Source organism: Pseudomonas sp. NPDC087817 (assembly GCF_044742875.1).
GTDB lineage: Bacteria > Pseudomonadota > Gammaproteobacteria > Pseudomonadales > Pseudomonadaceae > Aquipseudomonas.
Genome location: NZ_JBIUVJ010000004.1, coordinates 253409 through 308829, shown reverse-complemented (window position 1 = coordinate 308829; position 55421 = coordinate 253409). Strand labels below are relative to the sequence as shown.

General features: G+C 59.3%; 58 protein-coding genes (1 of these 58 cut by a window edge). 36 read left to right on the top strand and 22 right to left on the bottom strand.

Annotation, left to right across the window (positions count from 1 at the left end):
* A protein-coding gene (locus tag ACIONG_RS06600; protein ID WP_401297548.1) for an AMP-binding protein crosses the window boundary here: on the bottom strand, nt 1-430 show its 5' portion. 1052 nt of this gene lie to the left of the window's left edge; only the first 430 of its 1482 coding nucleotides appear in the window; the start codon lies at nt 428-430; its stop codon lies beyond the left edge, outside the window.
* A complete protein-coding gene (locus ACIONG_RS06595; protein ID WP_401297546.1) occupies nt 420-1097 on the bottom strand; it encodes a thermostable hemolysin in 678 nt (225 codons plus the stop codon). Before ACIONG_RS06595 ends, ACIONG_RS06600 begins: the two co-directional genes overlap by 11 nt.
* Before the next feature lie 208 nt (nt 1098-1305).
* Here ACIONG_RS06595 and ACIONG_RS06590 point away from each other — a divergent pair, with 208 nt between their 5' ends.
* The 14 genes from ACIONG_RS06590 to ACIONG_RS06525 all read left to right on the top strand — a co-directional run bounded on the left by ACIONG_RS06590 (nt 1306) and on the right by ACIONG_RS06525 (nt 12095).
* The gene (locus ACIONG_RS06590; RefSeq protein ID WP_401297544.1) at nt 1306-1860 is read left to right on the top strand and encodes a cytochrome b; all 555 of its coding nucleotides are present in this window, start codon (nt 1306-1308) and stop codon (nt 1858-1860) included.
* A 127-nt stretch (nt 1861-1987) separates the two neighbouring features.
* On the top strand, nt 1988-2827 hold the full coding sequence (locus tag ACIONG_RS06585; RefSeq protein WP_213028317.1) for an AraC family transcriptional regulator: 840 nt from the start codon (nt 1988-1990) through the stop codon (nt 2825-2827).
* A gap of 68 nt (nt 2828-2895) precedes the next feature.
* A complete protein-coding gene (locus tag ACIONG_RS06580; protein WP_401297542.1) occupies nt 2896-3474 on the top strand; it encodes a LysE family translocator in 579 nt (192 codons plus the stop codon).
* A 312-nt stretch (nt 3475-3786) separates the two neighbouring features.
* Nucleotides 3787-4590: a tetratricopeptide repeat protein gene (locus tag ACIONG_RS06575; RefSeq protein ID WP_401297540.1), complete on the top strand. Its 804-nt coding sequence runs from the start codon at nt 3787-3789 to the stop codon at nt 4588-4590.
* Nucleotides 4591-4697: 107 nt separating this feature from the next.
* On the top strand, nt 4698-4913 hold the full coding sequence (locus tag ACIONG_RS06570; RefSeq protein ID WP_103303384.1) for a DUF4287 domain-containing protein: 216 nt from the start codon (nt 4698-4700) through the stop codon (nt 4911-4913).
* A 13-nt stretch (nt 4914-4926) separates the two neighbouring features.
* Nucleotides 4927-5406: a GNAT family N-acetyltransferase gene (locus tag ACIONG_RS06565; protein WP_401297538.1), complete on the top strand. Its 480-nt coding sequence runs from the start codon at nt 4927-4929 to the stop codon at nt 5404-5406.
* Between the two features lie 163 nt (nt 5407-5569).
* Complete coding sequence (locus ACIONG_RS06560) at nt 5570-6091, top strand: GNAT family N-acetyltransferase (RefSeq protein WP_401297536.1); 522 nt, start codon at nt 5570-5572, stop codon at nt 6089-6091.
* Nucleotides 6092-6592: 501 nt separating this feature from the next.
* Complete coding sequence (locus ACIONG_RS06555; protein WP_401297534.1) at nt 6593-6955, top strand: DUF6124 family protein; 363 nt, start codon at nt 6593-6595, stop codon at nt 6953-6955.
* 181 nt (nt 6956-7136) lie between these two features.
* Nucleotides 7137-7661: a hypothetical protein gene (locus tag ACIONG_RS06550; RefSeq protein WP_401297532.1), complete on the top strand. Its 525-nt coding sequence runs from the start codon at nt 7137-7139 to the stop codon at nt 7659-7661.
* A gap of 385 nt (nt 7662-8046) precedes the next feature.
* Nucleotides 8047-8409: a DUF6124 family protein gene (locus ACIONG_RS06545; RefSeq protein ID WP_401297530.1), complete on the top strand. Its 363-nt coding sequence runs from the start codon at nt 8047-8049 to the stop codon at nt 8407-8409.
* 135 nt (nt 8410-8544) lie between these two features.
* Nucleotides 8545-10086, top strand: a complete 1542-nt coding sequence (locus ACIONG_RS06540; protein WP_401297528.1) for a phospholipase effector Tle1 domain-containing protein — start codon at nt 8545-8547, stop codon at nt 10084-10086.
* Nucleotides 10086-10739 (top strand): DUF2931 family protein, encoded by a 654-nt coding sequence (locus ACIONG_RS06535; RefSeq protein WP_103303391.1) that lies wholly within the window; start codon nt 10086-10088, stop codon nt 10737-10739. Before ACIONG_RS06540 ends, ACIONG_RS06535 begins: the two co-directional genes overlap by 1 nt.
* Nucleotides 10726-11406: a DUF2931 family protein gene (locus tag ACIONG_RS06530; RefSeq protein ID WP_401297526.1), complete on the top strand. Its 681-nt coding sequence runs from the start codon at nt 10726-10728 to the stop codon at nt 11404-11406. The genes ACIONG_RS06535 and ACIONG_RS06530 overlap by 14 nt, the downstream gene beginning before the upstream one ends.
* 32 nt (nt 11407-11438) lie before the next feature.
* Nucleotides 11439-12095, top strand: a complete 657-nt coding sequence (locus ACIONG_RS06525; RefSeq protein ID WP_401297524.1) for a DUF2931 family protein — start codon at nt 11439-11441, stop codon at nt 12093-12095.
* A 236-nt stretch (nt 12096-12331) separates the two neighbouring features.
* Here ACIONG_RS06525 and ACIONG_RS06520 read toward each other — a convergent pair whose 3' ends face one another.
* Genes ACIONG_RS06520 through ACIONG_RS06510 form a run of 3 tightly spaced genes read right to left on the bottom strand, consistent with a single transcriptional unit; the run spans nt 12332 to nt 14594 of the window.
* The gene (locus ACIONG_RS06520; protein WP_150602826.1) at nt 12332-12811 is read right to left on the bottom strand and encodes a YbaK/prolyl-tRNA synthetase associated domain-containing protein; all 480 of its coding nucleotides are present in this window, start codon (nt 12809-12811) and stop codon (nt 12332-12334) included.
* Nucleotides 12812-12827: 16 nt separating this feature from the next.
* On the bottom strand, nt 12828-13586 hold the full coding sequence (locus ACIONG_RS06515; protein ID WP_103303395.1) for a TSUP family transporter: 759 nt from the start codon (nt 13584-13586) through the stop codon (nt 12828-12830).
* A gap of 3 nt (nt 13587-13589) precedes the next feature.
* Nucleotides 13590-14594 carry a TauD/TfdA family dioxygenase gene (locus tag ACIONG_RS06510; RefSeq protein ID WP_401297521.1) on the bottom strand — a complete coding sequence of 335 codons (1005 nt, stop codon included), beginning with the start codon at nt 14592-14594 and terminating at the stop codon, nt 13590-13592.
* 190 nt (nt 14595-14784) lie between these two features.
* On the opposite strand from ACIONG_RS06510, the gene ACIONG_RS06505 reads away from it, so the two are divergent.
* Complete coding sequence (locus ACIONG_RS06505; RefSeq protein ID WP_401297583.1) at nt 14785-15717, top strand: LysR substrate-binding domain-containing protein; 933 nt, start codon at nt 14785-14787, stop codon at nt 15715-15717.
* Nucleotides 15718-15922: 205 nt separating this feature from the next.
* Here ACIONG_RS06505 and ACIONG_RS06500 read toward each other — a convergent pair whose 3' ends face one another.
* From ACIONG_RS06500 to ACIONG_RS06480, 5 genes are all read right to left on the bottom strand, one after another.
* The gene (locus tag ACIONG_RS06500; protein WP_401297519.1) at nt 15923-16408 is read right to left on the bottom strand and encodes a hypothetical protein; all 486 of its coding nucleotides are present in this window, start codon (nt 16406-16408) and stop codon (nt 15923-15925) included.
* 218 nt (nt 16409-16626) lie between these two features.
* Nucleotides 16627-16947, bottom strand: coding sequence for an isochorismate lyase (locus tag ACIONG_RS06495; protein WP_401297517.1), 321 nt, complete (start codon nt 16945-16947; stop codon nt 16627-16629).
* A 163-nt stretch (nt 16948-17110) separates the two neighbouring features.
* Nucleotides 17111-18217: a DNA alkylation repair protein gene (locus ACIONG_RS06490; protein ID WP_401297515.1), complete on the bottom strand. Its 1107-nt coding sequence runs from the start codon at nt 18215-18217 to the stop codon at nt 17111-17113.
* 2 nt (nt 18218-18219) lie between these two features.
* Nucleotides 18220-18819, bottom strand: a complete 600-nt coding sequence (locus ACIONG_RS06485; RefSeq protein WP_401297513.1) for a glutathione S-transferase — start codon at nt 18817-18819, stop codon at nt 18220-18222.
* Between the two features lie 60 nt (nt 18820-18879).
* Nucleotides 18880-19800, bottom strand: a complete 921-nt coding sequence (locus ACIONG_RS06480; RefSeq protein ID WP_103303402.1) for a MurR/RpiR family transcriptional regulator — start codon at nt 19798-19800, stop codon at nt 18880-18882.
* A gap of 313 nt (nt 19801-20113) precedes the next feature.
* Here ACIONG_RS06480 and iolC point away from each other — a divergent pair, with 313 nt between their 5' ends.
* From iolC to ACIONG_RS06405, 15 genes are all read left to right on the top strand, one after another.
* Nucleotides 20114-22051 carry a 5-dehydro-2-deoxygluconokinase gene (iolC, locus tag ACIONG_RS06475; RefSeq protein WP_401297511.1) on the top strand — a complete coding sequence of 646 codons (1938 nt, stop codon included), beginning with the start codon at nt 20114-20116 and terminating at the stop codon, nt 22049-22051.
* Between the two features lie 157 nt (nt 22052-22208).
* On the top strand, nt 22209-23099 hold the full coding sequence (gene iolE / locus ACIONG_RS06470; RefSeq protein WP_401297509.1) for a myo-inosose-2 dehydratase: 891 nt from the start codon (nt 22209-22211) through the stop codon (nt 23097-23099).
* Nucleotides 23099-23908 carry a 5-deoxy-glucuronate isomerase gene (iolB, locus tag ACIONG_RS06465; protein WP_401297507.1) on the top strand — a complete coding sequence of 270 codons (810 nt, stop codon included), beginning with the start codon at nt 23099-23101 and terminating at the stop codon, nt 23906-23908. Before iolE ends, iolB begins: the two co-directional genes overlap by 1 nt.
* A 30-nt stretch (nt 23909-23938) precedes the next feature.
* Nucleotides 23939-25438 (top strand): CoA-acylating methylmalonate-semialdehyde dehydrogenase, encoded by a 1500-nt coding sequence (locus tag ACIONG_RS06460; protein ID WP_401297505.1) that lies wholly within the window; start codon nt 23939-23941, stop codon nt 25436-25438.
* Nucleotides 25439-25463: 25 nt separating this feature from the next.
* The gene (locus tag ACIONG_RS06455) at nt 25464-26285 is read left to right on the top strand and encodes a TIM barrel protein (protein ID WP_401297503.1); all 822 of its coding nucleotides are present in this window, start codon (nt 25464-25466) and stop codon (nt 26283-26285) included.
* A gap of 48 nt (nt 26286-26333) precedes the next feature.
* Entirely contained in the window at nt 26334-28265 is a 1932-nt protein-coding gene (gene iolD, locus ACIONG_RS06450) for a 3D-(3,5/4)-trihydroxycyclohexane-1,2-dione acylhydrolase (decyclizing) (protein ID WP_401297501.1), read from the top strand.
* 30 nt (nt 28266-28295) lie between these two features.
* Nucleotides 28296-29306, top strand: coding sequence for a Gfo/Idh/MocA family protein (locus ACIONG_RS06445; RefSeq protein WP_401297499.1), 1011 nt, complete (start codon nt 28296-28298; stop codon nt 29304-29306).
* A gap of 183 nt (nt 29307-29489) precedes the next feature.
* Nucleotides 29490-30350, top strand: coding sequence for a sugar phosphate isomerase/epimerase family protein (locus ACIONG_RS06440; protein ID WP_401297497.1), 861 nt, complete (start codon nt 29490-29492; stop codon nt 30348-30350).
* A 160-nt stretch (nt 30351-30510) separates the two neighbouring features.
* Nucleotides 30511-31563 (top strand): Gfo/Idh/MocA family protein, encoded by a 1053-nt coding sequence (locus ACIONG_RS06435; protein WP_401297495.1) that lies wholly within the window; start codon nt 30511-30513, stop codon nt 31561-31563.
* Between the two features lie 111 nt (nt 31564-31674).
* Nucleotides 31675-32601 carry a sugar ABC transporter substrate-binding protein gene (locus ACIONG_RS06430; protein WP_103303412.1) on the top strand — a complete coding sequence of 309 codons (927 nt, stop codon included), beginning with the start codon at nt 31675-31677 and terminating at the stop codon, nt 32599-32601.
* Between the two features lie 70 nt (nt 32602-32671).
* Nucleotides 32672-34237 carry a sugar ABC transporter ATP-binding protein gene (locus ACIONG_RS06425; RefSeq protein WP_103303413.1) on the top strand — a complete coding sequence of 522 codons (1566 nt, stop codon included), beginning with the start codon at nt 32672-32674 and terminating at the stop codon, nt 34235-34237.
* A 169-nt stretch (nt 34238-34406) separates the two neighbouring features.
* Nucleotides 34407-35429, top strand: coding sequence for an ABC transporter permease (locus tag ACIONG_RS06420; protein ID WP_103303414.1), 1023 nt, complete (start codon nt 34407-34409; stop codon nt 35427-35429).
* Between the two features lie 327 nt (nt 35430-35756).
* Nucleotides 35757-36161, top strand: a complete 405-nt coding sequence (locus ACIONG_RS06415) for a TraR/DksA family transcriptional regulator (RefSeq protein WP_103303415.1) — start codon at nt 35757-35759, stop codon at nt 36159-36161.
* Between the two features lie 224 nt (nt 36162-36385).
* A complete protein-coding gene (locus ACIONG_RS06410; RefSeq protein ID WP_401297492.1) occupies nt 36386-37990 on the top strand; it encodes a methyl-accepting chemotaxis protein in 1605 nt (534 codons plus the stop codon).
* Between the two features lie 112 nt (nt 37991-38102).
* On the top strand, nt 38103-38306 hold the full coding sequence (locus ACIONG_RS06405; protein WP_401297490.1) for a hypothetical protein: 204 nt from the start codon (nt 38103-38105) through the stop codon (nt 38304-38306).
* A gap of 6 nt (nt 38307-38312) precedes the next feature.
* On the opposite strand, the gene ACIONG_RS06400 is transcribed toward ACIONG_RS06405, so the two are convergent.
* Complete coding sequence (locus ACIONG_RS06400) at nt 38313-38549, bottom strand: DUF2789 family protein (protein WP_103303417.1); 237 nt, start codon at nt 38547-38549, stop codon at nt 38313-38315.
* A 48-nt stretch (nt 38550-38597) separates the two neighbouring features.
* A complete protein-coding gene (locus ACIONG_RS06395; RefSeq protein WP_401297488.1) occupies nt 38598-38873 on the bottom strand; it encodes a hypothetical protein in 276 nt (91 codons plus the stop codon).
* A gap of 422 nt (nt 38874-39295) precedes the next feature.
* On the opposite strand from ACIONG_RS06395, the gene ACIONG_RS06390 reads away from it, so the two are divergent.
* From ACIONG_RS06390 to ACIONG_RS06380, 3 genes are all read left to right on the top strand, one after another.
* Nucleotides 39296-39745, top strand: a complete 450-nt coding sequence (locus tag ACIONG_RS06390) for a hypothetical protein (protein ID WP_177431379.1) — start codon at nt 39296-39298, stop codon at nt 39743-39745.
* 8 nt (nt 39746-39753) lie between these two features.
* Nucleotides 39754-39951, top strand: coding sequence for a hypothetical protein (locus ACIONG_RS06385; RefSeq protein ID WP_401297581.1), 198 nt, complete (start codon nt 39754-39756; stop codon nt 39949-39951).
* Nucleotides 39952-40078: 127 nt separating this feature from the next.
* Nucleotides 40079-41095, top strand: coding sequence for an ABC transporter substrate-binding protein (locus ACIONG_RS06380; RefSeq protein WP_103303420.1), 1017 nt, complete (start codon nt 40079-40081; stop codon nt 41093-41095).
* A 115-nt stretch (nt 41096-41210) separates the two neighbouring features.
* Here the strand turns inward: ACIONG_RS06380 and ACIONG_RS06375 are convergent, their stop codons facing one another.
* On the bottom strand, nt 41211-43343 hold the full coding sequence (locus tag ACIONG_RS06375; RefSeq protein WP_401297485.1) for a TonB-dependent receptor: 2133 nt from the start codon (nt 43341-43343) through the stop codon (nt 41211-41213).
* A 92-nt stretch (nt 43344-43435) separates the two neighbouring features.
* Nucleotides 43436-43822: a DUF2946 domain-containing protein gene (locus tag ACIONG_RS06370; RefSeq protein WP_103303422.1), complete on the bottom strand. Its 387-nt coding sequence runs from the start codon at nt 43820-43822 to the stop codon at nt 43436-43438.
* Nucleotides 43823-43915: 93 nt separating this feature from the next.
* Here ACIONG_RS06370 and ACIONG_RS06365 point away from each other — a divergent pair, with 93 nt between their 5' ends.
* Nucleotides 43916-44356, top strand: a complete 441-nt coding sequence (locus ACIONG_RS06365; protein WP_401297483.1) for a DUF3995 domain-containing protein — start codon at nt 43916-43918, stop codon at nt 44354-44356.
* A 160-nt stretch (nt 44357-44516) separates the two neighbouring features.
* Here ACIONG_RS06365 and ACIONG_RS06360 read toward each other — a convergent pair whose 3' ends face one another.
* From ACIONG_RS06360 to ACIONG_RS06330, 7 genes are all read right to left on the bottom strand, one after another.
* Nucleotides 44517-44879, bottom strand: a complete 363-nt coding sequence (locus ACIONG_RS06360; RefSeq protein ID WP_122600082.1) for a Na+/H+ antiporter subunit G — start codon at nt 44877-44879, stop codon at nt 44517-44519.
* Nucleotides 44876-45154 carry a K+/H+ antiporter subunit F gene (locus tag ACIONG_RS06355; protein WP_007910754.1) on the bottom strand — a complete coding sequence of 93 codons (279 nt, stop codon included), beginning with the start codon at nt 45152-45154 and terminating at the stop codon, nt 44876-44878. Before ACIONG_RS06355 ends, ACIONG_RS06360 begins: the two co-directional genes overlap by 4 nt.
* A complete protein-coding gene (locus tag ACIONG_RS06350) occupies nt 45151-45639 on the bottom strand; it encodes a Na+/H+ antiporter subunit E (protein ID WP_213028347.1) in 489 nt (162 codons plus the stop codon). The genes ACIONG_RS06355 and ACIONG_RS06350 overlap by 4 nt, the downstream gene beginning before the upstream one ends.
* Nucleotides 45636-47315: a monovalent cation/H+ antiporter subunit D gene (locus tag ACIONG_RS06345; RefSeq protein WP_213028348.1), complete on the bottom strand. Its 1680-nt coding sequence runs from the start codon at nt 47313-47315 to the stop codon at nt 45636-45638. Before ACIONG_RS06345 ends, ACIONG_RS06350 begins: the two co-directional genes overlap by 4 nt.
* Nucleotides 47312-47656 carry a Na+/H+ antiporter subunit C gene (locus tag ACIONG_RS06340; protein ID WP_008085854.1) on the bottom strand — a complete coding sequence of 115 codons (345 nt, stop codon included), beginning with the start codon at nt 47654-47656 and terminating at the stop codon, nt 47312-47314. Before ACIONG_RS06340 ends, ACIONG_RS06345 begins: the two co-directional genes overlap by 4 nt.
* On the bottom strand, nt 47656-50574 hold the full coding sequence (locus tag ACIONG_RS06335; RefSeq protein WP_315446621.1) for a monovalent cation/H+ antiporter subunit A: 2919 nt from the start codon (nt 50572-50574) through the stop codon (nt 47656-47658). Before ACIONG_RS06335 ends, ACIONG_RS06340 begins: the two co-directional genes overlap by 1 nt.
* Nucleotides 50575-50825: 251 nt before the next feature.
* On the bottom strand, nt 50826-51761 hold the full coding sequence (locus ACIONG_RS06330) for a DMT family transporter (protein ID WP_401297480.1): 936 nt from the start codon (nt 51759-51761) through the stop codon (nt 50826-50828).
* An 85-nt stretch (nt 51762-51846) separates the two neighbouring features.
* Between ACIONG_RS06330 and ACIONG_RS06325 the strand changes: the two genes are divergently transcribed.
* Nucleotides 51847-52410 (top strand): helix-turn-helix domain-containing protein, encoded by a 564-nt coding sequence (locus tag ACIONG_RS06325; protein WP_213028350.1) that lies wholly within the window; start codon nt 51847-51849, stop codon nt 52408-52410.
* Nucleotides 52411-53814, top strand: a complete 1404-nt coding sequence (locus ACIONG_RS06320; RefSeq protein WP_401297477.1) for an FAD/NAD(P)-binding protein — start codon at nt 52411-52413, stop codon at nt 53812-53814. It begins immediately after the preceding gene.
* Between the two features lie 206 nt (nt 53815-54020).
* Here ACIONG_RS06320 and ppnN read toward each other — a convergent pair whose 3' ends face one another.
* Nucleotides 54021-55394: a nucleotide 5'-monophosphate nucleosidase PpnN gene (gene ppnN / locus ACIONG_RS06315; RefSeq protein ID WP_103303432.1), complete on the bottom strand. Its 1374-nt coding sequence runs from the start codon at nt 55392-55394 to the stop codon at nt 54021-54023.
* Nucleotides 55395-55421 lie beyond the last annotated feature (27 nt).

Sequence of the window (55421 nt, the reverse complement as noted above, 5' to 3'; positions counted from 1 at the left end):
TCAGTTTGGCAGTGCCAGCGGGCAGGCGGCTCGGGCCGCTGAAGGTTCGGCACCAGAACTCGCCATTCTTCACGTAACCGGCGCCGAGCAATTCAGCTTCCAGCTCCGGCTCGGCAATCACCCGTTCAGCCTGGCTCAGCTCCAGACAATGCGCGCGTTGCGCCGCGCTGAAAAACGGCGGCAGCGTCACGCAGGTCAGGCCTTCGAACAGCACGGCCAGATCCCAGAGCATCGCGTCGACCCCGTTATCCAGCGCCAGTGCGACCACTTGCACGCGCTCGTCGCGCAAACGCTCCTGGCGATACATGACCTCGGCGTACAGAGTGGTGTAATCGATTTTCAGCGTGTCGCCCCACAGGGCAGTGGTGTTGTCGTTGCGCCCGGCATGGCTGCGCAAGGTTTCCTGAAAGCGTTGCAGTTCAAGCGACATGGAAAGCTCCTTCAATCGAAGTCGGCAATCCCAGCCGGTTAAACAGTCCGATATTGCGCAAATGGATAAACCCGGCGCGAATGTTGCCGACGTGAACCCAAGGTTTGCTTTCGTAATAACTGCCCCAATGTTGACGCTCGTCACCCAGTCGCTCCGGGTCGGCGGCGCACAATGTCACCGGTTTCAGACCTAAACGATGGAAGCTGTTGACCAACCCGATATTGCCGGTAAACGTCACCCACTCCAGACCACCCATGGCCAGCAAATAGGTGATAGCGATGATGCTCAGGCGCGCACTGCCGGTGTCGCTGGCCGCAAGGTTGCCGACCTCGACAATCGCTGCGCGATCCACCGCGCGATCTGCTGCCGCGCTGATCAGCGGCTCGATCGGCTCATCCAGATAGCGCTCCAGAAACAACGGCTCCAGATGCGCGCGGCGCACACCGGCCACCGCACACAGTTCACCGTCGCTGTTGTGCATGCCGAACAGTTCGGGCATGAAGTGGCGGATGTCAGCGCCGTGAGCTTTGCGAAAGCGTTGCTGGATAAACGCCTCGAACGACGTTCGATGGGCGTCGTCCGGCAAGGCATGGGTCAGCGTCATCTGCGGCGTCTCGGCCTGGCCGAAGTGCAGGGGCAGGGGGATGTTCCAGTCGAAATCGGGCATGGGCAGAACGCCTCCCTCATGGATTTGAGCGAAGTATCCGAGCCATTTCTTAACGAAGTCTGAAGGTGAAAAAAGGTTAATCTGCCGGCCGATCTTCAGACTGTCTTAAGACTCGCCGGGCAGGGTGACACCGTCGGTCAGCCCGGCCAAAGGAACGTGACCGTCGTCGCCATCGACCGTCACTCACGACAATCACGAGGCGCTACTTATGACCCGCGACAATGCCGCAAGCCGTTATGGAAAACTCTCGATCACGATGCACTGGCTGATGCTGGTGCTGTTCGTAGGTGTTTACGCCTGCGTTGAAATCAAAGGCTACATGCCCAAGGGCAGCGAAGCGCGAGGCCTGCTGATGGGCTTCCACGGCCTGTTCGGTGCGAGCATCTTCGCCCTGGTGTGGGTCCGCCTGCTCGGTCGCCTGACTCCGCGCCCACCGATCTCCCCCAAGCCTCCCGCCTGGCAGACCGGCATCGCGCACCTGACGCACCTGGCCCTCTATGGCTTGATGATCGCTACGCCGGTCCTCGCCTGGCTGATGCTCGCCGCCGGCGACAAGCCGTTCCCGTACTTTGGCTTTCATGTGCCTGCGCCTGTCGCCATCGATGCGGATTTCGCCAAACGCCTCAAGTACTGGCATGAATTGATCGGCAGCACCGGCTACTGGCTGATCGGCCTGCACGCGGTGGCGGGGTTATTCCACCACTATTGGGTGCGCGACAACACGCTGGTGCGCATCCTGCCCGGTCGCTCGGGCAACCGCTGAACCGCTAAAAGTGCAGGCGGGCTACCACAGGGGGCGTCGGTTCAGCGGACGAACGTTGCACAAACCTTCTAGCCGCACGAGGTCAACTGTGGGTTACTAGCCCCAGCCCACCACTCTGTAGCAAGCCATGAGCAACTGGATCAACCTCACCCACGACCGGGAAACCGGCATTGAAACCCTGCACGCGCATTTCGCCGGGCACGCGCACGCGTACGATCCGCACTGGCACGAAACCTACCTGATCGGTTTCACCGAGCAAGGCGTGCAGCGCTTCAACAGCCGCCGGGCGCGGCATGACAGCACGCCGGGCAAGGTCTTCATGCTCGAACCCGGCGACATCCACGACGGTGATGCGCCGAGTCCCGACGGTTTCACCTATCGCATGCTCTACCTGCAACCCACGTGGCTGGAACAGGCGCTGGACGGTTTACACCTGGGCCGTTTCGGCAGCGGTTTGCCGGGTATCGGCAGCGTGCTCAACGACGATCCAGAACTGGCCCGCGCAACCCTGTTTGCCTTCAATGCGCTGCATCAGCAGGATGTGCGCATGGTGCGGGACGTCGCGCTGGATTCTTTCCTGGAACGCCTCGCCAGCCATTTGTACCGACGGCCGCAACCCACAACGGCAACCCGCGCACCCTTGATCGCCCGACAAGCCCGGGATTACCTGATGGCCTATCACGAACAGGACATCAGTCTGCAAACCCTGGCAGAGGTCTGCGGCACCGACCGCTTCCGCCTGACCCGTGCGTTCAAGGCTGCCTATGGTTTGGCGCCGCATGCCTGGCTGATCCAGTTGCGCCTCAGTCGTGGCCGACAGATGCTCGCCGCCGGTGTGCAACCGGTGGACGTCGCCAGCAGACTCGGTTTCTCTGACCAAAGCCATTTGGGCCGCTGGTTTGTGCGCGCCTATGGCATCACCCCGGGTGCCTATCAACAGCGCGCTACAGGCATCATCCGCCGCTGAACAAACGTTCAAGACTGCCGCGCTCCGCAACCGCCACAGTAAGCCCTGACTTCCTAAAGGGCCGTGCCATGCTTGCATTCATTCTCTTCGCCTTCGTCGCCTCCATCACCCCGGGCCCGACCAACCTGATCGTCCTCAGCACCAGCGCCCGGCGCGGCTGGCGACCGTGTCTGCCGATCATTCTGGGCGCGGGCATGGGTGCCGCTTCGCTTGTATGGGTCGTCGGCGCCGGCGCCAGCACGTTGATGCTGCCCGGCGTGCGCCCGATCATCAGCGGCCTCGGACTGTGCTGGATGTTGTGGCTGGCGTGGCAGATCTTCACGGCCCCGGTCACCGACATCAATGCCGCCGCCGGGGAAGAAAAGGCTGAAATGGGCCTGATCGGCGCTGCACTGCTGCAATGGGTCAACCCCAAATCATGGTTCATGGCGATTGCCGTGATCAGCGTGTTCACCGCGCAAGGGCAGGGGTTGAATGCGCTGTGTCTGGTGTTCTTCGTGGTATCGCTGCCCTGCCTCGCGATCTGGGCACTGCTCGGCCGAGGGGCGGCGAGATGGCTGAGTAACCCGGCGCAGCTGCGCTGGCTGAACCGGATCCTCGCCGTGCTATTGGTGGTCTCATCCGCGACTGCGATCCTGCACAGCTGATCTTTGATCGCACGCAAAACCCCCTGTAGGCCTTCGCCTGCTCGCGATGGCGGTGGTTCAGTCAATATTGATATCAACTGAACAGACGCCATCGCGAGCAGGCTCACTCCTACAGGGTTTTGTGCAAAGTTTGAGTAATCGAAGCTTCAGCTTTTGAGCAAGCCTGCCGATGCAGTCAGCACGATTTCAATGGAAGCAGTCATGAACAAGGTTGTCACTTTACTCGCGCTTACGGCACTCATCTCCGGGTGTAAAACCCTTGGCGAACCTCAACTCCAATCCTCAAAGAATCAGCTCCCCGACGCTCGTTGTGTGTCCATCTACAAACAACCATCGATCAGCGCCAGAGAAGTCGAGGAAATTCGTTATCTCAGCCCCCAGTACGTCAACTGCGCAGTGGTGCTCGGCTTGATGTACGAGCATGGTCACGGCGTGGCGCAGGACTTTCCCAAGGCCAGAGGTCTTTACGAGTCGATGGTCGGCAGAGACCCCAGCGTCTATAGCCGACTGGGCGCCATGGCCGAAAACGGCGTGGGCGGGCCCGTCGATCTGGTGGCTGCCCGGGACTTCTATCAGCGCTCCGTGGTCAATCCCGGCCATGCCGACGCGGAGTTCAAAGTGGCCGAGTTCCTCGAGTTCGGCAAGGGTGGCCCGCAGGATCTGCAAGGCGCGCTGAAGTATTACCTCAGCAGTGCCAATGGCGTCGACGGCGCCTTGAGTGTCCTGCAACGTCTGCGCTCCCGAGGCGTAACGATGACCACCGCGCAACAAGCGCGCTACAACGAAATCTTTGAAAGCGACGTGCGCTATCGTTTGAGAAACAGGGCACTGGCCATCGAAGAAACCTTGAAGAGAGAGCGAATGACCGCGCGCGACAGCCAACCGGTGACGGTGCAACTGGAAGGCATCCCCGGTGTGCCGGTGCCGACGATCTCACTGGTGCAAAGCTCCGGGAATAGCGCTGTCGACCAAAAGGTATTGCAGGGCTACGCTGATTACCGATTCCCTGCCGAGCCAATCCTGCCGCCGGAGCAGAAAACCTACTGGATCAGGTCCACCGTCATGACCGACGGCAAGACTGATCTGCAGAGAATGGCAGAACTCATTTCGAAGTAAGCGAACAACCCGGGCCACTTGCCGGATTTGCCTCTCGCGTCCACTCTATGGCTTGCCGACAAGGAGCGTCCGCCGACCCTCCGTCGCGATCCCAGGGAGCTTGCAGCATGAGCGAAGACAACAAAGTAAAAGGCCCGGCGTCGTACTTCCCCTCCATCGAAAAGAAGTACGGCCAACCCATCGACCACTGGCTGAACCTGCTCGCCAGCATCACCGACAAGAAACACATGGAACTGGTGGCGTGGCTCAAGGACGAACACGGCATGGGCCACGGCCATGCCAACGCACTGGTCGCGCATCATCTGGCGGCCAGCAAAAAGTGAGGGCAGGGCAGCGATGAACTTCACCCACCGACCCGTGCTCGCCGAAGACGTCAAAACCGTCTGCAGCTTTCCCCAAGGCGAACAAGAGCTGTTTTTCATGTTCCCGAAAGCGCACTTTCCGTTGACGGAAGAACAACTGCACACAGCGATCAGCCAACGTTTCGACTCGAGCATTTTCGAGGCGGATGGATCAGTCGTCGGCTTCGCCAATTTCTACCGCGCCGAACACAACGGCATCTGCTGCATCGGCAATGTCATCGTCGCGCCAAGTGCCCGTGGCAAAGGCGTGGCCCGATACATCATCGAAACCATGACCACACTGGGCTTTGAAAAGTATCAGGCCAACGAAGTGCAACTCTCCTGCTTCAACGAAAACACCGCCGGATTATTGCTCTACCCGAAACTCGGCTTCGTCCCGTTCGCCATCGAAGAACGCCCTGCACCGGGTGGCGGGCGATCAGCGCTGATTCACATGACACGCCACAAAACCTGAGCAACCCACGAAACCTGTGGGAGCCGGGCTTGCCCGCGATGGCGTCCGTCCAGCCAGAAATGATCTAGGGTCTGGCCCGCCCCCTGTAGGAGTGAGCCTGCTCGCGATGGCGCCCGCCGAACCAACCTGTGTTTCCGAGAATCTTCCAACAAGGTTTTTGATCATGTCTGCCACCAAATCCCGCCTGATATACCGGCAACCGCAACTCGCCGACCTACCCGCCGTTTTCGCCATTTTCGGCGACCCGCAGACCAACCTGTTCAACCCTGCCGGGCCCATGACCGACCTCGCCCAGGCTGAGGCGTTGCTTGAGCGCTGGATCAAGCACTGGGCTACCCACGGCTATGGCTGGTGGACAATCACCAGCGCCCAATCCCCTGACCACATACTCGGATTCGCCGGCATCGCGACGCATGACTATCTGGGGAAATCGGTGATCAACCTCGGCTATCGCTTCGCCGTCGAAGCGTGGGGCCACGGCTACGCAACAGAAGCGGGGCAAGCCGCGTTGACCCACGCCTTCGACCACCTCGGATTACCCGAAGTGTTCGGCCTGGTCAGGCCTGATCACGCCGCGTCGATAAAGGTGCTGGAGAAAATCGGCCTGCGCCGCTTCGGACTGCTCGACGACGTGCCGGGCAAAGCCCCTAGCCTGGTGTTTCGAATCCAGCGCAACCCCGCCTGAACAAGGCCGGTGATTCGAAACGCATACCGCCCGTAGGAATGAGCCTACCCAGCCGCTACCAGGCCCAAGCCAACCACATCCCCTGTGGGAGCGGGCTTGCCCGCGATGGCGCCAACCCAATCACCACCTCATTCACTGAATGCAATAAACGGCAAACAACGCCGATGTTTAAACGAAGCCTCCCGTAACCACCTGCGCCCTACAACGTCTTGCGCCATCGCCTACGACTACGCCAGAATCCGCCGGCTTGTGCGTCTAGGTCGCGGGTTCTATCGTTTGTCGGTCACTAAAAAACAGTGATCGGGTTTGGTAGCCCGCCATAACTAGTCGCATCGCGCACCGTTCGCAGACCCTGTCGGGTCACTGCTCAATGGTGGCCATGCGCAGGACACCTTCGGGTGTGCCGGGTCCTAGTTACCGGTCTACCAACCCGCGTATGGCCGCCACCTTCGTTTGGTAGCGAATGTGAAGGCTCCTTTTTTATTAACTAGGAGTTTCACCATGTTCAAAGTAACGCCCAACCCACCAGAAACCGACCCCGCATCCCCCTACGAATCCCCCGACTCCAAGAAATTCCACGAAGCCGCCGAACGCGCCCTCGACCACTACCTCAAACCCTCCGACCGAATCATGGCCAGCACCAACGAGCCCGAGCCGATGTACCTCGCCAACCCGAAGTACGACACCGAATCGCTCCTGGCCAACGCCAGCGAAACCCTCGGTTCGGCCAGCGAAATGCTCCTCAACTTCGCCGCCACGCTCGACACCTCCCATCGCAAAACCGCACTGGGCATCGCCCAAGTCGTGATGCTCGGCGAACTCGCGGTAAACCGGGCACTCGACAACGTCGAACTACCGAAATAGAAATTAGAGCTCTCTGCAGCGATCGCCTTTGCTCTTCGCTGCAGAGAGCTATCCAGATACGCCGTATTTCAATCAGTGATGTTTCAGATGTTGTTTCAAACAGGCGTGTATTACATGGCTTGTCATGAGCCGATCTGCCGCGCTAGCGTTGGTATCTACTTATAGAGCGAGCTTTTTTCGAATGCCATTACATGAATGCCCGCACACATTTGAAGCGTTAGCCACAACGGTACTGCCCGGCCACATGTGCAGAATGAAAAGCGCTCTGGCTGATCCGCGAGAGATGGAGGCATTTTCAGTTCCGAGAGTTGGCACGAAATCGCTGCTAAAACAGTTCGATCTGGCACATGACTTTTCGGGTTGCTATGTGCTGATCGACAACGGGGTGCCTATCTACGTGGGTATTTCCAGAAGTGTGGTCAGTCGGCTTCGTCAGCACGTCTTCGGTAAAACACATTTCGACGCCAGCCTGGCTTTTCGAATAGCGATGGCTAAGCATCCAGATCGAACGATCTCCAAACTGACGCGCGCGAAGGCAATGGATGACGCCTTATTCGGTACCTCATTCATAGAGGCCCAATCCTATTTAAAGACACTCCAAGTGGCAGCAATTGCCATCGAAAATGCGCTTGAGCTTTACGTTTTTGAACCCTACTGCGCGCTGGCCCTTGATACGCACCAGTGGAATTCTTTTGAGACGCATTGAATCTCAGTGTCTAACACCTCTACTGGCCTATAAACAAGAAACGACGCGTTTGTTTAATGCGCGTCGTACGTTGCTGGTCATGCCCTACAATTCCTTGCGCCATCGCCTACGACTACGCCAGAATCCGCCGGCTTGTGCATCTAGGTCGCGGGTTCTATCGTTTGTCGGTCACTGAAAAACAGTGATCGGGTTTGGTAGCCCGGTGTTAGATGTACAGCTCCACCATCGCCGAGATTTCTTCGTTTCGGATTTATGGTGGTCATGTACAGGGCGTCCTAGGGCGCGCCGGATCCTAACACCCGGTCTACCAACCTGTGCATGGCCGCCACCCTTCGTTTGGTAGCGAAAGGGTGAAGCCTCCTCAAATGTGTTAGGAGCTTCATCTATGTTCAAAGTAACGCCGAACCCACCAGAAACCGACCCCGCATCCCCGTACGAATCCCCCGACTCCAAGAAATTCCACGAAGCCGCCGAACGCGCCCTCGACCATTACCTCAAACCTTCCGACCAAATCATGGCCAGCACCAACGAGCCGGAACCCATGTACCTCGCCAACCCGAAGTACGACACGGAATCGCTCCTGGCCAACGCCAGCGAAACCCTCGGCTCGGCCAGCGAAATGCTCCTCAACTTCGCCGCCATGCTCGACACCTCCCATCGCAAAACCGCACTGGGCATCACCCAAGTCGTGATGCTCGGCGAACTCGCGGTAAACCGAGCGCTGGATAACGTCGAAATCCCCAAATAGCCCTCCAACATGACGAGGGGCAACCCTCGTCAAACCCGATTTCCCCCACGCGCTAGCAAAGGGCCACGCCTTGCGCCCCTGATCCTCGACTGGCACCCTTTCGGCCGTTCAAGGATCAGAACAAGGAATCAAGGATTGAGTGGCTACGTTCCCAACCCCCCGAAAAACCATCGCTACGCCGAAGCCGAACCCGTCGACATCCACGCCCAGCGCTGGGCGGAATACGAAAAGCACAGCAAAGAGCCCGCGCCAGAGCCCGAGAAAATCGGCATCGCGTTGAGGATTGGCGTGTTCTTTGATGGCACTGGGAATAATGCGAATAACACGGCGGCTGGATTGTTGTGTGGTGCGCAGCATCCGATTGCGCCGGAGGATATTCCGGCTAGCTGTCAGCCCTATATGGGGGATACGGATAGCAGTTATGGCGCAGGACTTACAAATGTAGCGAAACTACATCTGTTGTATAAGGAAGCTAAAGATGGTGAAGGAGGAGGCTCCGTCACGCGAGTGTCGGGCTCTATTTACATGGACGGTATCGGTACTCAAAGTGATAAAAAAGACAGTGTGCTAGGTGCTGGATTGGGACGGGGTGATACGGGAGTAGCTGGCCGCGTACAGGCTTCATTTACGCAAATCAGACAAATTGTTGAAGACACCCTGAAAGAAAATCCTAACAGCGAAATTGCGTCTCTGACGTTTGATACGTTTGGGTTCAGCCGTGGTGCTGCAGCCGCCCGACACTTCGCAAATGAAGTGGTGCGAGGCAAGCAAGGGCCTCTGGGAAATTTGCTGAACAGCAGCGCCCGAGATTTCAACCGTAACTTTGATAGCCAGTTTGGACGCGGCATACGAATGGGGTTTATTGGCCTGTTCGATACAGTGCCCTCCATCGCCGGTTTCACTAATTTTGGACGCGTGAAAAGCTCCATCGCCCCGGGTGTGAAGCTTTACCTGGACCGCCAGTACTTCACAGATGTTGTCCATCTTGTAGCCCGAGATGAATGCCGTGCCAATTTCGCGCTGAGTCGGGTAAAACCTGCACATCCGGAATATACCTTTCCGGGTGTTCATTCAGATATCGGCGGTAGCTATCTCGATGAAGTCGAGGAGTGCGTACTGATCAGCCCGATGCAAACACTCGCGGTACCTCTTTACACCGATGTCTCAACCACGTCGATCTATCAGGATGCTGCGCGAATCAGACGCCAGTGGATCGCTAACGGATGGCCTGCTCAATGGCTGGAAATTGTTACTCCCGCGTCTTTCGAGCTCCCACAGGAGCATCAAGACATACTTTCACCCAAACAGAAACGCGTGTACGCCGCTCTGCAACTCAAGCGGCCGGTTAGCGGCAAGCTCTCAAGAGTCTATTTGAGAGTCATGTATCAACTGGCAAAGGAAAAGGGCGTTCCGCTCATCGAAATCCCCGAAGGTGAGGAGCACTCGGTTCCCCTAGAACTCCAGCCGCTGTGTGATCGATTTGTTTCCGGTGACTACCGCATCACTGTTGAGGAAGACGCGCTGCTTAAACTGAAATATATCCATACCTCTGCGAACTGGAACCATCCACTCGGGAGAAGGGACGGCAGCGGCATTGAAGCGGTGTATATAAACGCCCCTACGGAAGACGCAATCCGCGTGCAGCATCCACATGTACCAGATTGGAATTTTTGGTAATGAAAGTAATTATTGCGCTGGGCTTTCTCCTTCTGGCAGGTTGCCAAACCGCAAACCATGAAACAGGTGAAAACGACCCAAAATATCCTTGGTGGGAATTAGTGTTCGTTGAACCGAACTATATGAAAGTCTGGGTAGAAAACAGCTCCGTTCAAGATATCAATAACAGAGTGTTTTTCAGAGCAGGGAAGAGCACGGCTGCGAGCGGCGAACCCGACATCAGAACCGAGTCTGCCCGTGGTTGGGGGACAGTGGGGGGAACAGGGAAACCTGTGACTGGCGCTGAGCTTCCCAAACAAATCTTCGTTCGTTGGCAATCCATCACAGAGCAAAAAACCTACGCGGGCTTCATTGAAATTCCAGCAGAGGCGAGGCAATTGATGGTGACGTCCACACACCAGCGTTGCCCGGAAACACCGGAAAAACCAGCTCGGTTCATGGCGTCACTTTACGTGGGGCTCGCACCGGGAGGCGTACTTCAAGCCTGGGTCCGTGATTCATGTCGGAATCCGATAATGATTGCTCGGGGGCAAGCCAAGATTGAACCACTAGGCCCGGAACAGGGCAAACACGGTGGTCGCTACGCCTATCCGGTCAGTGAAAAGGCGAAGCAATACATCGATAAATACGGGATTCCGTATGGAAGTTGGTAGGCGCTGGGTGAGGAAATCAACAATCGTCCTGTTGGGCGCTTTACTGTTGATGGGCTGCCAGACCGGAGGATCCGAAAGTGGAGAAAATGACCCTAAGTCTCCTTGGTGGCAGCTAGGATTCGTTGAACCGCGTTACATGAAAATCTGGGTAGAAGACAGCTCAGTTCTGGATATCAAGAACATGATGTTTTTCAGAGTCGGCGGAAAGTCTGCCCCCGGAGGCGAACCAGAAGATGGGACAGAGTCTGCCCGGGGTTGGGGAACCGTCGGAGGTTCTGGAGTTCCGGTTACTGGCGCCGATCTTCCAAGAATGATCTTCGTACGTTGGCAGTCCATATCAGAGCAAAAAACCTATAAAGGCTTCATAGAAATTCCAGAAGAAGCGAGGCAGTTGATGGTGAAATCAACACACCAACGCAGCCCGGAAACTCCAGAAAGAACCGCCCGATACATGGCGACATTGTATGTGGGGCTAGCTCCCGGCGGTGTGCTCCAAGCTTGGGTCAGAGACTCGTGCCACCGCCCAGTAAAAGTTGCCCATGCCCAAGGCGAGATCGAACCGCTCGGCCCGCAGCAGGGCAAGCACGGTGATCGATACGCCTATCCAGTGAGTGAAAAGGCCAAGCTCTATATCGAGAAATACGGCATTCCATATGGAAGTTGGTAGCCGTGACACCTGCCTGAATGGAAGTTTTGGTAATGAAAACTCTTGTAATCTTGCTGGGCGCGCTAATCATCGCGGGCTGCCAACCTGCTGATCCTCTGTCAGCGAAAAACGATCCCAAATCTGACTCGTGGGAGCTCGCTTTCACCGAGCCCTATTACATGAAGGTATGGGTTGAAGACAGCGCCGTCGAAGACATAAACGGCAAGTTGTTCAGACGCACCGGGGGAGGCACAGCCGCAGGTGGGGAACCAGAAAACGGTAAAGAGTCCGCACGAGGCTGGCACGCTGTGGGCGGTGCCTCAAAAGCGGTGATTGGTGCTGATCTACCCAAGCGCATTTATGTACGTTGGCAATCCATTGTTGAACCGCAGACGTATAAGGTTTGGGTCGACGTGCCTGAAGATGCGAGGCAGTTGATGGTGAAATCAGTTAATCAGCGGTGCCCTGAAACGCCGGAAGAGCAAGCCGTTTACAGCGCATCTATTTACTTGGGTTTGGCTCCAGGAGGCGTTGTTCAGATTTTTGTTCGGGACTCGTGCCATCGCCCCATCAAAGTGGGTAAGGCCCAAGCCGAGATCGAACCGTTAGGCCCTAGTCAGGGCAAGAATCAAGGACGTTACGCATACCCGGTTAGTGAAAAATCCAAGCGCTATATCGAGAAATTCGGCATCCCTTACGGAAGTTGGTAAACGGTAAACCTATGAAGCTAAGCATCACGCCGCCATTCGTCGAAAGGAGCCTTTCGTGAATGGCGACTATTGGCCGATTGCTGTGGGTCCCGAATAGCCGCTTCTGGCAGATGGCGGCCGCTCAGGAACGAACGCATTTGGGCAAAAGCGGACTGATTTATTTCCAAGATCTGTTTTTCAAGACGTATGAAAATAAATCTGTCCCCCTCTTTTGCGGCGTAGGTGAAAACGTCTGCTCAGGCCTGGCTGATATCCAGCAATCGAGGCATGGCAATCGCCAGATAATCCTTCGTATCGAGCACCATCGACGCATCCAGCCGCCCCGCGTTGAAGGCTATTTCAGCGTAGCGTGTGGTCAATGCCGGATCGACTATCAATTGAATCCGCTCATCGAAAACAAAAGGAGGGATGGCGCCGATCCGGCACCCGGTCAGTTCCATGGCGGTTTCGGCCTTTACCAGTTCGGCTTTTTTCCCGCCCAGGGCCGCGCCGACTTTCTTCATGTCCAGCTTCTGGTCGCCCGGCAGGATCACCAGTGCATAGGGTTCGGCCTGACCCTTGAGGGAGCAAAGCATGGCCTTCGCGCCTTGGCCGGGCTCGGTGCCACGGATTTCGGCGACGCGCGCCGACTGGCCCTCGGCATCGTGCATCAAAACCCGGTAGGAGGCTGAGCGGGCATCGAGTAGTGCCACGAGGCGATCGAACATGGGATGCATGTAGTTTTCCTCTGGTTTACAGGAACAGGTCGTAGGACAGTTTGCTGATCAGAATCACCAGCAACACTAGGAACAGAGCCCGGACAAAGGGCACGCCTTTATGAACCGCCAGCCAGGTGCCGGTGAGCGCGCCCAGGATGTTGAATGCCGCCATGGGGATTGCGATCAGGTAGAGCACGTTCCCCGTCGGAATGAAGAACATCAGTGCCGCTACGTTGGTCGCGATGTTCACCAGCTTGGCCGATGCCGAGGCATGGAGAAAGTCGAAGGCGAAGCAGCGGATGAACAGGAAGATCAGGAAGCTGCCAGTGCCGGGACCGAACAGACCATCGTAGAAACCGATGGCACCGCCGATGACGATCGCCAGCAGTTTTTCCTTGGTACCGATGCGCATGGGTTTGTGCAGGGCGCCGAAATCCTTTTTCCAGAAGGTGTAGATCGCCATCAGTACAATCAACACCAGCACCGCCGGCCGGATCATCGACTGGGGTACGAACGACACCGTGGCGGCTCCGAAGAAGGCCATGACAAAAGCCGCGCAGGCGGCGGGGATCACAAGACCCCAGTCGATCACCACCTTGCGCACGAAGGACCGGGCCGCGAATGCGGTGCCGCAGGCGGCCGCGACCTTATTGGTACCCAGCAGCGCCGCCGGTTGAGCGGTAGGTAGCACGTTGAACAGCGCGGGAATCTGGATCAGTCCGCCGCCGCCCACCGCCGCATCGATCAGGCCGGCGGCGAAGGCGAACACGCAAAGGATGACAATATCGACCATGAATCAGGCTCTGACTATATAGGGTTGATGAGGGTCCAGCGGCACCACGCGTGCCGGATCATTGACCCCGAAGACGCGCAACATCCAGCGATCACGGCCGTCGTAGCGGGGTGTAAAACCATCTCGGGCATGCAGGGTTTGCTGGTTCTTGAAGATCAGCATGTCGCCTGGTTGCAGCAATATGTGGTGCACGACATCGGAATGATTGGCGGCGGCGGCGAACAGTTGGAGGGCAAACTGCGCATTGGCGCAGGTCGTTTCGACACTCGCTTTGTTGTAGCGGCAATACAGGCCATCGGTTGCGCTTCTGTACAGCAAGGGGACGTTTTCCAGCACATTCCCCTGTTTGCCGAAGGAGGCCGGCCGGCGAACGGTGAATTTCGGCCGTGACAATTCTTCTTCGACCCAGGCCGGCAGAATGGCCAGCACCTCGTCAATGGCGACGATACGCGTCGGTACGTCGAGCTCACAGCGCAGGCCGGTCAGGGACAGGTACTCCGGACAGGCCGACAACTGCGAGACGGGTTCGCAGGTCAAAGGCAGGTGAGGGTTGTCGACATGCATGTCCAGATCCGCGCGCGAGCCATAGGAGCTCTTTTCGGTCTCTCGCTTTTGCTTGGGCGAAACGTGGCGGAACACGGTGTCGCTGCTTTCACCCTCGTACGCCAGTGGACGGGTTTGCAGCGTTTGCAGCACGGACAAAATAGCCCCGGCCAGCGTCGACAGGTTCTCGATACCCGGCTCCAGGTCATAGGGCGTGGCGGGCAATTGCGGGTCCAGCGGCAACCCCCTGACGATCATCGCCACTTCACGGGACTTTGGAAAATTGCGTAGCTGCTGGATTTTCTCGGTGCACAGGACACTTTCCAGCAACTGCCCCAGGACCGGCATGTGGCAGATACCCGAGGCGCTATCGGTCACGTCCAGCGATGCCAGACCGGCCTGAAGTGTGCGTTGTTCTTCGAGCGACAGATGAATTTGCGGTATCTCCCGTCGAATCGACGTCACTGATTTTTTTTCCAGCCATTCATGAATGACTTCATCAACACAAGCTGCGACTTTCCCGATTTCTTTATCCAGCTTCGACACGTCCTTGCGCTCCTGTTTGCCCAATCCTTGTGGGTTAAACGAGAAGGTTAACGGAAGGGACTTTTTTGTGTTGCAATGCCGCGTTGTGAAAAATGCAATGAGGTGGAGAGTGGCATTGAATATGTTGGGGGAACTTGAAGCCTTCGCGACCGTGGCTCGCAAGCGCAGCTTCGTCGCCGCGGCACGGACTCTGGGGCGCTCCCCCAGCGCGCTGACCCGCGCCGTTCAAGCCCTGGAGGAAAGTGTGGGGCTCAAGTTGTTCAATCGCTCGTCCAATGCCGTGAGCTTGACCGAAGCGGGTGAATGCTTATTGCACCACGCGTACAAAATGCTCGATCTGCAACGTGAGGTGGATGAAGACCTCGCCGGCCTCAGCGGTCTGGCCTCCGGCTGGATCCGTTTTTCCGCCCCCGAGATTCTCGGAAACGGGGTATTGCCCCGGTTGATCGCGCAGTACTGTGAGCGTTATCCAGACGTAAACATCGATGTGATTTTCACCGATGAGATCATCGACCCGGCCAAGAGCAAGCTGGACTTCTCGATTCGCGGCGCGTTTCCACAATCCAGCGAATTGATCGGCTTTGCGCTCTGGAGTTACTCACGTTATCTGTATGCCAGCCCCGGCTACCTGGCGCGCCACGGCATACCCGACTCCATCGAGGCACTGGAATCGCATTCGCTGATCCTGCATACCGCGCCACGGATTCTCAAGGAGTGGAATTTTCGCAGTGAGCAGCAGGCCATCAGCTTTCGGGTTCATCCAAAATTTCGTTTCAGCTCCGGTCTGGCGGTATTCCAGGCAGCCCTGGCAGGCGTCGGGATCGCCCGCTTGGCGGACTGGATGGCGGAGCCCGAAGTGGAGGCGGGGCGCCTTCTGCGGGTTTGTCCTGAGTACAAACTCACCTCCAGCAGCGGTGAGAGCCCACAGATGCACGCGGTATACCCGGCCGGAAATTTACCGCTGCGGGTGAAGGCATTGATGGAGATGATCCGTGGCTTGGGTGAAAGCCTCGAATGTAAACGCGGCTCAGCACTGATATGAGGTTAGGGGGCGTTCAGCCCTGTCCGCTCACTATCGAGAGCACCCTGGGTTTTGATGTTTACCGGACGACGTCATGAGTGCTTGGCCGATTGTGGCCTTTTACGAACGGCTGTAATCGGCCAGAAGCGGACGCTCCCGAGTATTGACTTTATCAGCGGAGATTCAGGGTAGGAGTTGAGTTGAGTTGAGTTGAGTTGAGGCCAAGCTAATCCCCAAGCTCAAATTGCTGAAACCCTACACGCCTGACGTAAACCCAAAAGTCATGTCTTGGCTCATACTGCTCCATGCAAACCCTGTGAACCTGGCGCAGTTCATCTTCGTCGATCAGGATACGATCCCAATCGAAGTAAGGGTTCGTGGAAATGGCATAACTAGGGTAAGGTTTGTCGAGTTCGAAGTGGATCGAGTAAACGAAAAACGGAGATTCCCCCGGCATGTAGGTTTCGTACAACCGCATCAGTTCGGGCATCTGTGCTTTACAGTGCTGTTCGGCGAACTTCAGTACTTGGGGTAAATCATCCCACGCGGCGTTGACCGCGCGTTGCGCGGCGGCGACCCTGGCGCGAGGTGGCTCGTCATTGCGATGTTGGATGTAAATCAATCGGCTGCCGAATTGGTATTCGCATTGCCAGACACCCGATGGAACACGCCAGTGGCCAAGCATGGATTCGGTCAGTAAATTGATGCCCATATGGGTGCCACACAGATTAAAAGGTGTTCAGGGTACCCTCTCAAATACCGACATGGGAAGGCCGTAGGCGTTTGGGCTATTTGCCCGAAACCCATGGGGATCCAACCGGCAGCATTGGGACGAAAGCAGCTTCTTGTAAAGGGCGGCTATTGGCCGATTGCTGCCTGTCATGACTGACCGAAATCGACTCCTCACGGCAGACAGCCCGGCCACTGGTTTCAAGTGTCATCTTGTTGAGCAGCCCAGTGCTTCATCTCTTCTGCAATGAAGTGATTCACCAGGTCGCTGTACATTTTCTCGATTGCATCCGGATTCAGGCCCTCCGCCTCTGCCCACTCGCGTCGAGTGACCAGCATGGCTTTGAACCGCTCTGGCGCACGAACTGAAGTCGCCGAGGTCTTGAACTTCGAGGCCGCGAGTACGTAGTGAAAACGCTTGCCCAACAGCTGAATGACAGCCTGATCAAGGGCATCGATCTCGCGCCGGATTTCCTCCATGCCTGCACACGCTTCTGGCTGCAAATGATTGATGACTTCCATGTAGGGGGAACTCCGTTTGTTGAAAAAATCTTGGGACTTCATCGTCCTGTTCCGACCGTTAGCAGTCCTTCGTGAATAGCTGCCCAATATGGGCTAAAACTGGCTCACCCTCGATTTCGCACCTGTTCAACCCTTTCCAGACCCACTAAATCTCTTTGTGGCGTCATCCCGCAATGATGTTAAACGCGGTAGCTGCCAACACCTCCCCATTAACCATCACTCTCACCCCATGCCCCCCAACAAAATGCTTGCGCGTCGTAAAATCCTTGATTACCTGGCGCCGTTCCACCACCACACTCCCAAACCCCGGCAACACCACCGTCTTCAACTTGAAAACCTTCCCCGAAACCCCGCCATTCGCCTTCACATAGTCAATCGCATAATCAATCACTAACCTCTGTTCTTCCGCCACCGTCGACTTCACCACAAACGACAACGTAATCGCTTCCCCCAGTCTCACCACCGCCGGCTCAACTTTCACATCCAGCAACTCGACCTCAGGCTTCCGCCCAGCCCCAATCACTGTCAGCGCCCGCAAATCCCCCTGTTTAATCAAACTCCGCAGCGCATGCTTGGCAATCCACGCCGTGTGTTTGTTTTCCAGCGACCAACCTTCAATCGTGTCCAGCACCCACTCCGGATGCACCTTCGTCACGTCATTCAAATGATTCGCCACGGATTTGCGCACGTACAAACTTTCATCCGTCTTCAACCGATCCAGAATCCCTGCGGCCAATTGCGGATCAGCCTGCACCGGTTCCAAGCGGAACGACCACGGCAGGCGAGGGCGGCTGCCTTCGCTGGCGAGTCGGCGGACGTGGTGGTTTTCGTCTTGGGTCCAGTCGTGCATCAGTTCCAGTGAGCGTTCGAGGTCGTTGCGCAGGAAGTGGCGGATGGCGAATTCGGAGGAGCCGAAGGTGGTGAAGTATTTCAGGGCGTCCATTGAGGTGTCGAAGGCGTGGGCGCCGTAGCTGGCGACGTAGTGCGGCAGGCACATGCTGACGAATCCGCTGTTGAGCCTTGGTGCGAGTTCGCGCAGCACATCGAGGGATTCTTCGTAGTCCAGCGGCAGCACGGCGTGCAGGCTTTCGCTGACGCGGGCCATGCGTTGCATCACCGACAGCTCGGCCAGCCCTTCATTGGCGTGCTTGAGAAATGCCTTGGCCTTGAACGCCGGGTACACGGCGCTCATTTCTGTGGCGATGTGTTGCAGGCGTTCGGCGTTGAAGATTTCCTTGAGCGCGGGTGCGGCGGTTTCGGTCGCGCTCATGGTCAGGTCATCGGCGTGCTGACGAACGCTTCAAGCGTTTCGGCGTACGCGGTGTATCGGGCGATGTGCGGATAGCGCGCCACATCGATCTGATCGGGGACGACAAGGTCGGTGAAGCTCCAGGCGACGGCGAGGCTGATGCCGGCCTGGCTCAGGGTGCCGTCGGTGGGCAGGCCGGTCTTTTCGAGTTCGTGCTCAAGGGCGATGAACGCTGCGGCGAGTTGGCCTTCGACGCGTTCGACCCACGGTTGGTATTGGATGTCGGCCGGGCGCAGGTTGCGTTCGTAATACAGTTGCACGGCTTTTTCGCAAGCTGCGAGGCCGATCAGGCGCAGGGCGTGGGCGCGCTGGCTCAGCTCTTTGGGCAGCAGGCTTTTGCCGGAGGCGGCTTCGAGGTAGTCGAGGATGAGGGTCGAGTCCATGAGGACGACGCCGTCGTCGAGGATCAGCGTCGGCGCCTTGACCACCGGGTTGATCTGCTGGAATTGCTCGAAGTGGCGGAACACCGAGACCGACTCGTGTTCGAGGTCGATCCCCAGGCGTTTGGCGGAGATCGCCACGCGGCGCACGTATGGGGAGTCCAGCATGCCGATCAGTTTCATGACGCGTTCCTTCAAGTCGAACCGGGGGAAGGCATAACCTAGCCGAGCTTGAAGGAATTGTCAGTCCTCGAATCCAACCTGTTCGTGAATCTCGTCCACCTTCAGCTCCAGCCGATACGCGACGGCGATAAACAACGCCTGACATAAACACAACGTCGCGCTCAACGAGCGGAAGGCGAACGAGCTGCCTTCGTTGACCAGCAGCACGGTGTTGGCGCGTTTCGCCAGTGGCGAGAGGTTGCTGTCGGTGAGGATCAGGGTTTTCGCCTGATGGTGCTGGGCGATGCGCAGGCAGTGTTGGGTTTCCTTGGCGTACGGGGTGAAGCTGATCGCGATGACGAGGTCGTTGGCGCGCACGCTGCGCATCTGTTCGCGGTAGCTGCCGCCGAGGCCGGAGACCAGGTGGATGCGTTTGTTGGTGTGTTGCAGGTTGTAGACGAGGTAGTCGGCGACCGCGAAGGAGCGGCGCACGCCGACCACGTAGATGTTGTCGGCGTTGACCACCAGATCGACGGCTTTTTCAAACGCCGCGTCGTCGAGTTCCTGGCCCAGGCGTTCGATGCCGGAGAGGGTGGCATCGACACATTCACGGGCGAGGTCGCCGGCGCTGGCCTTCTGTGACTTGTTGGCGATCATGCTGCGGATGCGTTGCTGGTAGTTCTGCACCGGCGTGGCTTTGTGTGTGTAGGCCTCGCGGAACAGCGCCTGCATTTCGCTGAAACCGCTGAAACCGAAGCGCTGCGAGAAGCGCACGATGGCCGACGGGTGCACTTCGCACTCGCGGGCGATGTCGCTGATGCGGTCGACCATGATCCGGTCGCTCTGCTGGCTCATGTAGCTGGCGATGCGTTTGAGCTGGCGCGGCAGGGCTTCGTATTCTTCGGTGATCAGCTGCAGCAGACGCTCGGCATTGATCGGGGGGCTGGCGAGGTCGCTGTCGGTGGGGCGCTCGTCGGTAGCCGGCTGATCGGTGCGGGACATAAAAAATCCTTCTGGCTTGTTCTTATAGGCCTGGGGTGATGCGCGGCAGGCCATGACAATAGGTTGGCTGTGCGCAGTCTACAGGGTAGGCCCTAATAAAATCTTGGCTTGCACGGTTGGCGGTCGATGCTGAATCGATGCACCGCGTCTGGAGCGCCCGTACGAAAGTGTATTGGAAAAAATATTCCACGTAAAAAATAATTAGAATAAATATTGATTATTGCTGGCGGAGCGTTTTAGTCTGCGTCCACTCAATGTGTTTTCTTCGACGTATCGACGAAAACCACGGCTGATAAAAATAACAGGAGCCAGCATGGGCCAGACTCGTTTTGCCAGTGGGCGTCAATTGGATCTGATTTGCCTCGGGCGCCTCGGCGTCGACCTCTATGCGCAGCAGGTCGGGGCGCGGCTTGAGGACGTTTCCAGCTTCGCCAAATACCTCGGCGGCTCGTCGGCCAACATTGCCTTCGGCACGGCGCGGTTGGGCTTGAAGTCGGCGATGTTGAGCCGGGTCGGCGACGATCATATGGGGCGTTTTCTGCTCGAGTCGCTGGCCCGCGAAGGTTGTGATGTCAGCGCGATCAAGGTCGATTCCGAGCGCCTGACTGCGATGGTCCTGCTCGGTCTCAAGGACCGCGAAACCTTTCCCCTGGTGTTCTACCGCGAGAACTGCGCCGACATGGCGTTGCGCGCCGAGGACATTAACGAGGCGTTTATTGCTTCCAGCAAGGCGCTGCTGATCACCGGCACGCATTTCTCCACCGAGTCCGTCTACAAGGCGAGCATTCAGGCGCTGGATTACGCCGAAAAACATAACGTCAGACGTGTGCTCGATATCGACTATCGCCCGGTGCTCTGGGGCCTGGCCGGCAAGGCCGATGGCGAGACGCGGTTTGTCGCTGACCGCAATGTCAGCCAGCACGTGCAGTCGATCCTGCCGCGTTTCGATCTGATCGTCGGCACTGAAGAAGAGTTTTTGATTGCCGGTGGCGCTGAAGATCTGCTCACCGCGCTGCGCAATGTGCGGCGCTTGAGCAACGCGACGCTGGTGGTGAAGCTCGGGCCGCAGGGTTGCACGGTGATTCACGGGGTGATTCCGGTGCGGCTTGAGGACGGCGCGATCTACCCCGGCGTGCGGGTCGAGGTGCTGAATGTGCTCGGCGCTGGTGATGCCTTTATGTCGGGGTTTCTCAGTGGCTGGATCGAGGACGCCACGGATGAGCGTTGCTGCCAGTTGGCCAATGCCTGCGGCGGGCTGGTGGTGTCGCGCCACGCATGCGCCCCGGCAATGCCAACCCGCGCCGAACTCGACTATCTGTTCAACAGCCCGGTGCCGATCACCCGGCCGGATCAGGACGAGACATTGCAGCGCTTGCATCGGGTCAGCGTGCCGCGCAAACAGTGGAAACCGCTGTTCATTTTTGCTTTCGATCATCGCTGGCAGTTGGTGGAACTGGCGCAGAAGGGTGGGCGCGATCTGGCCAGCATCAGTGCCTTGAAGCAACTGTTCATACAAGCGGTGGAGCGTGTTGAAGCCGATCTGCGCGAGCAAGGTGTCGAGGCGGATGTCGGGTTGCTGGCGGATCAGCGTTTCGGTCAGGACTCGCTCAACAGCGCCACCGGTCGCGGCTGGTGGGTGGCGCGGCCGGTCGAGGTGCAGAACTCACGGCCGCTGGCGTTCGAACATGGGCGTTCGATTGGCAGCAATCTGATTGCCTGGCCGCAGGAGCAAATCATCAAGTGCCTGGTGCAATTCCATCCTGACGATGAGCCGATGTTGCGGCTGGAGCAGGAGGCGCAGCTCAAGGGTTTGTACCAGGCCTCGCAGGTCAGCGGGCATGAATTGCTGCTGGAGGTTGTGCCGCCGAAGGATCTGCCGTCGGCCCATCCGGACGTGCTCTATCGCGCCTTGAAGCGCCTGTACAACCTCGGCATCTACCCGGCGTGGTGGAAGATCGAAGCGCAGAGCGCCGAAGAATGGCAGCAACTGGATGCACTGATTGAAGAGCGCGATCCGTATTGCCGTGGCGTGGTGCTGTTGGGGCTGAATGCGCCGGCAGCGGCGTTGGCCGAGGGCTTTCAGCAGGCCAGCGGCAGCCGCACGTGCCGAGGGTTTGCGGTGGGGCGGACGATTTTTCAGGAGCCGAGCCGGGCGTGGATGGCCGGCGAGATCGATGATGAAACGCTGATCCGCCAGGTACAGGGCACGTTTGTCGAACTGATCGATGCCTGGCGCAAGGCGCGTGGCTAAGCATTCACACCGAACGTGTGGGAGCTGGCTTGCCAGCGATGACGGCGGCACATTCAGCATCGAAGGTGACTGACGAAACGCCATCGCTGGCAAGCCAGCTCCCACAGGGTTTACGGTCGTATTCAATGGTTAGGTAAGAACAATAAAAGGTGCAGCCATGCCCGCAATCCGAATTGGCATCAACCCGATTTCCTGGAGCAACGACGATCTGCCATCCCTCGGTGGCGAGACGTCGTTGAGCACGGCCCTGAGTGAGGGCAAGGAAATCGGTTACGCAGGTTTTGAGCTCAACGGTAAATTTCCCAAGGATGCCAAAGGTGTCGGTGACGTGCTGCGGCCTTACGATCTGGCGCTGGTGTCGGGCTGGTATTCGAGCCGACTGGCGACACGTTCGGTGGCCGAGGAAATCGACGCTATCGCCAGCCATGTCGAGTTGCTGGCGCACAACGGCGCCACCGTTCTGGTGTACGGCGAGGTCGCCGATTCGATTCAGGGTCAACGTATTCCGTTGGTCGAGCGGCCACGTTTTCATAGCGAACAGGCGTGGCAGGCCTACGCCGACAAACTCACTGAACTGGCGCGCTTCACCCTGTCCCGAGGCGTGCGTCTGGCGTATCACCACCACATGGGCGCCTACGTCGAGTCGCCGTCAGACATCGATAAACTCATGGCCCTGACCGGCAGCGAAGTCGGCTTGCTGTTCGATTCCGGCCATTGCTACATGGGCGGTGGCGAGCCGCTGCAAGTCCTGAAAAAACACCTCGAACGCATCTGCCACGTGCATTTCAAGGACGTGCGCAAACCGGTGGTGCAACTGGCGCGCAATAATCTGTGGAGCTTCCCGGATTGCATCATCAACGGCACGTTCACCGTACCCGGCGATGGCGACATTGATTTCGCCGCGCTGCTCGACGTACTGGTAGCCGCCGATTACCACGGCTGGCTGGTGGTCGAGGCCGAGCAGGACCCGGCAGTGGCGCCCAGTTACATCTACGCAAAAAAGGGCTACGACACCTTGCGCGCCCTGCTCAACGAAAGGGGTTTGTGATGAGCCTTCTAGTCAAGAGCCAGGCCCATGGCCGCACCATGGTCGAGCTGGAACAGGGACGTCTTCAGTACGTCGGGTTCGCCGCCTATCGACTGAGCCTCGGCGAAAGCCTGCCGGTGACAGCCGGTGATCAGGAGTTGTGCCTGGTGCTGCTCAGCGGCCGGGTCAGCATCAGCGGCGAGGCGCCGGGGCAGGGCGCATTCGAGTGGGACAATCTGGGCGATCGGCAATCGGTGTTCGAAGACAAATCACCGTTCGCTGCGTACCTGCCGCCCGGCAGTCAGGCGCGGGTGACTGCGTTGAGTGACGCACAAATCGCCGTCTGCGCTGCGCCCGGGTCGCTCAGCGCCAACCTCGGGCCACGGCTGATCCGCCCGGAGTCGATGAAACGCAGCGTGCGTGGCAAAGGCGCCAACACCCGTTACGTCTGCGACATCTTGCCGGACAGCGAACCGGCGCATTCGCTGCTGGTTGTGGAAGTGCGCACGCCGTCAGGGCATTCGTCGAGCTACCCGCCGCACAAGCACGACACCGATGACCTGCCGCACCAGAGCTTTCTCGAGGAAACCTATTACCACCAGATCAACCCGCCGCAGGGTTTTGTGTTCCAGCGCGTGTACACCGATGACCGCAGCATCGATCAGGCCATGGCCGTGGAAAACAGCGATCTGGTGGTGGTGCCCAAGGGGTATCACCCGGTCAGCGTGCCGTACGGCTACGAGTCTTATTACCTGAATGTCATGGCTGGGCCGAAACGTGTCTGGCAGTTCCATAACGACCCGCAGCACAGCTGGCTGCTGGATCTCTGACTTCCCACGTTTGAACGGAGCACGATAACAATGAGCAATGCCCCGGTAATCGGCCACTACATCGATGGTCAGGTGCAGGACAGCGGCGAGCGGTTCAGCAAGGTGTTCAACCCGGCCACCGGCGCGGTGCAGGCGCAAGTGGCGCTGGCCAGCGTGAAGACTGTGGAAGAGGCTGTCGCGTCCGCGCTGAAAGCCTTTCCGGCGTGGTCCGAGCAATCGTCCCTGCGGCGTTCGCGGGTAATGTTCAAGTTCAAGGAGTTGCTCGACCGCCATCACAACGAGCTGGCTGAAATCATCACCCGCGAGCACGGCAAAGTGCTGTCCGATGCCAAGGGCGAGGTCACTCGCGGCATCGAAATCGTCGAGTACGCCTGTGGCGCGCCGAATCTGCTCAAGACCGACTTCAGCGACAACATCGGCGGTGGCATCGACAACTGGAATCTGCGCCAGCCGCTGGGTGTTTGCGCGGGTGTTACGCCGTTCAACTTCCCGGTGATGGTGCCGCTGTGGATGATCCCGCTGGCGCTGGTCACCGGTAACTGTTTCATCCTCAAGCCTTCGGAGCGTGATCCGTCGGCGAGTTTGCTGATGGCGCGTCTGCTCACTGAGGCCGGCCTGCCGGACGGCGTGTTCAACGTGGTGCAGGGCGACAAGACGGCCGTCGATGCGCTGTTGCAGCACCCGGACATCGAGGCGATTTCCTTTGTCGGCTCGACGCCAATTGCCGAGTACATCCACCAGCAAGCCACTGCACGCGGCAAGCGTGTACAGGCGCTGGGCGGGGCGAAGAATCACATGATCGTCATGCCCGATGCCGATCTCGATCAGGCCGCCGATGCCTTGATCGGCGCGGCTTACGGCTCGGCCGGCGAGCGTTGCATGGCGATTTCAATTGCTGTCGCGGTGGGCGATGTCGGTGATCGTTTGATCGCCAAACTGCTGCCGCGTATCGATCAGCTCAAGGTCGGTAACGGTATGCAGGGCGAAAGCGAAATGGGCCCGTTGGTGACGGCTGAGCACAAGGCCAAGGTTGAGGGCTTTATCAGCGACGGTGTGGCCCAGGGCGCGCAGTTGTTGGTGGATGGCCGGGGTTTCACAGTGCCGGGGGCCGAGGGTGGTTTCTTCGTGGGTGCGACCCTGTTCGATCAGGTCAGCAGCGAAATGAGCATCTATCAGCAAGAGATTTTCGGCCCGGTGCTGGGCATCGTCCGCGTGCCGGACTTCGCCAGTGCCGTGGCATTGATCAATGCCCATGAGTTCGGCAACGGCGTTTCCTGCTTCACCAGCGATGGCGGCATCGCCCGCGCATTTGCCCGCACCATCAAGGTCGGCATGGTCGGTATCAACGTGCCGATTCCGGTGCCGATGGCCTGGCACTCGTTCGGCGGCTGGAAGCGCTCGTTGTTCGGCGATCACCACGCTTACGGTGAAGAGGGCGTGCGTTTCTACAGCCGCTACAAAAGCGTGATGCAACGCTGGCCCGACAGCATCGCCAAAGGCCCCGAATTCAGCATGCCGACTGCCAAATAATTCGTCTGCGCGGAGAACAACAAGAATGACTCAGCCCCTGCGTTTTGCCCTTAACCGGATGGTCGCGCCACGGCTTTCCCTGCCCGCGTTCATTGATCTGGCGGTGAGCCTCAAGGCCGATGCCATCGAGATTCGTAATGACCTCAAAGGCGTGGAAATCGAGGACGGCACGGCCGCGCAAACCGTCCGTGAATTGTGTGCGGCGAAAGGCATCAGCGTGCTGTCGATCAACGCGCTGTATCCGTTCGATGTGTGGAATGACGAGCGTCGAAACCAAGCCACAAAACTCGCCGCGTATGCCCGGGAGTGTGGGGCGCAGGGTTTGGTCATGTGCCCGCTGAACGATAGCGGCGACATGCGCACTCAAGCGCAACGCGCTGTTGGCCTGCGCACGGCGTTGAGCGAACTCGCGCCGATCCTGCGTGAGCACGGCATTCTCGGCTTCATCGAGCCGCTGGGGTTTGAGGAGTGTTCGCTGCGGCGCAAGCGTACGGCGGTGGATGCTATCCAGGCGGTTGGCGGGCTGGATGTGTTTCGGCTGGTGCATGACACCTTTCACCATCACCTCGCCAGTGAGCACGAGTTTTTCCCCGAGCTGACCGGGTTGGTACATATCTCCGGCGTCGACGATGCCGAGGCGCCGCTGGCGAGCATTCGTGATGGCCATCGGGTGTTGGTGGGCGAGGGCGACATTCTCGGTAACGCGGCGCAGATCGACACGCTGTTGAGCACCGGTTACACCGGCTATCTATCGTTCGAACCGTTCGCTGACAGCGTTCACGGTTTGCCGGATATCGAACAAGCCATCAACGCCAGCATGGCCCACCTACAAAAATCCCTGACCTGAAACGTCCTCTGTAAGGAATGGGGTTTTACCTTTGGAAAAGGTGCAAGCATGACCACAACAAGACTGACCATGGCCCAGGCCCTGGTGAAATTTCTCGATAACCAGTACATCGAAGTCGATGGCGTGCAGAGCAAGTTCGTCGCCGGGATCTTCACGATTTTCGGTCACGGTAATGTGCTCGGCCTCGGTCAGGCGCTGGAGCAGGACAGCGGCGACCTGATCGTCCATCAGGGCCGTAACGAGCAGGGCATGGCCCACGCCGCCATCGGTTTCGCCAAACAGCATCTGCGCCGCAAGATCTACGCCTGTACCTCGTCGGTGGGCCCGGGCGCAGCGAACATGATTACCGCTGCGGCCACCGCCACCGCCAATCGCATCCCGTTGCTGTTGTTGCCCGGCGACGTCTACGCCAGTCGCCAACCTGACCCGGTGCTGCAACAGATCGAGCAGTTCCATGATTTGAGCATCAGCACCAACGATGCCTTCAAAGCCGTGAGCAAATACTGGGACCGGATCAACCGCCCCGAGCAGTTGATGACCGCCGCGATCCACGCCATGCGCGTACTGACCGATCCCGCCGAAACCGGCGCTGTGACTCTGGCGCTGCCGCAGGACGTGCAGGCCGAGGCTTACGATTACCCGGATTACTTCCTGCAAAAACGCGTGCACCGCATCGAACGCCGGCCGGCCACCGAAGCCATGCTCGGCGATGCGCTGGCGCTGATCAAAGGCAAGCGCAAGCCGTTGCTGATCTGTGGCGGCGGGGTGAAGTATTCCGGGGCGAACGCCGCGTTGCAGGCGTTCGCCGAGCGTTTTGGCATTCCGTTCGCCGAAACCCAGGCGGGCAAGAGCGCGGTGCTTTCCAGCCATCCGCTGAACCTCGGCGGCATCGGCGAAACCGGCTGTCTGGCAGCGAACCTGCTGGCACCCGAGGCGGATCTGATCATTGGTGTCGGCACCCGCTACAGCGATTTCACTACCGCGTCGAAATCCTTGTTCAAACACCCGGATGTGCAGTTCCTCAACCTCAACATCAGCCCGTGCGATGCGCTGAAACTCGACGGCGTGCAACTGCTGGCCGACGCGAAAAGCGCTTTGCAGGCCTTGAGCGAAATTCTCGGTGACTACCGTGCCGAGTGGGGCGATCAGCCGCGTGCGGCCAAGGCACAGCTTCACGCCGAGGTTGAGCGGATTTATCAGGCCGAATACCAGACTGAGGATTTCGTCCCGGAAATCAACGACCACATGGACCCCGCCGTACTGCGCGAATTCATCGAGCTGACCGGTTCGTGCCTGACCCAGAGCCGCGTGCTGGGCGTACTCAACGAAACCCTGGCCGATGACGCGGTGATCGTCGCCGCCGCCGGCAGCCTGCCCGGTGACTTGCAGCGCAGTTGGCGCAGCAAGGGGGTCAACACTTACCACGTCGAGTACGGCTATTCGTGCATGGGTTATGAGGTCAACGCGGCGCTGGGCGTGAAGCTCGCCGAGCCGGATCGCGAGGTCTATGCGCTGGTCGGCGATGGCTCTTACATGATGCTGCACTCGGAGCTGGCGACCTCGATTCAGGAGCGCCGCAAGATCAACGTGGTGCTGCTGGATAACATGACGTTCGGCTGCATCAACAACCTGCAGATGGAACATGGCATGGACAGCTTCGGCACCGAATTCCGTTTCCGCAACCCCGAGACCGGCAAGCTCGATGGCGGCTTTGTCCCGGTGGATTTCGCCATGAGCGCGGCGGCCTACGGCTGCAAGAGCTACAAGGTGAACACGGTTGAAGCGTTGCAGGCAGCGCTGGCCGATGCGCGTTTGCAGACGGTATCGACGCTGATCGATATCAAGGTTCTGCCCAAGACGATGATCCACAAATACCTGTCGTGGTGGCGGGTCGGGGTGGCGCAGGTGTCCACCAGTGCGCGCACCGATGCGGTGGCGAAAACCCTTAATGAACGGTTGGCCAAGGCCCGCCAGTACTGATTGTCCTGACACCCGAAATGGAGAATGTTCATGTCTTTGAAGCTTGGCGTTATCGGTACCGGAGCCATCGGCCAGGATCACATCCGTCGTTGCAGCCAGACTTTGCTTAATAGCCAGGTCGTCGCTGTCACCGACATCAACTTGCAGCAAGCGGCCAGGGTTGTTGCCGATCTGAAGCTGACTGCCGAGGTTTACCCGGACGGTCACGCGTTGATCAAGGCGCCAGAAGTCGAGGCCATCCTCGTCACCTCCTGGGGTCCGAGCCACGAAGAGTTTGTGCTGGCAGCGATTGCCGCCGGCAAACCGGTGTTCTGCGAGAAACCGCTGGCGGTGACTGCCGACGGTTGCCGCAAGATCGTCGAAGCAGAAGTCGCCCACGGCAAGCGTCTGGTGCAGGTGGGTTTCATGCGTCCTTACGATGAAGGTTATCGCGCGCTCAAAGCGGTGATCGACAGCGGCCAGATCGGTGAGCCGTTGATGCTGCACTGCGCGCATCGCAACCCGAGTGTGGGCGAAAACTATAAGACCGACATGGCAATCACCGACACGCTGATCCATGAGCTGGATGTGCTGCGCTGGTTGCTTGAAGACGATTACGTGTCGGTACAAGTGGTGTTCCCGCGCAAGTCGAGCAAGGCGTTGGCGCATTTGAAAGATCCGCAGATCGTCCTGCTGGAAACCGCCAAGGGCACGCGCATCGATGTCGAGGTTTTCGTCAATTGCCAGTACGGCTACGACATTCAGTGCGAAGTGGTAGGGGAGACCGGCATCGCCAGACTGCCGGAGCCGCAGCAGGTGCAAATGCGCAGCGGCGCCAAGCTGTCGAACGCGATTCTGATGGACTGGAAGGACCGCTTCATCGGCGCCTATGACGTCGAGTTGCAGGCGTTCATCGATGGCGTGCGCGCCGGTCAGGTGGGCGGCCCTTCGGCATGGGACGGCTTCGCCGCCGCCGTCGCGGCAGATGCATGCATCGAAGCTCAGAACAGTGGCCAGATAGTAAAAGTCAGCCTCCCTGACCGGCCACGCTTTTACGGTTGATTTTGAGATCACCCCCTCACCTCAACCCTCTCCCCGAGGAGAGGGGGCTGATCTCCTTGTCTTTGAGATATTCATTCAACCTGGACTTTCAGGTCGCTGCCCCCCGGAGAAACACCCGGTCGGCTCCCTCTCACTCCGGGAGGGCTGGGATGAGGGGGCGCCAAGTACAATCAGGAGAAAAAGATGCGCATCGCACTGGATCCCTACATGTACCGCCATCTGCCCTTGGGCAAGATGGTCGACAAGGTCGCCGAGCTCGGTTACGAACACATCGAACTCTCGCCTCGCGAAGACTTTCTGCCGTTCTACAAAGCCCCGCGCGTCGACAAGGCGCGGATCAGGGAGTTTCGCAAAGCCTTGAGCGACACCGGGGTCAAACTCTCTTCCTTATTACCGATGTACCACTGGGCCGCCGCCGATGAAGGCTTGCGTGTTGCCGCCGTGCGCAACTGGAAGCGGGCGATCCAGATTGCCGTGGAAATGGACTGCGAGCTGGTCAACACCGAATTCACCGGGCAGTCGGACAACCCGCTGGTGTGTGAGAACCAGTTCATGCGCTCGATGGACGAGTTGATCCCCGAGTTCGAGCGCGAAGGCATCCAGCTCGATATTCAGGCCCATCCGTATGACTTCTGCGAGCGCAACAACGAGTCAGTGGACATCATTCGCGGATTCGACCGCGACTGGATCAACTACCTCTACGCCGCACCGCACACGTTTTTTTACGACGACGGCGTCGGCGACATTGCCTCGATGCTCAAGTACGCCGGGTCGAAACTCAGCCACCTGATCATCGCCGACACCTACAACCACAAGGCCTCGTCGGGGTTGCGCTACATCGTCAACCCGCCGGGTGTTACCGCGACCGTGCATCAGCATCTTGACATCGGGCAGGGCGAGGTCGACTGGCAAGCGTTTTTCAGCACCTTGCGCGAGATCAAGTTCGACGGCATTGCCACGGTCTCGGTGTTCGCCTGGGAAGACCGACCTGATGAATCCAACCGGATGATGCTCGAACGGGTGAAAAGCGAACTCTGCCGCTGACTCAGTGCGCAATACCCGTGGGAGCGAGCTTGCTCGCGAAGGCGGCAGTCCAGTCAGCATCGATGTCGCCTGAAACATCGCTATCGCGAGCAGGCTCGCTCCCACATAGGTCGCGCTTACCCAGTAAGCGGCTCACAGAACAATAAGAAGGAGTCGAATCATGCGTATCGGACTTGTCGGTTACGGCCACGGCGGCCGGTTTTTTCATGCGCCGCTGCTCAGCAGTCTGCCCGGTGCCACATTCGCTGGCGTGGTGACTCGCTCCCCGGAGCGCCGACAATTGCTGGCCGCTGAACACCCCGGCGTAGCCGCGTTCGACAGCATCGGCCAACTGGTCGAGGCCGGCGTCGACGTGTTGGTGATTTCCACGCCACTGAAGGGCCGTCCGGCGCTGGTGCTCGATGGCCTCGAACACGGGGTGATGGTTGTCAGTGACAAGCCGTTCGCCGCCGATGCGCAACAGGCGCAAACCCTGATCACCATGGCCGAGCGCCAGGGTGTGCGGCTCAGCGTTTATCAGAATCGCCGCTGGGATTCGGACTTCCTGACCGTGCGTAAACTCATCGAGTCGGGCGCTCTGGGGCAGGTCACGCGCTTCGAATCGCGGGTCGAACGCTACTCCCCACAGTCAGTGAACAACAGCAGCGGCGGTGGTTTTCTGCGCGATCTGGGCAGCCATCTGGTGGATCAGGCGTTGTTGCTGTTCGGCCCGGTCAGGCAGGTGTATGCCGAGCTTGATTACCAGGACCAAGACCAGGCCTGCGACAGCGGTTTTTTTGTCTCCCTGACCCACGTCAACGGGGTGGTCTCCCACCTCGGCGGCAGCTGCCTGCAAAGTTCGCCCGGCCCGCGCTTTCGCGTCACGGGAACGCTGGGTTGTTACAGCGTTGATGGCCTCGACGGACAAGAGGCTCAAGCGCTGGCCGGGCTCTCGCCAAAATCTGCCGGTGAACGCTGGGGTGTCGAAGAGCATCGGCGCTGGGGCTGGTTTGAACACGCTGGCGAACGCGAGCGCGTGCCGTCGGAGCGGGGTTGCTGGCAGCAGTTCTATCTACAGCTACAAACCGCGTTACAGACTGGCGGCCCATTGCCGGTCGAGCCCCGTGATGCACTGGCGAGCACTCGTGTTCTGGATGCTGCGCGGCAAAGTTTCGAGCAACGTCAGGTGGTCGAACTGAGCGCGTTTGCGGGCCATGGAATGGATTTGGAATAAAATTCTAAAATGAGTTGATATAGAAAATAAATTCCAATAGAGTCAATTTTGCCTACAGAAATCGTCACGACTGATCCATAAAACCAACAAGAATGTGGAGAAAGACAGTTCATGAAGACCCATCTGCGTTTTGCCTCGCTGGCCCTGTCCTTGATGTTTGTCAGCGGCGCTGCCCTTGCCGATATGAAGATCGGCGTCAGCATGTCCCAGTTCGATGACACCTGGCTGACTTACCTGCGCGAATCCATGGACAAGAAAGCCAAGTCCTACCCCGATGGTGTGCAGCTGCAATTCGAAGACGCCCGCAGCGACGTGGTCAAGCAGTTGAGCCAGGTTGAAAGCTTCATCAGCCAGAAGGTCGACGCCATCGTGGTCAATCCGGTGGATACCGCCGCCACCCGAAAAATCACCGAAGCCGCGGTAAAAGCCGGAATCCCGCTGGTCTACGTCAACCGTCGCCCTGATGATCTCAAGCTGCCAAAAGGTGTGGTCACGGTCGCGTCCAACGACCTGGAGGCCGGCGAAATGCAGATGCAGTACCTGGCCGAAAAACTCGGCGGCAAAGGCGAAATCGTGATTCTGCTCGGTGACCTCGCCAACAACTCCACCACCAATCGCACCAAGGGCGTCAAAGAGGTGCTGGCCAAGTACCCGAACATCAAGATCGAACAGGAACAGACCGGCATCTGGCTGCGGGATAAAGGCATGACCCTGGTCAATGACTGGCTGACCCAGGGCCGCAAGTTCGACGCGGTGGTTTCCAACAATGACGAAATGGCGATTGGTGCCGCCATGGCGCTGCAACAGGCCGGTGTCGAGAAGGGCAGTGTGTTGATTGCGGGTGTCGACGGCACGCCGGACGGCTTGAACGCGATCAAGAAAGGCAACATGGCGGTGTCAGTGTTTCAAGACGCCAAAGGTCAGGCAGACGGCTCGATTGACACTGCAGTGAAGATGGCCAAAAACGAGACGGTGGAGCAGAACGTCTGGGTGCCTTATCGCCTGATCACGCCGGAAAACGTCGACACTTTCAAATAGTGCCTCGGTTCAATAACAACAATAATCCTGCAGGGTTGCTGCTGCGACCTTGCTGACGGAGTACCTGAACATGTTCGCTTCAGCGACCGCTTCGAGCACCTCGTTGGTGGATATCCAGCCAACTGCAACACCTGTCGATGAGCCGTACCTGCTGGAGATCACCAACATCAGCAAGGGTTTTCCCGGTGTGGTGGCCTTGTCCGATGTGCAACTGCGAGTACGTCCGGGGTCCGTGCTGGCCCTGATGGGCGAGAACGGCGCGGGTAAATCGACGCTGATGAAAATCATCGCCGGCATCTACCAGCCCGATGCTGGCGAGCTGCGCTTGCGCGGCAAACCGGTGGTCTTCGAAACACCGTTGGCGGCACTTCAGGCGGGGATCGCGATGATCCACCAGGAGCTCAACCTGATGCCGCACATGAGCATCGCCGAAAACATCTGGATCGGCCGCGAGCAGCTTAACGGCCTGCACATGATCGACCACCGCGCCATGCACCGTTGTACCGCGCAACTGCTGGAGCGCTTGCGCATCAACCTCGATCCCGAGGAGCAGGTGGGCAACCTGAGCATCGCCGAACGGCAAATGGTCGAGATAGCCAAAGCGGTGTCCTACGACTCCGACATTCTGATCATGGACGAGCCGACCTCGGCCATCACCGAAAAGGAAGTCGCGCACCTGTTTTCGATCATTGCCGACCTCAAGCGCCAGGGCAAAGGCATCATCTACATCACGCACAAAATGAACGAAGTGTTTGCCATTGCCGATGAAGTGGCGGTGTTTCGCGACGGCGCCTACATCGGCCTGCAACGGGCCGACAGCATGGACGGTGACAGCCTGATTTCGATGATGGTCGGGCGCGAACTGAGCCAGTTGTTCCCGGTGCGCGAAAAGCCGATCGGCGACCTGCTGATGTCGGTCCGCGATCTAAAACTCGACGGCGTATTCCAGGGCGTCTCGTTCGACCTGCATGCCGGGGAGATTCTCGGCATCGCCGGGCTGATGGGCTCGGGCCGCACCAACGTTGCCGAAACCATTTTCGGCATAACGCCCAGCGACAGCGGTGAGATCCGTCTGGATGGCGAGGTGGTGCGCATTACCGATCCGCACATGGCCATCGACAAGGGGTTCGCGCTGTTGACCGAGGATCGCAAGCTCAGTGGCCTGTTCCCGTGCCTGTCGGTGCTGGAGAACATGGAGATGGCGGTGCTGCCGCATTACGCCGGCCACGGCTTTATCCAGCAAAAGGCCCTGCGCGCTCTGTGTGAAGACATGTGCAAGAAGCTACGGGTGAAAACCCCGTCGCTGGAGCAGTGCATCGACACCTTGTCTGGCGGCAACCAGCAGAAAGCCTTGCTCGCCCGCTGGCTGATGACCAATCCACGGATCTTGATTCTCGACGAGCCGACTCGCGGCATAGATGTCGGCGCCAAGGCCGAGATCTATCGGCTGATCTCCCTGCTCGCCAGCGAAGGCATGGCGGTGATCATGATTTCCTCGGAACTGCCGGAAGTGCTGGGCATGAGCGACCGGGTGATGGTCATGCATGAGGGCGACCTGATGGGCACCCTCGGCCGCGACGAAGCCACCCAGGAACGCGTCATGCAACTGGCCTCGGGCATGGCCCAGGTCCATTGACAGCTTACGGTCTCTGTGGCGAGGGAGCTTGCTCCCGCTGGGCAGCGAAGCGGTCCTCCAGCATGGGCTTGCTGCGCAATCGCGGGAGCAAGCTCCCTCGCCACACGAAAGCAGCTTGCATCCAAAGGTATGTATTCGATACCGGGTTTTATTTGAAGGGTGAGTGGTTATGAACGCGATACTGGAAAACAAGCCTGCAACGGCACCGACCAAGAGCCGTCGGCGCTTTCCAACCGAACTGAGCATTTTTCTGGTGCTGATCGGTATCGGTCTGGTCTTCGAAGTGTTTGGCTGGATCGTTCGCGACCAGAGCTTCCTGATGAACTCCCAGCGTCTGGTGCTGATGATCCTGCAAGTGTCGATCATTGGCCTGCTGGCCATCGGCGTGACTCAAGTGATCATCACCACGGGGATCGACTTGTCATCCGGGTCGGTGCTGGCGCTGTCGGCCATGATTGCCGCGAGTCTGGCGCAGACATCGGATTTCGCCCGCGCGGTGTTTCCGTCGCTGACTGACTTGCCGGTGTGGATTCCGGTGATCGCCGGGCTCGGGGTCGGGCTGCTGGCTGGGGCGATCAACGGCAGCATCATCGCCATCACCGGCATTCCACCGTTCATCGCCACGCTCGGCATGATGGTTTCGGCGCGCGGTCTGGCGCGTTACTACACCGAAGGCCAACCGGTCAGCATGCTCTCGGACTCCTACACCGCGATCGGTCATGGGGCGATGCCGGTGATCATCTTCCTGGTGGTGGCGGTGATCTTTCACATCGCGTTGCGCTACACCAAGTACGGCAAGTACACCTACGCCATCGGCGGCAACATGCAGGCGGCGCGGACCTCGGGGATCAACGTCAAACGCCATTTGGTGATCGTCTACAGCATCGCCGGTCTGCTGGCGGGGCTGGCTGGCGTAGTCGCGTCAGCCCGGGCGGCGACGGGGCAGGCCGGGATGGGCATGTCCTACGAGCTCGACGCGATTGCTGCTGCGGTGATCGGCGGTACCAGTCTGGCCGGCGGCGTCGGGCGCATTACCGGGACGGTAATCGGCGCGCTGATTCTCGGGGTGATGGCCAGCGGGTTCACCTTCGTCGGCGTCGATGCCTATATTCAGGACATCATCAAAGGCTTGATCATTGTGGTGGCGGTGGTCATCGACCAGTACCGTAACAAGCGCAAACTCAAGCGCTGAGCGCCGAATAATCGCGAAAATGCGCCACACCCGATCGGTGTGGCGTAGCCGTTTGTCTTCTATATACAGCCGCTCGACTGAATTTCTTGCTATAAACGCACTCCGATAACCGCCGTGAAGCCTGTATCAGAGCAGTTTCCGGGCTTTGTCGGACAAATTTGCTGGATTTCCAGTTGCTGAGGCCTCAAGTCGGCCTTAGACTGCCGCCCCTCGTAAATTGAGTGCCGGGTGGCGTTTGCCATAAACGATGCCTTTCCGTCGACCGGACACGGTTCGCCGGAACGCTCCCTAATTCGCCTTAATGCACGTTTTTTTATAGAGATATCAATGACAAAGGACAAGTTGCTGGCCATGCCGGCAGATGACTACATGAATTCCGAGCAACACGCTTTCTTCAGCGAGCTGTTGCAGAACATGAAAGTCGAAACCCATGAGCGCATTGAGCAAAACCGTATCGCCATCGAAAGCCTGGACACCCCGGCTGACCCGGCGGACGCGGCTTCGGTTGAAGAAGAGCGCACTTGGCTGGTCAACGCGATCGATCGCGACCAGCGCATGCTGCCGCAACTGGAACAAGCCCTCGAGCGCATCAAGGAAGACAGCTTTGGCTGGTGCGACGACAGTGGCGAGCCTATTGGCTTGAAACGTCTGCTGATCAGCCCGACCACCAAGTACTGCATCGAAGCTCAAGAGCGTCACGAGCAAATCGACAAGCACCAGCGTCAGGCCTGATTCCTGAGGCGACCCATGAAAGTGGGTCACCCCGAAAAGATCGCAGCCTTCGGCAGCTCCTAAACAGAGCTGGCGGGGCTGCGATCTTTGTTTTTGCTTGTCTGCGATATTCCCCGCCGTTCCATTGACATGCCACAGGCCCCACGACTAACGGACCATAGATAATGGCGTTGTAGTGGCGTTTAATGCAGCCACAACAATGAGAACAAGCGTGGGGTGTTGATATGACGAGAGATGGATCTCTGGTTGGGGCGCTGCCTGCACCAGTGCTTTTGCCGAAAAACCGCTGGATCGCACCGACCCTGCAAAGCATCGCCCTGATGCTGTTGTTGGCCGGCATGACGCTGGGTGAGTGGTCGCTTTACGTTGGCATGCCGTTGGCGGTGCTGATTGTCTGGCTGCCGCGCCTGCGCTCCCGGACCCTCCCCGATGTACAGCCTGCCGACAATGGCAGCGCCATTTCCGAACTGACCCGAGACCTTTCTTACACCACCAGCCATAACGCCTTGTCGGCGGCCGGGGTGGCGTTTTCGGTCAAGGAGCTGGCGAGCAAACTTGAATCGCAACTCGATGCTGCGGCGCGAATCGTCAGCAATGCCGAAGTGATGATCGCCACGGAACAGGCGACTTCGCAGCTCAGCCGCGAAGCACTTGAGGCTGCCAGCGAGGCACATCACAGCAGTGCGGCGGGACGTACCGAACTGGTTGACTCAATTACGCGTATGCATCAGCTCAGTCAGCGCGCCAATGCCAGCCGTGAATTGATCGAGGCCTTGAGCCTGCGCAGCGACGACATTCAGCGGGTGACGCTGGTGATTCAGTCGATTGCCAGCCAGACCAATCTGTTGGCGTTGAACGCAGCGATCGAAGCGGCGCGGGCCGGTGAGCATGGGCGGGGCTTTGCGGTGGTGGCGGATGAGGTGCGCGGGTTGGCGGCACGCACGGCGTCGGCAACCGGCGAAGTCGGCGAGATGGTCGCCGACATCCAGCAACGCACGGCGCAGGTGGTGGAGCAGATCCGTGAGCTGTCCAGCGATCTGCAAACGGGCGTCGAACAGGTCGAGCACACCGGTCAGCATCTGGAGAACATCGCGCGTCTGGCCGCCGGGGTGGAAAGTCAGGTCGGCGAGATCGCCCGTGGCGCGGAGACCAATCGCGAGCAACTCGACAGCCTGTTTAAAGCCATTGAGCAGATGCGCAGCGATTTGGCGATCAGCGATCAACAGACCCGTCGACTCGCCGAAGCGGCGGTGCAGATGGAAGGGCAGGCGGAAACCATCAGCGAACGTCTGGCTGAAGTCGGTCTGGATGACTATCACCAGCGCATTTATGACCTGGCGCGAGAAGGCGCGAGCCAGATCGCGGCGCGGTTCGAGGCGGATGTCGAGCAAGGGCGGATCAGCCTCGAGGATCTGTTCGATCGTCAGTATCAGGCGATCCCGAATACGCAGCCGGCGAAGTATCAGACCCGGTTCGACCGCTACACCGATCAGGTTCTGCCGGCGATTCAAGAACCGTTGCTGCCGCGCCACGAGGGGCTGGTGTTTGCCATCGCCTGCACGCAGCAGGGTTATGTGCCGACGCACAATCAGGCGTTCAGCCAGCCATTGACCGGTGATGCCCAGGTCGATGCGGTCAACAATCGCACCAAGCGCAAGTTTGCCGACCGCACCGGGATTCGCTGTGGCAGCCATCAACAACCAGTGCTGTTGCAGACCTATACGCGTGATACCGGCGAGCTGATGCATGACTTGTCGGTGCCGATCATGATCAAGGGCCGACATTGGGGGGGATTGCGTCTGGGCTATAAACCGGAAGGTCCGCGCTGAGCGATTGTTACGGTTGATGCAATGAATCTGTGCAGGGCCGTTGCTGTTTCCTCCTTGGGGAAATCATTAACATGCCGACTTAGTTAGGTGGCTAATGATTTTGGAGGTCAGCATGCAATGCAGAGTTGATGTCGCCGTGATGATCGGCAGTGGCGTGCCCGCCGGTTTGCGCGCAATGGGGCAAAGCGTCTGCTGGGTGGTGTTGCTCAATGGTGAGCGGCGCGGCACCGCGTTTGCCAGTCGCGATGAGGCCGAAGAGTGCAGGGCTGCGTGGCTCGCGCAGTTGCATGCTGAGCCTGGGAACAGCCTGCACTGATCAGGGTTACTTGCCGTCGTGTATGCGTACGTTCAGTTCATCGAAGACTATTGCCCTGTCGTCGTCCTTGCCAATCCACTCTTCAAGCGTTTGCTTTTGCGATTCTGACCAGAAGGGGGCATCGACCAGTTTGGTGTCGGCATCCAGTGGATGGGCTTCAATGAAGTCGTCGATATCTGCGCTTTCTGAAGGCAAACCCAACTGATCGAACAGTGTTTTCAAGTTGTAAGCTTCCAGATCCATCATGTGCTCCTTTCTGAAATGCGCCGGTATGGCGCAGTCAATCACTCTTTATCTGAGGCAGCTGCTGGCCAGGAGTTCGATTTGCATTTCGAGTGAGCGAGCCAGCGCACACGCCTCGTTGTGATCTTCGCGGAAACCTCTTACGCGTCCGGTCGATTTTTCCTTTATGTGGTAAAAGGCATTGCCCGCCGGCACCACTTGAAAGCGTGGGGCCTGAGCGTTTTCGCCGGGGTACTGCAGATCGTTCATATCGGTCACATGCAGGATCAGAGGCGATTTGAGTCGGGCGTCAGCGGACATGGCGAAGTGAGTCAGGGTGCACATGTGAAGTCCTTTTCATCAGTTGGCCGATAATTACAGGCCGTTTCGGGTAGTCGTGAAGAGCATCGCTGCTCTAGAATCGCCAGTACCTGTTGACGACAGGGCTTATCTAAAGCAATTTTTCGCGAGTGATATGTCGGAAAAGTGCTTTTTTTCGTGCGAATTTTCCCTAAAGTTCGTAGTCAGCTTTCTCTGTCAGCCGTTAAGGATTTTTCCTTCGAGCTTTGGCGACATCGGGTGGCGTTTCGCGAGTGACAATCCCGTAGTCTTGCAAACCTCGCGTTGAACGAGTTCGCTGCTCGGTTCGGGTTTTTATTTGAGTATTTCGCAGTTCCATCGGCCTGGCCGTTTTTTTGCCGTGCGCGTTTTCCGTGTGCGGTTTTTTCAGATCTGGGGATGTTTCTTTGGCAGTCAGTAATCTCGATATGCATGCTTTGTTCGTGTTGGGTGATTTGCGTGCAAAGCTGGTCAAGTTGTTCCAATCGCGTTTTGTTTACATCACCGAGCAAAACGCCGAAGGCATCTATGTCGCTGAAATCGACACCGAAAATGCTTTGGTGGTGGATGACAAGCCGGGGCTCAAGCTCAAGGTCGGCGATCATTTCAGCGCCTCGGTCTTGCCCAGCCGCGAAGGCGGCAAGATGGACATCCGTTTTCGCGAAATCAAACTGACGGTCTATGGAATTGGCGATTACGCCTTCGTCGAGACCGCTGATGGCCATGCGATCCTGTTCAAGGAAGGTCACAGCGTGGTGACCGTGTTTGCCGCCCATCAGCAATTGCAGGAAGGCCTGACCAAAACTCTGAAAGCAGTCACCGCCAAAGCCGCGAAGTGGCGCAAGGGCGAGCTGGTGACTTTCAAGGCCAGTGAGTGATCGGTGGTTTGAGCCGCGCCGATTTCCATTCGCAGAACCTCGACAGCGCGCGTGAGGACGCCAGGCGGTTGTTCGCGGCGAAGTCCGAATTGCGAGGCGCGTGGCTGGGTTGGGTGGCGTCGCAGATCTACGCGCTGCGTCCAGCGGAATACGCCAGCATGGTCAGACGCGAGTTGCAGAGCTTGCAGGAAAATTCTGATTCGTAACCTCGTCCGGGCCCAGGCCCTGAAAAAGCAGGAACCTCGTCTACAGTCAGTTGACTGAGTATTCAGAGGCTTGCGGTCTTCTCTCAGGCCATCCTGCCATTGCTGTGAACAGCACGAGGTGCAATGCATGAACGGATTTCGACGGTTACTGGCCGCCAGCGTGGCCACATTCGCTTTGCTGGGTTCGGCGCAATCGGCCGTTGCGGCACAAGCGCCGATCCATTTTGCCGACCTGAACTGGGAAAGCGGCAGCCTGATCACCGATGTCCTGCGGATCATTGTCGAGAAGGGCTATGGATTGCCCACCGACACCCTGCCCGGCACCACCATCACCCTAGAGACCGCGCTGGCCAACAATGACATTCAGGTCATCGGCGAAGAGTGGGCGGGGCGCAGTCCGGTGTGGGTCAAGGCCGAGGCCGAGGGCAAGGTTGTCAGCCTGGGCGATACGGTCAAAGGCGCCACCGAAGGCTGGTGGGTGCCGGAATACGTGATCAAGGGCGACCCGGCCAAAGGCATCAAGCCGCTGGCGCCGGACTTGCGCAGTGTCACTGACCTTAAAAAATACAAGGACGTGTTCAAGGACCCGGAAAGCCCGAGCAAGGGACGTTTCCTCAACAGTCCGATTGGCTGGACGTCGGAAGTGGTCAACAAACAGAAGCTGACGGCTTACGGGTTGCAGGACGACTTCACCAATTTCCGCAGTGGCTCGGGTGCGGCGCTGGACGCCGAGATCAGTTCTTCGATTCGTCGGGGTAAACCGGTGCTGTTTTACTACTGGTCGCCGACGCCGCTGCTGGGCAAGTTCAAACTGGTGCAGCTGGAAGAACCACCATTTGATGCCGAGGCGTGGAAGACCCTGACCGACGCCGATAATCCCAACCCGAAACCGACACGCTCGCTGGCGTCGAAGTTGTCGATTGGCGTGTCTACGCCGTTTCAGAAGCAGTATCCGCAGATTGCCGAGTTCTTCAGCAAGGTCGATTTCCCGATCGAACCGCTGAACAAGGCATTGGCGGAGATGAGCGAGAAACACACGGCACCGCGGCAAGCGGCGGAAGCGTTCATGAAGGCGCATCCGGAAGTGTGGCAGGCGTGGTTGCCGAAGGATGTGGCGGACAAGGTTTCAGTTGAGCTGAAATAGAGGTCGTTGCGGCTGGACTCATCGCGGGCAAGCCCGCTCCCACAGGTTTTATTGTCGGGCACAAAGTGCATGTACGACACTAAACACTGTGGGAGCGGGCTTGCCCGCGATGCTTTTAGAACCGGGTTTGTACCGCCAGTTCGAAGGTGCGCGGTGTGCCCAGGTAATACGCCGGCGACACATGCGCGAATTCGGCATACACCTCATTGGTCAAATTGCGCACGCGGCCGGTGACGGTGGTGTGCGAATCAACCTTGTAGCTGAGGAAGCTGCCAAACAACGTGTAAGACGGCACGGTCATGGTGTTGGCGCTGTCGGCGTACACCGAGGCCACGTAACGCGCATCGACCCCGCCTTGCCACTGCGGCGAAAAATCATAGGTCAACCACAGATTGCCGACCCGGTCCGGAACGTTGGTCGGCGTGTTGCCCTTGCGCGACACCACCACGCCAGCGGCACTCTTTTCAGTGAAGTCATCGTACTGCGCGTCGACCCAGGCGAAGTTGCCCTCGGCCAGCAGTTTGTCGGTTATCCGTAATGAGCTGGCAATCTCGATGCCTTTTGACGTCTGCTGGCCGACCGGAGTGCTGCTGGTCGGGTCCAGCGGATCGGTAACGGCGAAGTCCTTTCGTTCGATGGTGTAGGCCGCCACCGTGGCCGAGCCGCGTCCGTTCAGATAGTCGAACTTGCTGCCGATTTCCCATTGTTTGCCGGTCGAGACGTCGAAGTCTTGCGTGCCGTTCGGTTGCTCCGCCGCAGTGCTGTACTGCACGTAGACATTGGCCGACGGAATGAACTGATAGGTCAACCCGGCACGACCGGTCAGCGGTTCCCAGCTACGTTTGAGATGCTTGGGATTGGTCGCGGTGACGGTGCGGTGGTTGGTCACGTCGAGGTCGATATCGTCATAACGCAGGCCTGTAAGCAGCGACAGTTTGTCGGTCAGCGCCAGGCGGTTTTCCACAAACAACGCTTTGGTGGTGACCTCGTTGGTCTTGTCGCTGATCAGCTTGGGATTGGTGCCGGGAATATCGTAGAAATGCCCGGGCCGATAGCTGTTCGGGTCCACCGTGCTCGCGCCTTTGATGTTGAGCGGCGAGTTGGTGGTCTGGTTGACCTTGTACTCGAAGCCACCGGACCACGTCGTCTCCAGACCGAACAACGTGTTGTCGTGACGCAACTCGAACTGGTTGCCGTTCTGTTCGCCTTGATGCCGCACCTGATAGGCCGTCGAGCGGTTCACCGCGGAGTTGTCGGCGTTGTACTGGTAGGTTTCGAGGTTGCGGTAATCGCGCTGGCTGCCGAGGTGATACAGCGTGTTGCGCAGTGTGGTGCTGTCGTTGATCCGGTAGTCGATGATCGAGCGTACCCAGATCGTCCGCTGCTCGTAGCGACCGTCTTCGACGTTGTAGTTGTTGAAGCGATTGTGTTTATCGATCTTCAACTCGCCGGCCTTGGGGTTGAGCACGGGGGTGCCCCAGTACGGACTGTCTTCGTGTTCATCCTGATATTCCAGAGCCAGGGTGTGCGACAGGTTTGGCGTGAGGTCGCTGAGCAACGAGAACGCCACGCTCCAGGCATCGCGCTCCTGGCGGTCGATGTAGCCGTTGCTGGTGTTGTGACTGACGTCCAGTCGCGCGTAGTGCTGCACGTCGCTACCCGGGTCGGTCAACGCATGGTTGAGACTGAACGCGGTTTCGGTGGTGTCGTAGCTGCCGTAGCTGACCCGGCCTTCAACAGCCTGTTCATCGCGGCTCGCCAGTTTGGTCACGTAGTTCAACGAGCCGCCCACCGAGCCTGCGCCGTTGATCAATGACGACGGGCCGCCGACCAGTTCGACCCGATCGTAAATCCACGCGTCCACCGGCCGTGCGAGGCCGCCGGATACGTTAATGCCGTTGAACATCTGGGTGATCTGGCTGCTGGTGAAACCGCGATAGGAGACGAAGCCGCCAAAGCCCGGCGGTGCGCTGGCGTTGACTCCGGGCAGGGTGTTGGCGGCGTCCTGGAAGTTCTGCGCGCCGTGGCGTTCGATGTCGTTGCGGTTGGCGATGGCGACCGAGGCGGGCGTGTCGCGCATGCTCAAGCCGAGGCGCGAGGCCATGCCGCTGGATTGGTCGAGGCTCAGGCCCGGCTCCGTGCCGGATTCGCCATCGATGGTGATGGGCGCCAGATCTACGGTGGATTGCGCCCAGACGTTAACGGACAGGCAGCCGCACAGGCTCGCCAGCAGAGTGAGTTGTTTCATTGTTGAATCCTGAATGCTTGTCTAGGAATCAGCGCACAGGCAAACGCCGCGCGTTGGCGCAGTGAGCTGAAAAATCAAAAAGGCAAAGTCACTCAGGCGAGCGGCGGGGCGCGAGGGTTGGCGGAGGGCCAGGTGAAGCGAGCAGGGAGGTCGGCACTGAAGATAGGGGCCAGTGGCGGGCTGTGTTGCTCCGGCAGGATCGCCAGGGTCAGGCTGGAGTTGAACGCCGGGCCCATGCCGCCAGTCGAGCACAATGGGCAGCCAAATGCTTTGGACAGCGTCGGCAGTTTTTCTTCGGTGGGATTGCTGGTGAGCGGCGCTTGAGTCGCCGGATCGACCGTACAGAACTGACCACCGATGCCGTTGAGCTGCATCCCGACCATTTGTCCGTGACCGATGCTGCAGGCGAACACGTTGAACAGGACGCAGCAGTAAAGCATCCAGGCCAGGAGTGAACGATCGGTACGGGAGAATTTCATGGGGCGGCACTTTACCGTACCGTTGATCGGTCGTGCACTTGAAAAAATTGCGACTAGGATGATTTGTTCAAATCCCTTTCAAGGATTTCAACCATGACCTTTGTGTTGGCTCAATGGCTGGTGACTGTTTTTGCGGTAATCGCCCTGGTGCATGTGTACTGGGCGCTGGGCGGGCAATGGGCGGCGGTGGCGGCAGTGCCACAAGTTCCGGTGGGAGGCTTGGTGCCGACAGTGCGACCGGCATTCAAACCGTCGGGCTGGATCACGTTGGTGGTGGCTGCGGCTTTATTGGCGATTGCCGCGCTGGTGTGTCTGCGGGTCGGCTGGGGCGTGCAGGCGGTGCATCACAAGGCGTTGCAATGGCTGATCAGTGCGATTGCGCTGTTGATGTTTGCCCGGGCGATTGGTGATTCGCATCTGGTGGGGTTTTTCAAGGAAGTGAAGGGTTCGCGGTTTGCCCGGTTGGATACCTGGGTGTATTCGCCCTTGTGCGCGTTGTTGGGGGCGGGGTTGTTGGCAGTGGCTTGGGTTTGAGGTCAGGTCGGATTTGTGTGGTTGCTGAACTGGCCTTATCGCGGGCAAGCCCGCTCCCACAGTGATTGTGGGTGTACACAAATACCGGACCCCACCTGAAACCCTGTGGGAGCGGGCTTGCCAGCGATGAGGCCAGCACCAACACCACAAGGATTCGGAATCAACTACCGCTTTCAGTGCGGCGGCTGCTGACTTCGGCCGGCACATCATCCCCGGCCATGCGCTTGCGGAACAACGCCGCCCGGGCCAGCAGCAGTGTGGTCACCGGCACGGTGATCGCCAGCAGGATCGGAATCAGCCACGCGTGCACCACCGGCCCGGACTTCAGCGCCGAAAAGCAGATGATCGAGGCCAGCGCCACGCACCACGCGCCCAGCGTCGAAGCCAGTGCCGGCGGATGCATGCGCTGGAAATAATCCTTCATCCGCAACAGTCCTATCGCGCCGATCAGCGCAAACAAGCCGCTGAGCACCAGCAGGATCGCCACCGGAATCTCAACCCACAGAGACAGTTCCGCATTCATTCGATCACCTCGCCACGCAGCAGGAATTTCGCCAGGGCAAACGAGCCGACGAAGCCGAACAGCGCGATCAGCAGCGCCGCTTCAAAGTAAGTGTCACTGGAGTAACGAATGCCCAGGGTCAGCATCATCAGCATCGCCACGATATACAGATAGTCCAGCGCGAGTACCCGATCCTGCGCCGACGGCCCTTTGAACAGGCGTACCAGCGTCAGCACCATGGCCAGCGAGAACAGGAACAGCGTCAGCAGAATCGCGTTCGACAGTAATGGGCTCATTCGAAAATCTCCATCAACGGCCGCTCGTAAGCACTCTTGAAGTGCTCGATGAATTGCGCCTCGTCATCCAGATCCCAGACGTGCAGCAAGAGAATGCTGCGATCCAGTGCCAGTTCCGACCACACCGTGCCGGGCACCACCGTGCAAATCATCGACAACGTGGCCAGACCGTGGGCGTCGCGCAGGTCCAGCGGCACTTTCACGAAGCACGAGCGAGGCGGGCGGCGACCGGCGTTGAGCACGCCCCAGGCAACGATCAGGTTGGAAACCACAACATCGCGCCCGACGAGGAAGAACAGGCGCAGGATCGTCAGCGGTCGGCGGATGCGCACTTGTTTCGGACGCAACTTGCGCATCATCAACGGCGCGCAGAATCCCAGAATTGCGCCAAGCAGCAGGTTGCCCGGGCTGATCGACAGGTTCAGGGTCAACCACAACGCACATAGTGCAAGAGAGAGTAACGGTGCCGGAAACACGCGCTTCATGGCTGCACCTCCAGCACGGCTGCCTTGGCTTCCGGACTCGGCACAGCTCGGGTGCCGAGCACCGCCATCACGTATTGCTGCGGATTGTTCAGGGCATCGGCCGTGGCCTGGGTGTAGCGCAGCAACGGTTCAGCCTTGAAGGTCAGGGCGATGCTCAAGCCCAGCAGCAGGAAAATCGGCGCACATTCGAGTTTGCGCAGTAACGGTGAAGGGCGCTCTTCCGGCGTCCAGAAACGCTGGATGCCGAGGCGCGAGAACGCCATCAACGAAGCCAGCCCCGACAGGATCAACAGCGCCAGCAAGGCCCACGCGGCATTGGATATCGGTGCGCCGGTGCCCAATCCCAGCGGATTGAGCAGCGCGCCGATCAGGCTGAGCTTGCCGATAAACCCGGACAGCGGCGGCATGCCGATGATCAGCAGGGCGCAGGCAATGAAGCTCAGCCCGAGAAAGGCCATGGTCCACGGAATGACCTGACCGACAACGGCCTTCTGCTCGTCGTCGAGGTTGATGCCTTTGGGCGGCTGCAGGGATTCCTGCGGTCGCGGTAGCAGCTCGCTTTCGTCTTCCAGCGGGATCTCGTTGGCCGAGCGCGAACGCTCGATCAACTCGGCCAGCAGGAACAGCGCGCTCAGGGCCAGGGTTGAGCTGACCAGATAGAACAGCGCCGCGCCGATCAGGTTCGGCTGGGCGAAGCCGACGGCCGAGAGCAGGATCCCCGCCGAGACCAGAATGCTCAGGCTGGCCATGCGCTCCAGGCGTTGTGCGGCAAGAATCGCCAGCGCCGCGCAGGCCATGGTCGCCATGCCGCCGTAGATCAGCCAGTCACCGCCGAAGAACGCCGACGCCCCGGCTTGCCCGGAGAACAGCAGCGTCCACAGACGCAGCAGGGTGTAGACGCCGACCTTGGTCATGATCGCGAACATCGCCGCCACCGGGGCACTGGCCGAGGAGTAGGCCGGCACCAGCCAGAAGTTCAGCGGCCACATGCCAGCCTTGGCCAGGAACGCTACGGCGAGAATCCCCGCGCCGGCATGCAACAAGCCACGGTCGGCTTCCGGCACCAGCGGAATTTTCAGCGCCAGATCGGCCATGTTCAGGGTGCCGGTCACGCCGTAGATCAACGCCGCGCCGATCAGAAACAATGACGAGGCCAGCAAATTGATCGAGATGTAATGCAACCCCGACGACACCCGCGCGCGACCCGACCCATGCAGCAACAGGCCATAAGACGCGGCCAGCAGCACTTCGAAGAACACGAACAGGTTGAACAGGTCCGCCGTCAGGAACGCGCCGTACAGGCCCATCAACTGAATCTGGAACAGTGCATGGAAACTCGAACCGGCGCCGTCCCAACGCGCCATGGCGAAGAGGAGGGCGCTGACGCCGATGATCCCGGTCAGCACCAGCATCAGCGCGGACAGGCGATCGACCACCAGCACAATGCCGAATGGCGCCTGCCAGTTGCCCGGCAGGTACACGCCGATCGAGCCGGGCACGCCAGTGGTCTGCGTCCATTGCAGCAGCATCACCGAAATGAACAGGCCGACGAGGCTGGAGAACAGGTTGATTTTCGCCTTCAGCGGCCGGTGCCGTTCGCCGAGCATCAGCATGATCGCGGCGGTCAGCAGCGGCAGCAGGATCGGTGCGGCGATCAGGTGAGTCATCGCCATCATTCCTTGGGCTCCCGGCCGTCGACATGGTCAGTGCCGGTCAGGCCCCGCGAGGCGAGCAGCACCACCAGGAACAGAGCGGTCATGGCGAAGCTGATGACGATTGCGGTCAGTACCAATGCTTGTGGCAGCGGGTCGGTGTAGTGCAGCAAGTCTTGCGTCACGCCGTCCTTGATCACCGGCTCCTTGCCGATGAACAGGCTGCCCATGCTGAAGATGAACAGGTTGACTGCATACGACAGCAGGCACAGCCCCATGACCACTTGAAAGGTCCGTGGCCGCAGGATCAGCCAGACACCGGAAGCGGCGAGGACGCCGATGGCGATTGCGATGACTTCTTCCATCAGACGGCTCCTTTGCTGGCGACGGACTTGGGCAACGATGCGGTCTTGTGACCCCTCACCGATTGGTGGGCGAGGGCGGTGAGGATCAGCAGGGTCGAACCGACCACTACGCCGTACACGCCAATATCAAAGAACAGCGCACTGGCGATATGGATGTCACCCAGCAGCGGCAGGGTGAAATGCCAGGTGTGCGTGGTGAGAAACGGATACCCGACCACCATCGCGCCGAGCCCGGTAGCAGTGGCGAACAGCAACCCGGTGCCCATCCAGCGCAGCGGCCGCAGGCTCATTTGCGCCTCGACCCACTGTGTGCCGGCAACCATGTATTGCAGGATGAACGCCACCGACATCACCAGTCCGGCGACGAAACCGCCGCCCGGTTGATTGTGCCCGCGCATGAACAGGTAGAACGACACCACCAGCGCAATCGGCAGCAGCAGGCGCACCAGCACCGCCGGCACCATCATGAAGCCGAGCGCGGTGTCGCTGGCCGACCGCGGGTTGACCAGATCGGTAACCACGTCCGGTGCCAGCAGGCGTTGCTGGGCTGGCAGTTGCAGGCTTTCTTTCGGTGGGCGGAAGCGGCGCAGCAGAGCGAACACAGTCAGCGCTACGGCAACGAGTACGGTGATTTCGCCGAGGGTATCGAAGCCGCGGAAATCCACCAGCATCACGTTGACCACGTTGCTGCCACCGCCCTCAGGCATGGCCCGGCTGAGGTAGAACGAGGAGATGTCGTTTGGCGTCTGCCGGGTGAGCATGGCGTAGGACAGCAGCGCCATGCCGCCGCCCACGGCAATCGACAGCAGCAAGTCGCGCAAACGGCGAATACGCGCCTTGCGCAGGCTGCTTGGCAGTGGCGAGACTTCTTCGATGCGTCGCGGCAGCCAGCGCAAGCCCAGCAGGATCAGCACGGTGGTCACCACTTCGACCGCCAGTTGCGTCAGCGCCAGATCCGGTGCGGAGAACCAGACGAACGTCACGCAGGTCATCAGGCCACAGACGCTGACCATGGTCAGGGCGGCGAGACGGTGATACTTGGCCTGCCATGCCGCACCGAGGGCACAGGCAATCGCCAGCAGCCACAGGGTTACGAAGACGATGGAGCCCGGAATCTTCGGCCGGTCGCCCCAACTCAGGCTGCTGTGCAGCATCGGGATCAGGCCGGCGAGTACGGCCGCCAACACCATCAGGAACAGTTGCATTTGCAGGCGCCGGGTGCCGAGTCGACGTTCTACCCGACGGGCCATGCGCATCATCTCCACCAGACTGCGCTCGAACAGGCGCTTGCCGTTGAAGCGGCCTACCAGTGGCGGATATTTGAAGCGGCCCTGTCTGAACTGATTGCGCAGCAAGAGGTAGAGCACGATGCCGCCAGACATGGCGATCAGGCTCATGATCATCGGTGCGTTCAAACCGTGCCAGATCGCCAGGCTGTATTCCGGCAGGGGACCGCCGACAACCGGCAATGCTGCGGCGGCCAGTAATGGACCGACGATCTGTGCCGGGAAAATGCCCACCAACAGGCAGGTGAACACCAGCAATTCGACGGGGGCGCGCATCCAGCGCGGTGGTTCGTGCGGGGTGTGCGGCAGGTCGGTGGCCGGTGGACCGAAGAACACATCGACCGTGAAACGCAGCGAATAGGCGACGCTGAAGGTACCGGCGATGGTCGCGACAATCGGCAGCGCGGCTTCGACCCACGCGGTGGCGTTGATGAACACGGTCTCGGCGAAGAACATTTCTTTCGACAGGAAACCGTTGAGCAGCGGCACGCCCGCCATCGAGGCGCTGGCGACCATGGCCAGCGTCGCGGTGAACGGAATCAGCTTGATCAGACCGCTGAGCTTGCGGATATCCCGCGTGCCGCTCTCGTGGTCGATGATACCGGCGGCCATGAACAGCGAGGCCTTGAATGTCGCGTGGTTGAGGATGTGGAACACCGCCGCGACCGCTGCCAACGGACTGTTCAGACCCAGCAGCAAGGTGATCAGGCCAAGGTGGCTGATGGTCGAATAGGCCAGCAGACCCTTGAGGTCGTTCTGGAACATCGCGCAATACGCGCCGAGCAGCAGCGTACAGGCGCCGGCGCCGCTGACGATATAGAACCATTCTTCACTGCCGGACAGCGACGGCCACAGGCGTGCGAGCAGGAACACCCCGGCCTTGACCATGGTTGCCGAGTGCAGATAAGCCGAAACCGGGGTGGGCGCCGCCATTGCGTGCGGCAACCAGAAATGGAAGGGAAACTGGGCGCTTTTGCTGAGGGCGCCGATAAGAATGAGGGGTAGCAGAATAGGGTAGAGGGCATGTGCGCGAATCTGATCGCCGGCGGCCAGGACCTTGTCCAGGTCATAGCTGCCAACGACATGGCCGAGGATCATGACCCCCGCCAGCAGGCATAAACCACCGGCCCCCGTGACCATCAGCGCCATGTAGGCGCCACGACGGGCGTCGGCGCGGTGATGCCAGTAGCCGATCAGCAGGAACGAGAAGAGGCTGGTCAACTCCCAGAAAAACACGATCTGGATCAGGTTGCCGGAAATCACCAGCCCGAGCATGGCGCCCATGAATGCCAGGAAAAACGCGAAGAAACGCGGCACCGGGTCGTCCGGCGACATGTAATAGCGGGCATATAAAGAGACGAGGGTGCCGATGCCGAGCACCAGCATCGAGAACAGCCAGGCAAAACCGTCCATGCGCAGAACGAAGTTCAGGCCGAGGCTGGGCAGCCACATGAACTCTTCGCGGATGACGCCGCCGTGGGCGATTTGCGGGTACAACAGCGCGACCTGGACGGTGCCGATCAAAGCGACCAGACCTGCCAGCAGGGATTCTGTATTACGCGCGTTATGTGGCAGCACCGCTGCCAGACAGCTGCCAATGAATGGCAGAAGCAGTAGAACTATCAGGGACATAGGCTTCTAATCTGCGGAAGTTTGTGAAGCATCATACGTGCCAGCTCCCCGATCACCAAACGCCAGGATGTCTCAGAATCCTACAAAGTAGTCTGAAAATTTGTGTTTGGCCTTATTTCAGGAGGGGGACGTCGTCTTTGAGGGCCCCATCGCGGGCAAGCCCGCTCCCACAGTATTTGCGTCGTGCACAAACCCTGTGGGAGCGGGCTTGCCCGCGATGACTTTCGTTCAGACGCTCAAGACGTTGCGGATCAGCGCTGGGTTTCCCGCTCCAGTTCAGCCTCTGCTTCAGCAACCTTACCCTTGGTCTTCAACTCACTGACAATCACCGCCGCCACAATCAACCCGGCCCCCACCAAAGCAATTGCCGGCAGCCGCTCTCCGGCGATCCGCCCGACAATCCCGGCCCACACCGGCTCATCGGCATAGATCAACGTGGCCCGGGTCGGCGAAACGCTCTTCTGTGCCCAGTTCATCGCCACCTGAATCGCTGCACTCGCCGCGCCCAGGCCCAAAGCTGTCACCAGCAGGGTCCAGGAAAAGTCCGCAATCACCTCACCCGTTGGCACCACCAGCAGAAATGACAACACCGACGTCGTTGCCAACTGCACCACGGTCACCCGGCGCACATCGACCTGGCCGGCATAGTTACTGATCAGAATGATTTCGGCAGCAATCGCAATGGCGCTGATCAACGTCGCAATTTCGCCGGGACTGAAGTTCAGCGAAGCCCCGGACGGCCCGGACAGCAGCATCAGCCCGGTAAACGCCAGCATGATGCCGATGCTCGGCATCAATCCCGGACGCCGCCCGAGCACCAGCCACTGCAGCAAGGGCACAAACGGCACATACAACGCGGTAATGAATGCCGACTGACTGCTCGGAATGGTTTGCAATCCGACCGTCTGCAAGCCGTAACCGAGCATGATCGCCACGCCGATGAAGGCGCCAGCCTTGAGTTCGAACACGGTCAGTTCACGCAGATGGCGCCAGGAGAACAGCGCAACGATGCACGCTGCAGCGGCAAAGCGCAGGCCGACGAAGAACATCGGGCCACTGACGGTCATCGCGTGTTGAACCAGCAAAAACGTGCCGCCCCAGACCATGGTGATCAGCACCAGCACGCACTCGGCCTTGCTGAAACGGGAGAAACGGAGGGGAGTGTCGGGGCGATTCACTGACGTCATGTCCTTGCACGCTGGAGAAAGAGCGACGCACAATGCGCCAAATGTTGCGCAGTATACTGCCCAACCCCATCGAGTGAGCAATATAGTGCACAAAGATTCCAGCCAACGAGCCTCCGTTCTGCAACACGTCAGCCAGAATGTGCGGCGCTTGCGGCATGCTGCCGACATGAGCCAGACCGCGCTGGCGGAAAAGTCCGGGGTGAGCCGGCGCATGCTGGTGGCGATCGAAGCCGGCGAAAAGAATGTCAGCCTGACCACTCTCGACCGCGTTGCCGAAGCGCTCGACGTTGCTTTCAGTGATCTGATCCAGGCCCCCGATGCCCGCGATCCGAGCCGCATCAATGAAGTGGCCTGGGCCGGGAAGATTCCCGGCAGCAAAGCGGTGCTGCTGTCCAAGGCCACTGCCACTCGCGAGGTCGAGCAATGGGAGTGGTGCCTGCAACCGGGCGAGGTCTACCCCTCACAACCGGATGCCGACGGCTGGAGCGAGCAGATCTATGTGTTCGAAGGTTGCTTGACGCTGATGCTCGGCGACCAGCCGCAGCGCATCAACGCGGGCGAGTTTTTCATGTTTGCCAGCAATCAGCCGCATGCGTATCGCAATGATGGCGACGTGGCGGCGCGGTTCGTACGAAATGTGGTGATTTGAATGAGTCAGTGCGCAGACATCCTGATCATCGGCGGTGGCCTCAGTGGCACGATGCTGGCGGTGCAATTGTTGCGTCTGCCCGGTCAGCGCAAGATTCTGATTATTGAGCCCCGTGCCGAACTGGGTCGCGGCGAAGCCTACAGCGCGGTCGAATTGGGCCACACGCTCAACGGCAATGCTGCGCGTATGAGCGTTGATCCGGACAACCCGGATGATCTGACGCAATGGCTGACCGAACATATTGCTGCTGGAGGCTGGCCGCAGTCTTCCGAGCAGCAAGTGCCGGTCTGTGAACTGTTCCCGCCTCGGGGATTGTTCGGTGTCTACGTGCAGCAGCGCCTGGCTGAAGCGCGAGAGGTTGGCGAGCAATACGGTTCGACCGTCGAGCATATCTGCGCAGAGGTCATCGACCTGCAAACCGAAGCCGAATCAGTGCAAGTCACGTTGAATGACGGCCAACACATTCGGGGCGCTTATGCGGTGCTTGCCACGGGCATGTTCCCCGCTGCACGTACGCCACAGAAAGAGTCCAGCGGCCTGAATGCCGCCGCACTCGATCCATGGGATGTCGCGGCCATGCGCCAGCTGGATCCGCAATCGACCGTGCTGATCATCGGTTCCGGCCTGACCATGGTCGATGCCGTGGTCTCGCTGGAGCAGGCCGGGCATCGCGGGCCTATCGAGGTGTTTTCCCGTCACGGCTTGCTGCCCCATGTGCGCCGGCAACCGCCAGCCTGGGTGGATTTCCTCGGTGAAGATCACAGCATCCGCTCGCCGCGCCAGTTGTTACGCGAACTGCGCCAGCATTGCCGTGACGCTATCGCCAAAGGCATCGATTGGCAGGCGCCACTGGATACGGTCCGGGTGCACATCGGCCGATTGTGGAGTCAGGCAACTGACGTGCAGCGTCGACAATTCGTACGGCATGTGCGGCCGTGGTGGGAAAGCCATCATCATCGTTCGCCGCCGCTGAGTGCGCAGTTGGTTGAGCGTTTGCTGGGAGAGGGGCGGCTGCGGATTCATGCGGCTTCTTTCAAAGGGCTCGAGCCGTACGGGGACGGTGGTGTGCGTATTCGCATTCGGCGCCGGGGTGAGACCGAAACCCGCGTGGTGCAGGGGGCGGCGTTGATCAACTCCAGCGGGATCGAATACGACTGGCGGCGTGTTGCCAGGCCGTTACCTCAACAGTTGCTGGCCCGTGGACTGGTGCGACCGGGCCCGTTGGCATTGGGGATTGCGGCTGCGATTGACGGTGCGGTGTTGAGCGAAAACGGGCAGGTCGCGAATCGGTTGTTCGCCATGGGGCCGCCGTTGCGCGGGATGTGGTGGGAGAGTACGGCGGTGACGGATGTGGCGTTGCAGGCCAAGGCACTGGCGGCGCGTTTGGGCTCTGAGCGAAATTGAGGGCTTCTGTTTTCGGGCAGGGCCTCATCGCGGGCAAGCCCGCTCCCACAGGACTCTGGTTGTAAACACCATTTGTGCCACGCCACAGAACCTGTAGGAGTGAGCCTGCTCGCGATAGCGGTGGTTCAGTCGATATAAAAGGTGACTGATCTACCGCTATCGCGAGCAGGCTCGCTCCTACATTTGTAGCGTGGTAAGCGAAAGAGTTACGCCACGACTCGATAGCACGGCACATATGCCGCGCCGCCCGGCAGTTTCATTCGGTGCTGGGCGACGAAGGCTTTGAGCAACGCATCTAGCGGTTGCATGATCGCCGCGTCACCACGGATCTGATAAGGCCCGTGCTCTTCGATCAGGCGAATGCCCTTGTCCTTGACGTTACCGGCAACGATCCCCGAGAACGCCCGGCGCAGGTTGGCCGCCAGTTCGTGGGGTGGCTGGTCGCGGTGCAATTTGAGGTTGGCCATGTTTTCGTGGGTCGGATCGAACGGACGCTGGAAGCCTTCGTCGATCTTCAGCAGCCAGTTGAAGTGGAACGCGTCGTTGCGTTCGCGGCGGAACTGCTTCACCGCTTTCAGGCCCTGAGTCATCTGGCGCGCCACTTCAGCCGGGTCGTCGATGATGATTTCGTAGTGCTGTTTGGCGGCTTCGCCAAGCGTGGCGATGACGAAGGCGTCGAGTTGCTCCAGATACGGCGCGGCATGTTTCGGCCCGGTCAGGATCACTGGGAACGGCAAGCCCTCGTTGTCCGGATGCATCAGGATGCCCAGCAAGTACAGGAACTCTTCAGCGGTACCGGCGCCACCCGGGAAGATGATGATGCCATGGCCCACTCGCACGAACGCTTCCAGACGCTTTTCGATGTCCGGCAGGATCACCAGTTCGTTGACGATCGGGTTTGGCGCTTCGGCGGCGATGATGCCCGGCTCGGTCAGACCGAGGTAGCGGCCGCCGTGAATGCGTTGTTTGGCGTGAGCGATGGTCGCGCCCTTCATCGGGCCCTTCATCACGCCGGGACCGCAACCGGTGCAGATGTCGAGGCTGCGCAGGCCCAGTTCGTGGCCGACTTTCTTGGTGTATTTGTATTCTTCGGTGTTGATCGAGTGACCACCCCAGCACACGACGATTTTCGGCTCGACGCCCGGGCGCAGGGTGCGCGCGTTGCGCAGCAGGTGAAAGACGTAGTCACTGATGCCTTGCGAGGTGCTCAGGTCGATGCGTTGGCTGTCGAGTTCGTTTTCGGTGTAGACAATGTCGCGCAGGGCGCTGAAGAGCATTTCCCGGGTGCTGGCGATCATTTCGCCGTCGACGAAAGCGTCGGCCGGAGCGTTCAGTAGCTCCAGGCGCACACCGCGATCCTGTTGGTGAATGCGGATTTCGAAATCTTTGTAGGCTTCAAGGATGGTCTTGGCGTTATCGACATGAGCGCCGGTGTTGAGGATGGCCAGGGCGCACTGGCGGAAGAGGGTGTAGGTACTGCCGGATCCGGCTTCGCTCAGTTGCTGGACTTCACGTTGAGAAAGGGTTTCCAGGCTGCCTTTCGGGCTGACCGAGGCATTGATTACGTGTCGTTGGGTCATGCAATGATCCTTAAAACGATGTCATCC

Excerpts from the sequence above, each read along its gene's own strand:
- ACIONG_RS06595 (WP_401297546.1), bottom strand. The coding sequence starts at position 1,097 with ATGCCCGATTTCGACTGGAACATCCCCCTGCCCCTGCACTTCGGCCAG.
- ACIONG_RS06590 (WP_401297544.1), top strand. The coding sequence starts at position 1,306 with ATGACCCGCGACAATGCCGCAAGCCGTTATGGAAAACTCTCGATCACG.
- ACIONG_RS06585 (WP_213028317.1), top strand. The coding sequence starts at position 1,988 with ATGAGCAACTGGATCAACCTCACCCACGACCGGGAAACCGGCATTGAA.
- ACIONG_RS06580 (WP_401297542.1), top strand. The coding sequence starts at position 2,896 with ATGCTTGCATTCATTCTCTTCGCCTTCGTCGCCTCCATCACCCCGGGC.
- ACIONG_RS06570 (WP_103303384.1), top strand. The coding sequence starts at position 4,698 with ATGAGCGAAGACAACAAAGTAAAAGGCCCGGCGTCGTACTTCCCCTCC.
- ACIONG_RS06565 (WP_401297538.1), top strand. The coding sequence starts at position 4,927 with ATGAACTTCACCCACCGACCCGTGCTCGCCGAAGACGTCAAAACCGTC.
- ACIONG_RS06560 (WP_401297536.1), top strand. The coding sequence starts at position 5,570 with ATGTCTGCCACCAAATCCCGCCTGATATACCGGCAACCGCAACTCGCC.
- ACIONG_RS06555 (WP_401297534.1), top strand. The coding sequence starts at position 6,593 with ATGTTCAAAGTAACGCCCAACCCACCAGAAACCGACCCCGCATCCCCC.
- ACIONG_RS06550 (WP_401297532.1), top strand. The coding sequence starts at position 7,137 with ATGCCATTACATGAATGCCCGCACACATTTGAAGCGTTAGCCACAACG.
- ACIONG_RS06545 (WP_401297530.1), top strand. The coding sequence starts at position 8,047 with ATGTTCAAAGTAACGCCGAACCCACCAGAAACCGACCCCGCATCCCCG.
- ACIONG_RS06535 (WP_103303391.1), top strand. The coding sequence starts at position 10,086 with ATGAAAGTAATTATTGCGCTGGGCTTTCTCCTTCTGGCAGGTTGCCAA.
- ACIONG_RS06530 (WP_401297526.1), top strand. The coding sequence starts at position 10,726 with ATGGAAGTTGGTAGGCGCTGGGTGAGGAAATCAACAATCGTCCTGTTG.
- ACIONG_RS06525 (WP_401297524.1), top strand. The coding sequence starts at position 11,439 with ATGAAAACTCTTGTAATCTTGCTGGGCGCGCTAATCATCGCGGGCTGC.
- ACIONG_RS06520 (WP_150602826.1), bottom strand. The coding sequence starts at position 12,811 with ATGCATCCCATGTTCGATCGCCTCGTGGCACTACTCGATGCCCGCTCA.
- ACIONG_RS06515 (WP_103303395.1), bottom strand. The coding sequence starts at position 13,586 with ATGGTCGATATTGTCATCCTTTGCGTGTTCGCCTTCGCCGCCGGCCTG.
- ACIONG_RS06500 (WP_401297519.1), bottom strand. The coding sequence starts at position 16,408 with ATGGGCATCAATTTACTGACCGAATCCATGCTTGGCCACTGGCGTGTT.
- ACIONG_RS06495 (WP_401297517.1), bottom strand. The coding sequence starts at position 16,947 with ATGGAAGTCATCAATCATTTGCAGCCAGAAGCGTGTGCAGGCATGGAG.
- ACIONG_RS06490 (WP_401297515.1), bottom strand. The coding sequence starts at position 18,217 with ATGAGCGCGACCGAAACCGCCGCACCCGCGCTCAAGGAAATCTTCAAC.
- ACIONG_RS06485 (WP_401297513.1), bottom strand. The coding sequence starts at position 18,819 with ATGAAACTGATCGGCATGCTGGACTCCCCATACGTGCGCCGCGTGGCG.
- ACIONG_RS06480 (WP_103303402.1), bottom strand. The coding sequence starts at position 19,800 with ATGTCCCGCACCGATCAGCCGGCTACCGACGAGCGCCCCACCGACAGC.
- iolC (WP_401297511.1), top strand. The coding sequence starts at position 20,114 with ATGGGCCAGACTCGTTTTGCCAGTGGGCGTCAATTGGATCTGATTTGC.
- iolE (WP_401297509.1), top strand. The coding sequence starts at position 22,209 with ATGCCCGCAATCCGAATTGGCATCAACCCGATTTCCTGGAGCAACGAC.
- iolB (WP_401297507.1), top strand. The coding sequence starts at position 23,099 with ATGAGCCTTCTAGTCAAGAGCCAGGCCCATGGCCGCACCATGGTCGAG.
- ACIONG_RS06460 (WP_401297505.1), top strand. The coding sequence starts at position 23,939 with ATGAGCAATGCCCCGGTAATCGGCCACTACATCGATGGTCAGGTGCAG.
- ACIONG_RS06455 (WP_401297503.1), top strand. The coding sequence starts at position 25,464 with ATGACTCAGCCCCTGCGTTTTGCCCTTAACCGGATGGTCGCGCCACGG.
- iolD (WP_401297501.1), top strand. The coding sequence starts at position 26,334 with ATGACCACAACAAGACTGACCATGGCCCAGGCCCTGGTGAAATTTCTC.
- ACIONG_RS06445 (WP_401297499.1), top strand. The coding sequence starts at position 28,296 with ATGTCTTTGAAGCTTGGCGTTATCGGTACCGGAGCCATCGGCCAGGAT.
- ACIONG_RS06440 (WP_401297497.1), top strand. The coding sequence starts at position 29,490 with ATGCGCATCGCACTGGATCCCTACATGTACCGCCATCTGCCCTTGGGC.
- ACIONG_RS06435 (WP_401297495.1), top strand. The coding sequence starts at position 30,511 with ATGCGTATCGGACTTGTCGGTTACGGCCACGGCGGCCGGTTTTTTCAT.
- ACIONG_RS06430 (WP_103303412.1), top strand. The coding sequence starts at position 31,675 with ATGAAGACCCATCTGCGTTTTGCCTCGCTGGCCCTGTCCTTGATGTTT.
- ACIONG_RS06425 (WP_103303413.1), top strand. The coding sequence starts at position 32,672 with ATGTTCGCTTCAGCGACCGCTTCGAGCACCTCGTTGGTGGATATCCAG.
- ACIONG_RS06420 (WP_103303414.1), top strand. The coding sequence starts at position 34,407 with ATGAACGCGATACTGGAAAACAAGCCTGCAACGGCACCGACCAAGAGC.
- ACIONG_RS06415 (WP_103303415.1), top strand. The coding sequence starts at position 35,757 with ATGACAAAGGACAAGTTGCTGGCCATGCCGGCAGATGACTACATGAAT.
- ACIONG_RS06410 (WP_401297492.1), top strand. The coding sequence starts at position 36,386 with ATGACGAGAGATGGATCTCTGGTTGGGGCGCTGCCTGCACCAGTGCTT.
- ACIONG_RS06405 (WP_401297490.1), top strand. The coding sequence starts at position 38,103 with ATGCAATGCAGAGTTGATGTCGCCGTGATGATCGGCAGTGGCGTGCCC.
- ACIONG_RS06400 (WP_103303417.1), bottom strand. The coding sequence starts at position 38,549 with ATGGATCTGGAAGCTTACAACTTGAAAACACTGTTCGATCAGTTGGGT.
- ACIONG_RS06395 (WP_401297488.1), bottom strand. The coding sequence starts at position 38,873 with ATGTGCACCCTGACTCACTTCGCCATGTCCGCTGACGCCCGACTCAAA.
- ACIONG_RS06390 (WP_177431379.1), top strand. The coding sequence starts at position 39,296 with ATGCATGCTTTGTTCGTGTTGGGTGATTTGCGTGCAAAGCTGGTCAAG.
- ACIONG_RS06380 (WP_103303420.1), top strand. The coding sequence starts at position 40,079 with ATGAACGGATTTCGACGGTTACTGGCCGCCAGCGTGGCCACATTCGCT.
- ACIONG_RS06375 (WP_401297485.1), bottom strand. The coding sequence starts at position 43,343 with ATGAAACAACTCACTCTGCTGGCGAGCCTGTGCGGCTGCCTGTCCGTT.
- ACIONG_RS06370 (WP_103303422.1), bottom strand. The coding sequence starts at position 43,822 with ATGAAATTCTCCCGTACCGATCGTTCACTCCTGGCCTGGATGCTTTAC.
- ACIONG_RS06365 (WP_401297483.1), top strand. The coding sequence starts at position 43,916 with ATGACCTTTGTGTTGGCTCAATGGCTGGTGACTGTTTTTGCGGTAATC.
- ACIONG_RS06360 (WP_122600082.1), bottom strand. The coding sequence starts at position 44,879 with ATGAATGCGGAACTGTCTCTGTGGGTTGAGATTCCGGTGGCGATCCTG.
- ACIONG_RS06355 (WP_007910754.1), bottom strand. The coding sequence starts at position 45,154 with ATGAGCCCATTACTGTCGAACGCGATTCTGCTGACGCTGTTCCTGTTC.
- ACIONG_RS06350 (WP_213028347.1), bottom strand. The coding sequence starts at position 45,639 with ATGAAGCGCGTGTTTCCGGCACCGTTACTCTCTCTTGCACTATGTGCG.
- ACIONG_RS06345 (WP_213028348.1), bottom strand. The coding sequence starts at position 47,315 with ATGATGGCGATGACTCACCTGATCGCCGCACCGATCCTGCTGCCGCTG.
- ACIONG_RS06340 (WP_008085854.1), bottom strand. The coding sequence starts at position 47,656 with ATGGAAGAAGTCATCGCAATCGCCATCGGCGTCCTCGCCGCTTCCGGT.
- ACIONG_RS06335 (WP_315446621.1), bottom strand. The coding sequence starts at position 50,574 with ATGTCCCTGATAGTTCTACTGCTTCTGCCATTCATTGGCAGCTGTCTG.
- ACIONG_RS06330 (WP_401297480.1), bottom strand. The coding sequence starts at position 51,761 with ATGACGTCAGTGAATCGCCCCGACACTCCCCTCCGTTTCTCCCGTTTC.
- ACIONG_RS06320 (WP_401297477.1), top strand. The coding sequence starts at position 52,411 with ATGAGTCAGTGCGCAGACATCCTGATCATCGGCGGTGGCCTCAGTGGC.
- ppnN (WP_103303432.1), bottom strand. The coding sequence starts at position 55,394 with ATGACCCAACGACACGTAATCAATGCCTCGGTCAGCCCGAAAGGCAGC.